Below are 57,095 nucleotides of genomic sequence, written 5' to 3' on the forward strand. Positions count from 1 at the left end.
ACCGCGTCACTGACCGTGCCGCGCCGGATGACCTCCACTGTCGCCAGCATCGACTGGTGCTCATCACCGCCGTGTAGTCCGGCCTTCAACACGTCGTCCGCAAGGTTGGACAGGCGCTGACTTTCCGGTACATGCTCAGCGGAGGCCTGATGGAAGTCGATCAGCAGATCGACCGCCCGATCGCGGTCACTGCGCGGCAGACCGGCGGCTTCGGCGAGACTGTCGTGATCGGTGGGAACATTCTGTTCGCCGCGCACGGGGGCCGAATGGTCGCCCGCAGCAGGCGTGTCGGTGCCGTCCGTCTCGGTCCGGCCCGAGCTCTCAGGTCGTTCTCGGCCGGACTGCTCGGCAGTTGCATCTCGCTGCGCGGTCGCAGGCTCGTCGCCACCCGGCGATCCGTGTTCGGCGCGGGCGCCCGACGTCCCCGCATCGCCCTCGGCGACCGGATGCGGCCGTGCCGATGTGCCGGCACCGTCCGCGACCGCGGCGTGCGCCCGGCCCGGAGCACCGGCCGTTTCGGGAACCCCGCCGACCGGTCGCGCGTCCGTCGAGACCTTCGGCGGCGGCGCGGTTTCGCCAACCGCCTCGACCGAGCGCGGCGCAGACGCTCTCCCAGCAGCGGCCGGCTTGTCCGCCTGCGGCCGGTCGACCGTTGTGGTCGCCTCCGAACGCGGCCGAGCCGCGGCGGCGTCGGACGAGACGGCACCGGCGGCGGCCTGTGATCCCGACCCTCGACCGGCGGCTCCCTCCGGCGGTCGACCACCGGTCGCGGTGGGTGTTCCAGCCCCCGCCCCGTCGATCGAAGCCGATGCCTGTTGCCCACTCCGTGAATGTGGCTGCGCGGCCTCTGCCTTCCCCGCCACCTCGGCGGGAGGCCCGCCATGCTCACCTGCGGTGTTCGCGGTCTCCGCAGCCGGTTTCCATGTCTGCTTCGCGGCCTCCCACGCTCGTTTCGATTCCGTCGATATCTCGATCGGTTGCCGAGGCGCTGTGGTTTCCGCGTCGTGCCCTGCCGAGATCGCATCGGGCGGCGTGAACGGTGCGCCGCCGTCGATCGCCGGCGGACGGGCGCTCTGGGCATATACGCCCCCGGAGAAAGCACCGTTGAGCAGTGGCCCCAGCACCTCCGTGTAATGCTGCGGCCAACCAGCAACCAAGGCGGCCGCACCGAGGCCCGAGATCGCCCCGGCCGTACCGTGCACCAAGCCCATGGCCAGACGACTGGTGGCGACCTGGGGGAACACCATCGGAGCGAACCGGCCCGCGAGCATGCCGCCCAGCGCTCCGCCCCCGGCAGACACGGCAGCGACCTCGATCGATTTGAAATCGATGCCCGTGGGGTTGGAACCGTCCTCCCCGATGATCTCGAGTTCTCTGTCCCCGGTGGCGACCTGCAGCGCCTGTACACCCACTTCGACACCGACGGGCAACGCGACCGCCGTACCCATCCACTTGGCGAACTGCGCCGGCCCCATACCGCTCAGCTGGGCTGCCGCCTTGGCCCCACCCGCCTGAATGGCCCGCTGTAGGTTCGCGCGCATCACGGCGACCTCGGCGCGCCCCTGGACCAACGTGGACTCCATCGCCGGCGCGGCCGCAACCTGACCGCCCGGCCCCGACGCCGCGGCGGCGGCCAGCAAACCGTGGATCCTCCACGCCAGGTGGATGCCGAACGTGAACATCACGCACAGCCACTTCTCCGCATCATTGGCCGCCGCCTGTCCCTGATCGGCCAGAGCGTTCACATCCGTGCCGAGCCGAGCCGCGCCCTGTCGATAGGAACTCAATGCCTCACGCAACTGTTCGGCCGTCTCACCTACCGAATCCTCCTGCGTCAACAGGCTGTCGATATCGGCCGCATGACCCTCCAGCTCCAGACTGCAGGCACGCAGCTCGGCCACCATCCGGCGCATCCCGGAAATGTCGGCGCCGGGAAGCTCCCCGCCGAACACCACCAACTCGATCGGAGCCCGCAGGAACCCCGGCAGGCATTCGAAGGCATTGCGCAGCTGCACCACCGGGCTGAACAGCGAACCGTCCATCGCCTCGACCTACCCCAGACGGGCCGCCGCGGCGACCAGCACCGCATGCAGCAGTCGTGCCTGAATACCGGCCTTCTCGCCGTGCCGGACCACCTCGGCGAACGCCACACCGAGCGCCTCGGCCACATCGAACTCGCTCGGCTCCGTGGCATTCCCGGACAACTCGGCACGCCACTCCCGATAACCGCGCACCAACTCGGACAGCGCAGGGCGCGGACGCGGCAGGGTGTTCAGGTACTCCGAGATCAGAACGCGTTGCGCCCGCCGGTGTGCGACACCGCCACCGGCCGCGTCGAAAGCCCGGCCGAATGCCCGCAAGGTGGCCGTGTAGATATCCGGCTGTGTCGTCGCGCCCGTTTCCCCGGTATCGGCGGTGGCATCCTGCGGGCCTGCGGGTGGCCGGGATGATCGGGCAGGTGCCTGCGGCTGTTGTGCGGCGCGCCGGTCGAGAGTTATCGACCGGGCACCGCCTTCGCTGTCCGGCGGCGCACCCGCCCACCGCACCGTGCCGAGCTGATCCTCGAGCTCGGCCACCGCGACGATCTCGAGCACGATCATCGGGTAGTCGGTGAGGACCCGGTCCACCGCGGTCACGAACTCCTGTACCGGCGCGAGCTGAAGATCGGGGGCATCGAAACCTGTCACCTCGACCCCGTGCCGCTCGGCCAATTCGCGCGCCAGCCGTTCGATTGCCGGATCGGCCAGCGACCGCCCGCGGCCGCCGCGCCGATCACGGTCACGGCCATTGTCACCGCCCGGTGCGTTCGGTCGTGATGCGGGACCCTGCGGCGGAGCCTGCCCGGTGTTTGCGGGCCTTCCAGCGTTTCCAGGGGAACCCGGCGACCCGGGTTGGGCGGGCGTGCGGGGCGGCGTCTCGGTCCACGGGGCTCCGGCCCGTCCCGCGGGTCCCGCGGCGGGGGTGCCGGACGGTGCTCCCGACGTCTGGGGCGTATTCCGCGAGGGGGCTGCTACCGGCGGGGGCGAGACCGCGGCGGACGGTGGCGGCACCGCCGGTCCGGACCGCCGGCCCGGGGCGCCGGTCACCTCGTTGCCCACCGGACCGGATTCGGGCCGGGAACGACTCCACGGCGACTCGGACCGTGGTCCGCTGTCCGCAGCGGCTCGCCCCGGGGATCCGTCCGATGCCGGTGCGCTAGCGGGCGGATTGTGCCCACCGGCCGGGAGTTGGTCGGTGCTCCGTGGCCCGCCGCCGGGATACACCGGCGAATTCTGCTCCGGTGCCACCGCACCCCGATCAGATGGGTTCGGCCGAGGTCCATCGACCGGCGATTGCGGGCCGGCCGCACCATCCGTGGACGACTCGGCGGGGCCGGTCGGCCCCGACCCCGGGTCGGGTGCCGCCCTGGCCACCCGCGCGGCGCCGTCGATGTCCTGTGCACCGAAGTCGTTCGCGGCGCCGATGATTCCGGCCGCGTTACCGCGCATTCCTTCCGCCATGGCCTCCACGGTGGAAACCACTTGTTCGGCGCGCGGCGTGAACTGCTCGGCGAAGGTGCGCCCCATATAGTCGTCGCCGAAGCTGCCTTCCGCCTGCTGCAAGCAGGACTGCAGGCCCGCGTGTGTTTGCTGCACCCGCTCGGCGATATCGGCCAGCCGCGCGCCGCGCTCGCGCAGGCCATCCAAGTCCAGTCGCAGTTCGCCGCTCATCTCCCACCTCGGGTGGCGGGCATCGGTCCGCCGGTCCGCAGCCGGAACCGGCGCTCGAAATCGGTGATGAACGCCGACAGCGGCACCGACGAGCTCGACCGCTCCACGACACCATCGTCTGCGATATAGAAGACCGCCCGGTCGAGCGCGATCTCACCATCCGGCACCGGTGATCGCACCATCCAGCCCACGCTGATCCGCTCGGCCCGCAACGTCGAGAGCGGGAACCCGGTCGTGTCGTGACCCCGGCTGCGGATGTAATCACGGACGAGGTTCAGTGCCTCCTCTTCCCGGATCCCCACGATGTCACCGGCGACCAGATCGGCGAGCACGAACTGGAACAGGGCACCGTCGACATCGACCTCGGCGTCCGCACCGACGACTTGCGCGATCGCCGCGCGGGTCACCGCCGCGGCCTGCGCGGCCGACACCAGCACTTCAGCGGCGTCCGGCGAGGGGCCGTCCAGCACGCCCGCCACCACTTTCGCCACCGTATCGGCCGTCCACACGGCGGGCAACGCAGGCGCGCATTCCGCCATCGGAGCGGATTCGCCGCGGTACCACTGTCCCTGGTCCCACCAGTAGCAAAACGACAGCATGCCGGTCAGCACGCGCGGGTTGAGTACCGGGTCGGTCACCCAATCCGGCGCTCCGGCAAATAATTTCGGCATCGCGCCGTTCCCGTTGTAGGCGGCTTCCAAGACCGGCGCATTCCAAACACCGCCCGACAGCACCGCTCGATCGCCGGGCAGCAGTGTCAACGTCGAACCGCTGTGTCCCGAACTTTCGAAGATGCCGACCGACGGGCCGATCCGCGGGCCTCGTTCCGATCCGGCCGCCACAAAGGCCGCGGCCAGCACCGCCCACCGGGCCCACACCACCGCCAGATCCGGCAACTCGCCGATCACCGGCACTGCCAGCACACCCGCACTCCGATCCGCGCGCACACCGTCCGCGGCCGCGCGCGGTGACCTCGACTGGGATTCACCGCGCCCGAGGTAGGCGGCCAGCCACACGGGTAGCCGACTACGCGGATACCGTTCCAGATCCGCCAGATACGCCTGCGGCGCGAACAATTGCTCACCGGGAAACGGCTCCGCGCCCCGATCGGTGACGACCTCGGCCCCATGGGTATCGACGTGCACCACCAGCCGCCACCACGGCCCGTCCTCGACGGCAGCGGACAGGGCCCGATGCCGGCGCACCAACTCCCACACCGCCTCCGACACCTGACACCGGACCGGATGGTCGCCGTCATCGGCGAGGAACAGCGCCGACTCGGCGACAACGGTCATCGCGAACGCGGCCTCGAACCGGCTTCGCCTGTCCGGCAGAATTTCACGCAGCCCCGTGACGATCTGATCGGCCAGCTCCGCGAGTTCCGGATTTCCGGAACCGATCACAGCACACTCCCACCTCAGCGGATCTCTGTCCTACAAGCGTGAACGACGACCACCAGATTCTTGGACCTCTTCATGCCGTGCTCCGCACTCGGCACGTAGGTCTCGGCGGAAATCTTGTTGGGCTTCTCACCATCTCGGCAGCCGCCCCAGCGGGCCCGAGTTATCTTCGACTCCAACACCATCTGCGCCAGTTCGTCGGCAACGATGTTCAGTTTCACCGCGCTGATATAGCGCATCTCGCCCGAATCGACCCACCCCGGCTCGCTCACCCGATGCCCACCTGCGTCGCGCACACCTCCGCACCTCACTCAAGATCCCGAGACCGAGAAATATATCGTCACATCAGGAACGCCAGTACGCCGACGCCCACGCAGATCAGCAACATCGATGCCGCATTCAGAAAAAGATTCCGGCCGAAATCCCGGGCTGCGATATGCATCCCGATAGCCACGACGAAGTACAGGACGAGTGCCACGCACGTCACCGCAGCCAGATACGGCACCCAAAGCCCCAGAATCAGTCCCGCCGCGGCTGCGAACTTGACGGGCGGCACTATCCACCACAATCGCCTGGGCCAATTCACCCCTTCGAAGCAATCGGCGATGAACTGCAACGGCTTGATACACATGATCGCGTCGCCGAACTGAATCAACGCCAGGACGAGAACGGGCCACACGAGTTCCGGGAACTCAAACATCCAGACCACTCCATCGTTGTTGTGGGATATACATGGATGAGACGAGATACCGCCGGAAAGCGTGACGGTGAGGTAGATCACCCCCCTTGAAGGGGGCTCGTCCTTGCGCCGCCACGGGTGGGGGGCCCACCGAAAACCGTCCCAGGCCGTTCACTTTCCGAATCCTCTCATTTCAGCGTTAATTCGCCGCCACCATCACCCCCTCGGCCCGCAGCCACAGCGACAACGCCGGCGCTGCCATTCCAGAGGCCGACAAGTGAGGTGACCTGGTCGCGTGCGTCGTCGACCAGACTGCCGACGGGGGCGAGTGACCAGGAAAGATGAACACCGGCTACCAGGGCGCGCAGCATTCGCGCTGCTTTGCGACCATCGGGAGCGGATGGAAGTTGCACACGGGCCGCTTCCACCGCGGACTCGAGGATGTGAATCTCCCGCTCCCACCCTTGCGCAAGCAACGTCCGCAACGCGGGGTCCCGCAGATCTTCCGCGAATGCGGACAGCTGACTGCTCGCCCTGTACGCGTGGTCGAAAGTGGAGGTATCCCAGAGCGCGCCGGCGACGAGACGTTCCACGGGATCGTCATAAGGACGCATCGCGGAAGCCATCCCCGGTTCTATCGAGGCCAGCCACCGCTCCGAAACAGCGATGATCATTTGAGACCGGGACCCGAATCGCTTGATCAGTGTTGCAGGAGCGACCCCCGCACGGGCAGCAACATCACCCACCGTGAATCCGGCGGCTCCACGTTCGAGGAGTAGTTCGTGTGCGTGTGCAAGCAGCGCATCGCTTGTCGTTTCCTGTGGGCGGGCCATGGAGTTAGTAAATCATAAGTTACAAACCCCGCAAGCCGAGCGCCCGCCGAGTGAGCGCGGTGCGGACAACCCTCCCGCCGTCCGCGAGCCAACGCTCGCGTCATCGCCGCGCACGATGCACTGAGCACGAACCTGCGAATGTAGTGACCGATTTTCAACTTCTGGTCACTACAACGGCAGGAGCCGTATGCCCCGCCCGCCAGTCGCCGACCCGCGCGGCAGGATCCTCACTGCAGCCGCCGAGCCGAACCTCGAAACCGGATGGCCCCGCACCGCGGGCGCGGCCATCGCCGAACGCGCCGGCATCGGCAGAGGCCCGTCTACCGCGAGTCCGCCGACACAACGGCAGCGCTCGGCGGAGCCGGTCACACTACCCGGCGCCGGTCACCCGACGGCTCCCGCCGCGGCCGCGTTTCCTACCGGATCAGCCGGTGTCGGTGACGGCCGGGAAGTAGCGTCATCGACCTGCCGATCGAGATGCGGCTGCAGATCCTCTGGAGCACCATCACGCCAGTCCGGCCACGGCTTTTCCCACGTTCTCCATCCCGCATCGTCCTCAGCGCGGTCGCGCGCCGGCAGATCAGCCTCTGACAGGCGACATGTCGATATCGTTGGACTTTCGGCAACTACTGCCGGACCCCCGATCTTCGACACTGCGCATTCTCCACGACCCAGGCCGCGATCTGGGCACGTGAGGTGAACCCGAGCTTGGTCAGGATGTACTCGACATGGCCCTGAGCGGTGCGCTGCGAGATCACCAGCTTGGCCGTGATCTGCTTGTTGCTGAGTCCCCGCGCGACCAAATCGGCCACCTGCTGTTCCCGCTTGGTCAGTTTCGGCGCCCCATCGGCCGACGCTCCGGACGCCTCACCGGCCCGTGCGCCGAGCGCGTAGGCGACGGCGGCGTCCATGTCCATGCTCCGTCCTCGCTGATGGGCCACGTCGTACCGATGGTCGCCCAGAGACGCGCGGGCGTCCCGCTCGCATTCCTCGTGGAACCCCGCCATGTTGTGGAATACGGTCGTCACCTGCGCCCCGGCCGGCCGGAGTCCCTGCGCGGCCCCCATGAGGATCGCGGCACGTTCGGCTTCCGTACGCGTATCGAGGATCCAAGCCAGCCCTTCGAGGCAGAACATGTTGAGGACGGTACTGTTCAGCCCACTATTGACCCGTAACGACTCTTCCAGCAGTTGCCGGGCCTGACCACGCTCGCCGTCGCGCCATACCGCGACCCCCACACCCCGCAGCGCGGCCGCCCGATGCAGTATCTCATGGCGGGGTTCGGTGGCCGCGAGCACGCGGCGGTAATAGTCGCGCGCCCGGTCGGTATTCGCGTTCAGTTCGTGGGCCCAGCCCAGCAGGGTGAGAGCGCTCATTCGCAGCCACCCGGCCGGGTCCGACTCGGTGAGCTCTGCGGCGCGTTCGAAACGACCGGGGGCCACGTCGGATTCGCCGCGTGCGAGCGCCAAAATGCCTTCGAAGAACGCGATCTGCGCCCGGCTTATCAGCGCGGCTGCCGGGCCGGCGAGATCCTGGGCTTCCGCCAGCGCGATACCCGCTGCCGCGAACTCGCCATGTTGCGCGGCAAGTCCTCCTGCCGCGCAGAGCGCTGCGATCCGGTCGGGTACCGAATGCCATCGGGGCCGGGCGAGTACGCGCCGCAGCCATGATCGGCCCTCGCCGTAGAGGCCGCGGAAGTTCCAGAACGCGTAAAGCCCGGCAGCAATGCGCATTCCGGCGTCGGCCGCAGCCTCGGTGTCCTCGGCCAGGCAGTACTCGATCGCCTGTCGCAAGTTGGGCTGTTCGCGGGTCAGGCGTGCGATCCAGTTCGGTTGCTCGGCGCTGATCCAGCCGACAGCAGCATCAGCGCCCAGCCGTTCGTACCACTCGTGGTGCCGGTGGCGCAGCTCCAGGTCCCGGTCCGCCTCGCGCAACTTCTGCCGGCCGTAGTCACGCAGCGTTTCCAGCATCCGGAAACGCACCGCGGTGCCGGATTCCTCGCGGATCAGGATGGACTTGTCCACCAGCGACGACAACACATCCAGCACATTGTCGGCGCCGGGATCGATATCGCAGATGCTCTCGACCGCGTCGAGTTCGCAACTTCCGGCGAACACCGAGAGCTGGGCCCACAGCCGCTGTTCGGGCGGACTGCACAGGTGGTAGCTCCAGTCCATGCACAAGCGCAGTGTCTGCTGGCGCGTCGGGGCGGTGCGGCTGGACCGGGTCAGCAGCGGGGTCGGGTTTTCGAGCCGCTGCTGGATCTGCTGCGGGGTCATTGTCCGGAGCCGAGCAGCGGCAAGCTCGATGGCCAGTGGCAGCCCGTCCAGCCGGGCACAGATCCGTACCGCGGCGCCTTTGTTATCCTCGTTGAGCTCGAATCCTGGTACCGCCGCGGCTGCGCGTTCGGTGAACAGAGTCACCGCGTCGAACCGAGGTAACCCGACCAGAGAGGGCTCTCGGCTCGGGTCGGGAACCTTCAGTGGCGCGACCCACAGCACTGCCTCGCCGGCGAAGTTCAGCGGCTCGCGACTGGTGGCCAGGATGCGCAGGCCCGCACAGCCCTGCAGCAAAACCTGGCCGAACTCGGCAACGGCGTCGACAAGCTGTTCGCAGTTGTCCAGCACCAGCAAAATCTCACGCCGGTACAGCTGCTCCACCAGAACATCGATCGGCGGCCGTCCCGCTTCGTCGCGCACCCCCACTGCGGCGGCCACCACATCCACCAGGATCGCGGGGTCGGAAACCTCGGTGAGGTCGGTCAGCCACACCCCATCCGGGAAATCTCGCGTCACCTGCGATGCGACCCGAAGCCCAAGCCGCGTCTTTCCCACACCCCCGGTTCCGGTCAAGGTGACCAGCCGAGAGGTCGCCAGCAGGTTCTTCAGCTCGGCGACCTCGGTGCGCCGGTTCACCATGCTCGTCAGCTCCAGCGGGAGATTCCCGGTCCGACCGTGCCCGATCGGTTTCCGCTGCGCCGGTAGCCGGGATCCAGCCGGAGACTCGGCGCGGACGGAACCGCCCTGGAACGCCATCTCGTCCACCGGGTCTCCAAGCCGAAGTTGCAGCTCCCGGATGGCCTCTCCGAGGGCGGCCGCGGACGGCCGCTCCCGACTGTTCCTGTGCATCGCCGCTTCCACCAGATCACTGATATCGGTGGCCACCCCGCGGTCACCCAGGTCGGGCCGGGGCGCAGTGGTGATCCGCAGGAACTGGGTCACCATCTTCTCACCGCTGCGCCGCTCGAATACGGCGTGCCCGGTGAGCGCGCAGAACATGGTGGCTCCAAGCCCGTAGACATCGGCGCCGGAAGAGGGCGGTGCCCCGTCGAGCACCTCAGGCGCGGTGAACGCCGGCGACCCGATCACGGTGCCCGCCGCGGTCCGGAAGCTGCCCGCGATGTGCGCGATCCCGAAATCGGTCAGTGCGGGCTCGCCGTAGTCGGTGAGCAGGATATTGCCCGGTTTCACATCCCGATGCACGATTCCGAGCCGCGCACTCTGCAGCGCCCCCGCGATCTTCACACCGATCCGCAGGACGTCCTCGACAGGCAGCGGGCCGTGCTGTCGGAGCCACGTGTCGAGCGAGCCCAATGGGTAGAACGGGGTTACCAGATAGGGGCGCCCCCGGGGGGTGACGCCCTTCTCCAGGACAGTGACGATGTTCGGATGTCCGGTCAACCGGCCCATTGCGCGTTGCTCCCGGCGCGAACCCGGCACGATTGTTTTCATCGAATTCCGCCGCGAGCACCTTCACCGCGACCATCCGGTCCAGAGGTTCCTGGACACACCGGTAGACCACACCGAAACTGCCACGACCGACCTCCGTCTCATCCTCGAAACCGACCGCGGTCGAGGTCCACCACGGCCATTTCTATCGACTCGCCGAGTGTGCGGGCAGGATCGTCGCCGCTCATCGGGCGAAGACGATCCACCGAGCAATACTGCGAGTAACGGGTCGCATATAAGTCCCTTTCGCCATCCAAATTATATCGCCGGAATATCGCCGACGGCAGACTTGGGACAACGGATCGAGGATTGCTGCGAGGGTGATTGCCGAGCGGGCCGCGTGCCGCTTCGGCGCGACGGCATGAGCGGTGCTGATCACGATAAACGGGAAGAGGGCGCCGCCGCACGGCGGTCGCTGCCGGCTCGGTCACCCCTGGTCGGTGGTTCCGAACCGATCTGGGTGAGGTGGCGTCTCGTGGGCGAGGTCGGGCTCGGGGTCTCCGTCCACCGGCCATGGCATCCCCACCGCGTGCACGCCTCCATCGGCGTGCACGATCTCGCCGGTGACTGCGGGCATCCATTCCGACAGCAACGCGCACGCCACCCGCGCAACCGGCCCGGTATCGGTATCATCCCATCCCAGCGGTGCCCGCCGGGACCAATGGGTGGAGATGGCTGCCATGCTGGCCACGCCACTACTGGCAGGGGTCCGCAGCGGCCCCGCCGCGACCAGATTGACCCGGGTGCCCTGCGCGCCCAGAGCCTGCGCGAGGTAGCGGCACGAACTCTCCAATCCGGCCTTGGCCACGCCCGCCCAATCATAGCCGGGCCAGGCAACCGCGGAATCGAAATCCATGCCCACCAGCGAGCCATGCTCTGCTCGGGCAAGTAGAGGCCCGAACACCCGGCCACAGGCGACAAAGGAATAGGCAGTGGTGTGCAGCGTGATCGCGGCATCGGACCACGCCGCGTTCAGAAATCCGCCGTTGAGCGCTCGCGGCGGAGCGAAGGTGACCGAATGCAGCACACCGTCCACCCGCCCCCAGCGGGCGTCCAAGTCCTGCGCCGCAGCCTTCAACTGCTCGGCGCGCGTAACATCCACCTCCAGCACGTCGCATGGTTGCGCTAGTCGACCGGCCACCGACATAGTGCGCTTGAAGTGACGATTGTCGCTCGTGAGCACGATCTCCGCGCCCTGTTGCTGAGCCAGCCGGGCAACAGCGTAGGCGATCGAGGTCTCCGCGCGCACCCCGAGGATCAAAATCTTCTTGCCGGTCAGCAGCATTACTCGCCTCCAGGGCTGATATTGACATTGAGATGAAATATGTTGTGCGGATCCCACATCGCTTTGAGCCGGGTCAGTCGGGCATATTTCGCCGCGCCGTAGCTGGCGCGTACCTGGTCCTGCTGGTAGTCGGACATGAAGTTCACATATCCGGCGGTGTGGGCATATGGGGTGAGCGCATGCCAGAGCGAACGGACCCAGTCACGCTCCGGGGTCAGCTCCTCGGCGGTGGCAGTCGTGCCCTGAATGTTGACCACGAATCGAGCTTTTCGGCTTCCCCCGAATGCCGTGTCATCCTCCGGCACCCTGGAGAATTCTCCGCCCAGGGCCAAGATGAAAAGAGTCGTATGGACGGAATGCTTTTCCGGAAGTCGCTCGACGATCAGATCGATCACGTCATCCGAGAGCTCGTCCAGGTAAAGTCCTTTCTGGTAGGTGTGCATACCCCATACGGCGGATTCGTCGAACATCCGCTGCAGGCGCGCGTACTGGACCGAGTCGCGGACCTCGAATAGCGGCGGCGCCACGGATATCAGCCGGGCGATCACCTCGGTAGGCTCTTCCATCCCGGCGAAACCGGCGACGACCACCGCTATTACCGGCATACACCGGAATCGTTCGGGCACGAACGGCGCCACCGGCGCACTCATACCGTTGACCAGCACAGCCACCTCATCGGGAAGCGCACGGCAGAGCTCACGCACCAGACGCAGTACCGCGGGTGCCGTCTCGATACCCCAGCAGCACATCGCGTACCACCCTGCCGGACCGACCTCGCTCAGCGCGAACTCCAACGATGTCACAACACCGAAATTGCCGCCGCCGCCCCGCAGTCCCCACAGAAGCTCCGGATTTTCCCTGGCGGAGACATGGACGATCCGACCGTCCGCGGTCACCACCTCGGCGCCGCTCAGGTGATCACAACTGAGGCCGAGTTTCCGGGTGAGCCATCCGACACCACCACCGAGGGTCAGACCGGCAACACCGGTGTGGCTGACCATACCGCCGGGCACAGCCAGCCCGTAACGCTGACCGGCAGCGTCCAACTCGGCCCAGGTGGTTCCCCCACCGCAGCGGGCGCGTCGAGCGGATGAGTCCACCACCACCGATCGCATCATGGTTAGATCGATGGTGACCCCGCCCTCACTCAACCCGAATCCGGCGAAACTGTGACCGCCGCCGCGGACAGATACCTCGAGCTCGCAATCTCGGGCGAACGATAACGCCGCTACGACATCCTCGGTCCGCTCACACCGAACGAGCACGCTGGGGTGACGGTCGACATTGCCGTTCCAAACCACACGAGCCCGCTCATATCCCTCATCCCCGGGAAGAAGAACCTCCCCGCGACAACGCTGCCGCAACCCCGGAACATCCACGAAATCTCCTGACTGGCATGGCGTCGAATCGGTACCGAGCAGGGTCCGCTCGGCCGTCGTCGCGGCTGGTCATCGCTGGATCATGTGTGCCGCATTTCCTCGACGAGAGCATCGGCGAAGTTGTCGACGTCGTCGATGGTGGTATCGAAGGCGCACATCCATCTGACCTCTTCGGTACGCTCGTTCCACACATAGAAGGGATAGCGCTTCCGCAGCCGTGCACTGACCTCGCGTGGAAGTACCGCGAAAACCGAGTTGGCCTGTACCGGACGCATGAGCTGGACACCGTCGATGCCGACGACGGCAGATTCCAACCTTGTGGCCATCGCGTTCGCATGCATAGCACTGCGCAGCCACAGGTCGCCGCCGAGCAACGCTTCGAACTGGACGGAGAGGAACCGCATTTTCGACGCCAATTGCATCGACATCATGCGGAGATAGGCGACATCACGAACTCTCTCGGAGTCGAGCACGACGACGGCCTCACCGAGCAGCAAGCCATTCTTGGTGCCTCCGAAAGATACCGCGTCCACGCCGGCGTCGGTCGTGAACCGACGCATCGGCTCGCCGAGGAAGGCGGCCGCATTGGCCAGTCGCGCCCCGTCCACGTGGACGAGCATGCCGAGTTCATGAGCATGATCACAGATCGCACGAATCTCCGCGGGGGAATAGCAGGTGCCCAATTCCGTACACTGGCTCAGTGATACGGCCGTCGGCTGTGCCCTGTGCTCATTGCCCCACCCCCATGCCTGCCGATCGATTACTTCCGGGGTGAGCTTGCCGTCCGGTGTGGCCACCGGATAGCACTTGATTCCGGCCATCTTCTCAGGTGCACCACACTCGTCGGTGAAGATGTGCGCAGAGTCGGCAACAATCACCGCCCCCCAGCGTGGCAGCAACGCTTGCAGCGTGATGATGTTGGCGCCGGTGCCACTGAAGACCGGATACGCGACGGCTCGCTCGCCGAAGTGACGCCTGAAGATCTGCTGCAAGTGCACGGTGTAGTCATCGGAGCCATACGCCGGCTGGTGTCCACCGTTGGCCAGCGCGATGGCCGCCAGCACCTCCGGATGCACTCCGGCGTTGTTGTCGCTGGCGAAGCCGCGTCTTCCCGGGTCATGCCTGCGGACCACACCACTCATCGCGAGCTCGATCCGAAGAGTTGTTCGTCGAGGCCGGACGGACGCGCCGTCTCCGGACAGGATTCGGAGTAGTAGTTCATCGTTACCACGGCACGAAAACCATCGGAATGACGCATGGGCCGCACATAGTGCGCGTGCTCGCGGGCGTCGAAAACAGTCAGCTGACCGTGCCGCGGGTACAGCACGGTACAGTCGGCATCGACCTGGGCGACATCTCGGGCGGTGCTGCGCCGAGCAACCACCAGCTCACCGCCGGTCTGCTCGCTGCAATCGGTCAGATACAGCAAGCCCTGGGCGGGGTTGCTGTCGACATGACACGGGTAGCGGACGTCGCCGCCACGCAGAATATTGAGGCTCAGTGCACGATTGCGGGTGCTGGTGGGATGTAACGGTTCTCCGGCGTATCGCTCGGCCAGGGTCCGGAACCAGCCGAGATACAGATCGTAGAGCCACGGCACACACTCGTACAGGGCTTCCCCGTCGACCGTCTCGAGCGCGATCTCGATATCGGCCGACTCTCTGGCCGATGTCATCGTCGGACGGAATCCGTGTCGGGTGGCTCGCTTCGCGGCCAAGCTCAGCAGCTCATTGTCCCAGTCCTTCGGCAGTACCGAGTTCAGATCGAAGGTGAGCCAATGAAATGGCGCAGGGGACGGAATCGAACCCGCTCGAGGTGCACTCATCGCATCGGTGGTCGATGTATCTGTCACGGCTGTCGCCTTCCGTTACTTCGCACCGGACGGGGACAAGCCCGCGAGTCTCGCATCACCGCCGAAGGACCGGTACATCGCGGTGCTCCCCTGCCAAAGCCCTGGAAACAGCGGCCGGACCGCGAGGCGTTCGAGATCCGCCAACGGCCTGCCCCGCATGCTCTTCGGCCGGTCGGGATCGCCTGCGGGGCACCCGGAGACCCCGGGGTGGCCGCCGAGCAACTGCCAGACCATGTTGAGGTGAAGCTGCTTCCACTCGACCATCGCGGAGTCGAACTGATGCAGTTCCATCGCTATCTCCGCCAGTAACTCTGTGCCGAGCGCGCCGGAATGACCGGGCACGGTGGCCGAGGTCAGGTCGGCGATTTGAAAACCGTGGCCGGCCAGCGTCTTCTCGAATGTATCCCAGACTACGTGTGCAGCCTTGCGTACCGAACGCGCCCCAGGTGAGTCCAGACCTGAGGAACCCTCCGGGAAACCGGCACGCATTTCCAGGAAACTGGCTTGCGGCAGGGTATCGACCAGAATCCGGATACTGCTGGTCGGCCACGCCGCCAACCGTTTCGCTCGTTTGATCAAACGTAGCGCGGATACCAGCTCATCTTGCGCGAGTGCCTCCGCGATACCACACATCGTGTGATGTATTGCCACCCAAGCATATTCGGTGACCAGGTGCGCGATCTGGAATAGTCGATGATCGGGATGGACCAGATCGTCGGTCGGCACCAGAGCCGACAACGCATCCGAAAGGTGTAATTCGGTTTCGTATCCGCTGCCCCGGTCATATACATAGAGGAGCTTCTCATTCGGCTCCGACGGATTCATGATCTTCATGATGAATTCGGCCTTTGTGTTTATCCTGAGCCGCTGGCGGCACGGTTTCCACGAATATTTCATTCCGATCGCGGGCATAGCGCCGATCGAAGCCGCCGCATTGTCGGTAATTCGAACGACAACGCGCCTCTTCATCTTGTCGAGCCGCTGATCGGTTCAGATCGAAGTTGAGCAAGATTGGGTCGGCCGACCCTTCGAGTCGCTGGCGACTCGAAAACCATGACGATCCGATCACGGATCGGAACTGCGTGAACTCGATACCGGCGGCGAGTGCGTCACATCTCGCAAAATGCCGTGGAGTCTGCGAGTCACCTGGATACCCACAACAAGAGGGCCGAAGCTCGCGAAGTTCTGCACGGAGATCCGTTGCTTGATAGGAACTGTCAATGGCTTTCCCGGATGGATCGAGTCGTTGATAATGCACAACAAAAAACGTCGCGGGTAGTAGTTGCCGATTGATCAGACGAATGATTCATTCGACCCCGTGCCGGTGGTTGCTGGGCATCAGCTTACGGCACTACAGCCGATCTGGCGAGGATTGCGCGAAAATCTTCATTACCCTTGTGCCGCTGAACGATCGCGCACCGCGACACTCTGACTTTTTCTCTCTTGGCGACCGACGCGACATGGCTGCTTCCGATCCGGAGAACCTCATCGAGTACTGGGCGAGAACCACTTCCGGCATTTCACTCGGTAGCTTCGATGAAGCCAGACGATGTCGTTCGAACTCATCAGCGGTCGCCGGGCCCGGGCATCGTGCCAATTCCAGGGCGGACTGCGCCAAAATTTCGTGTCTGTGGGACGGCAGGTGTGGGCGTATCCGCACTCGGCTTCGGTGATTCGACAATTGCCGGCGCCGTCGGCCCGATCTCCGCTCGCCCTGCCGCCGGCTATGCCTGCCGCGTACTCGATATTCAGTTCGGACGTCCGGGTCGTATCCATCGGAGGAAACCGAGATACTTGTCGTCGTGTTATCGGTGAGGTTGAACGATTTGGCGGCTGAAGCCGTGGGCGTGCTGTCGGTTGGACCCCTGGAACCACCGGGAGGTTTGAGCGCCGGTCTTCGTGAGCAGGCTGCGCGCGGAATCGTCCACCGAGGCCGAGTAGTAACATGGGCCGACTCCACCGGCGGCGTCGACAACGCGCCGTCATTCTTTCCCGACCTCACCGGCTGGGAATGCAGCGACAGTTCATTCCATCTGGAGGACTTCGTTCCGGTCGACGTCGCCATCATCGATGATCAGCCATTCATCGTGGAGGACGACCAGCGGCTTCTACTCCTGCACGGCATTGCGTTGGCGCGGGTGGTCGGCCGGCTTGTGTACAGACTCGACCCGCCCGCTCCGGTGCGCTTCATCATCGCCGCGAACGAAACCAACGCCACCTTCAGATTTCACCGGATCCGAGTCGGCGAATGCTGGAACAGTCCCGACCTGGACAACTACCGACAGGACAAAATTGTTGTCATGGACATCGAGCCGCCCGGCGACAGGTGAACAGAGGTAGGAAACGGCAGCGGCCCTGTCCCATCCTCGCACGGGACTCGGTACGAGGACTACCTCGGTACCCCGGAGCCCGGCTCCGCCGGCCGACCGAGTGCGCGGATGCTCAACGCCCATTCACATCCCCAGATAACTGCGCAAGTGTTCCGCAGTTACCGTGTGCGACGCAGTTACCAAATCGGTGGGCGTACCTTCGAACACGATGCGGCCGCCGTCCTGCCCCGCACCAGGTCCCAGCTCGATGATCCAGTCGGCGCGAGCCATCAGTGCCCGATGGTGATCGGCGGCGACGACCGTGAGGCCAGAGTCCACGAGATGGTCGAGAAGTACGATCAGCCGCTGTACGTCATCGAGGTGTAGCCCGGTTGTCGGCTCATCGAGAACATAGATACGTCCCGGCCCGGCCAGCTGGATCGCCAGTTTGAGGCGTTGCCGCTCCCCTCCTGACAGAGTCGTCAACGGCTGGCCGAGGGTGATGTAGCCGAGTCCTACGTCGATCAGGCGGTCCAGAATGGCCGAATCGACGTCCGCGCCGAGAAAATCTCTGGCCTTCACGATGGACATCGCCAGCACAGCACTGATGTTCTCGCCACGGAGACGATACTCGAGCACCGTCGACCGGAACCTCCTGCCGGCACACGCATCGCAGGGTGTGGCGACAGTCGCCATCATCGCAAGGTCGGTATATAAAACACCATTTCCGTTACAACTCGGGCAAGCGCCCTCGGAGTTCGAACTGAACAGCGAAGGCTTCACCCCGTTCGCCTTGGCAAAAGCCCGGCGGATGGCATCCATCAGACCAGTGTAGGTAGCGGGGTTGCTTCTTCTCGATCCGCGGATGGTCGCTTGGTCGAGAAATACGACATTTTCACTGCGCGGGATCGAATCGCGAAGCAGCGAGCTTTTACCGGACCCGGCAACTCCCGTAACCACCGTGAGCGCGGCCAACGGAATATCGACGCTGACGTCTCGTAGGTTGTTTGTGTTCGCAGCGTCGATGCTCAGTACGCCCGTACCCCGCCTCGGCAACTCTTTGATGGCGGCTGCGTCATCTATTCGCCGACCGGTGACCGTCTCGCTGCTCCGCAGCCCGGCCAGGCAACCTTGATATGTGATGTGGCCTCCGTTGATACCTGCACCTGGTCCGAGATCAACGATGTGGTCCGCGATGGCGATGGTTTCCGGCCGGTGTTCTACGACGAGAACTGTGTTTCCACCTTCTCGAAGGCGCACGAGAAGGTTGTTCATCCGGCGGATGTCGTGAGGATGCAGGCCTGCGGTGGGCTCGTCGAATACATAGACGAGATCTGTAAGGCCGGCGCCGAGGTGGCGAACCATCTTGATCCGCTGCGCCTCTCCCCCCGAAAGAGAGCCGGACGTACGGTCGAGTGACAGGTATCCGAGGCCGACCTCTATCAAGGAGTCGAGCGACTGAATGACGCTTCGGATCAGCGGCGCCACGTTCGGATCACGAATGGACTCGACGAAGACGCGCAGTTCGCGTGCCGGCATCGATGAGCACTCTGCGATATTCTTTCCCTTGATACGTGCCGAGAGCGCAGTGCTGTTGAGTCTGGCCCCACGACACTCTGGGCAAACTTCATCGGTGAGAGCCCGCTCCATGAACGCACGGAGACTTGGTTTCACCGAATGCTTGTCCTTGGAGAGTATTGTCCTCTGCACTCGCGGCAAGAGTCCCTCGTAACGTGTATTCATGCCATTCATAGGCACCGTTACGGCTTCTTTGTAGAAGAACTCGTGCCACTCCACCTCGCTGTAGTCGGCGAGTTTCTTGTCCCCATCCAGACCGCCGGCCTCGATAAACAGGCGTACGAGCCATCCACCCGGGCGGTAGCCCGGAACGGTGATCGCGCCCTCGTTCAGACTCTTGGACCGGTCGACGAACTCCTCGACGCTGATGTCGTTCACAAGGCCCAGCCCTTGACACCGAAGGCACATACCGTCTGCGGTGTTGAATCCGAACGACGACGCCGGCCCTGTCTGCGGTCGACCGAGCCGGCTGAACAGGATGCGCAACATGGAGTTGATATCCGTCGATGTGCCGACAGTCGACCGGGCATTGGCGACCGGAGGTTTCTGATCGATGACGATGGTCGCGGCGAGATTTTCCAGCGCGTCGACATCCGGACGAGACAAGCGCGGCAGATGGCTCTGCGCGTACGACGAGTACGTCTCATTGATGAGCCGCTGCGACTCCCTGGCGATTGTGTCGAAGACCAGCGATGATTTGCCGGACCCCGAGACCCCGGTGAACACTGTGATACATCGCTTGGGGATGTCGAGAGACAGGTTCGCGAGGTTGTTCTCCCTGGCGCCACTCACTCGAATTATGTCGCGAGGCCGTGGTGTATGTGTGTCGAGAGTAATCGGTATCCGCGAAAACTCGTCCTGTACTGTCATCAACGAAATCCCGAATCGTCGGCAGGCAACCCTCGATCTTGCACCTCGACGATGTAACGCCAGGCGTCGGGGCGTGTGCCGTCGATATCGTCGAAATCGTAGAGGGATGCGAGTTCGAAGCTGGAAACGACAGACCCCCCGAACCTATTGCGATCGGGATCTCCTGCGAGCGAAGCGATTCCGCGCGCGACGAATGCGGGCGACTCCGAAATCACGAAATGTGGCTCGGCCGCGAGTGCCTCGCGCCAGTTGTCCGCCCCGACGCCGAAGAGGTCCAGCATCGCTTCGGAGCGAAGCCACCCCGGCGTGACCGCGACAGCCGTACCGCCGTGCTGGGCCATCTCGTATTGGAGAGCGCCGGTCATACGCTCCGTCGATGCCTTGACAAGATCGTAGAAGAATCCCTGGTCCTTGCGATAGGACCGGTTGTATTCGGTAGTTCCGTCGGTGAGTTCGATCAAGAGCGACCCCGGCTCGCGCAACATCAGCGGAAGCATCTGGTGCGCGGTGATGACATGGCCGTCGATACCCAGTCGCAGCATACGTAGGCCTCGCTCCAGGTTGTGCTCCCAGAGTTTGTCGCCGAACTGGGCATAGATGTCGCCGCCGAACAGACCGTTCACCAAGATGTCCAGTCGGCCCTTTTCCGATTCGATCTGTCCAACCAGGTCTGCCACCGCCGATATGTCGAGATGGTCGACGACGAGCGCGCGCCCGTCTCCGACGGCGGCGATGAGGTCGCCCGTATCCTCGATCGTTTCGGGCCGATCGATCTCCGACCTCCCTGCAGAAGCACTGCTTCGGCCGGTTGCGTAAACGAATGCTCCCGCTCGCGCGAGTTCCACGGCGATCGCGCGACTTGCACCGCGGGTAGCCCCGGCTACCAGGGCGACCCGTCCTGCCAAGGGGCGGCTGGATGCAGTCATCCGAATTCCTTCCATGAGTTGATATGGGTGACGAGCCGGTCGCGTGCATTGTCGACCAGACTGCCGACAGGGGCGAGCGACCAGGAAAAATGGAGACCGGCTACCAAGGCGCGCAACATGCGCGCTGCCCTGCGGCGATCGGAAGCGAACGGAAGTTGCGCGCGAGCCTCTCCGACTGCGGACTCGGGGATTCGCGTCTCCTGCTACCACCCTTCCACAAGTAGAGTTCGCAATGCGGAGTCCCGCAGATCGCGGAGGCCGGCCCCGGTGCAATCGAGGCAGGCCAGCGCTCCGAAACGGAGATGACCAGCTGGGACTTTGACTCGACACGCTTGATGAGGGCTGCAGGAGAGACATCTGCACGGGCGGCGACATCACCGAGCGTGAATCCGGCCAGACCACTCCCGAGGAGTAGCTCATGCACCTGCGCGAGCAACTCATCGCTCGCCGTTTCCCGAGGACGGACCATGGCGTTAGTAAATCACAATTTACTAACGCGGCAAACCTCACCTCCTTCGCCGCGCAAGGATCCGGGGCCGGGCGCGACATCTGCACACCGTTCTCCCTGGTCAGTGGAGGATGCGGATAGCAGGTACTCGGCGTCGTCACGTTCCAGTTCTCGGTGAAGCCAGGACGGTGGGCGGAGCTACCGATACCCAGCGCAGGATGTTGGCTTCGTGCGGCAGGTCGGCCATCGCATGAGAGTGCTCGAGCAGTTGACCTGGGAGCGCTTCGAATCGAAGATTGCAACTTCGCGCTCGGGGCTGCTGCACGATCAGGTCGCAATCACCTATCTGTGCAGCAGCCCCTAACAGCAGCGCTGCAAACAGCGCAATAACTTAGGTCTATGCCTATCGCCCGGGCCCACGCATTCCGCTGCCGCTCGACACCACACAGACCAGCAGCCCGGCCGATAGTATGACCGCCACTCCGAGCGCTGTGATCAGCACCACACCCGTTGACGGAGCGATATGGTCGAGCATCGTCAGGTGCACAATAAAGTGTGGAACCGCCCACGTCAGATACATTGCCAACGCGACAACCGTAAGTATCCGTCCCATATGGACTGTTGCGACGCCGAGCACCACCGCGCTGGCAAGAGTCATGGCACCGTAGTCGCGCATCAGGTGCTCGTTGTAGGCCATTCCCATGCCGACGACTTCGAGCGAGAAGAAATTCACCGGCAAGAGCAGTGCCCAGATGCCGACGCTGGTCTGGCTCGCGGCGAGAAATCCGATACCAGTACGCACCCACCGATTCATCGGCCACTCCGTTCCAACGCAACCCTCATGACGAACTCGTCGAATGCGATCTGTCCGACCGCCCGCTCCCGGCAAAGCTGGTAACCCGCACGGTAGTCGCGCATCGCTTTGCCCGGCAATGCAATCGACCACACCGCGCGGCGACGTCCGATCGCCCTGAGGTAGGTGCGGGCCAGTTCGGCCGCGCTACGCACCTGCGGTCCGCCAAGGTCGGGCATCCGTGCCGCGGCCGGCCCCGCGGCGATACCGACGAGCCGATCGGCGACCTCGGTGACGTCGATCGGCTGGAAGCTCACCTTCGACGGCATAATCGTTACCGGTAGCCTGCTCTGAGCATCACAGATCGCGGTGATCATGTCGTGGAACTGTGTCGTGCGCTGAATCGTCCACGGGAGCCCGGATTCCTCGAGGAGGCGCTCACAGTCCACTTTCGCGCGATAGTAGCCGAGTGCGACCTTGTCGATGCCGACGATCGATACGTATACCAGGTGTGGTTTTCCGGCTGTTGCCGCGGCATCGATCAGGTTGCGGATCGCAGCCACATCGCCGTGCCCATTTGTCGTGGCCAGGTGGATGATCACCTGCGTACCGGTGACCGCCGCCGCGATTCCGTTCCCGGTGCGTAGGTCACCGCGCGCCCATTCCCAGTCGGCGGGGGCGCGGGTCGAGCGCGTCAGCACGCGCACTGTGTGGCCGGCGGCGGCGAGCCGCGGCACCAGGGCACGTCCGAGCCGTCCAGTTCCGCCGGTGACCAGTACGGTTGTAGTCATTTCGCTCCGTCATGGTTCGAGGATTCGTCCTACACCACAAGGAACCGAACAGCCCCGGTCAACGTGACAACCGCGCCACCTGGGTACCCAGGAAGCGGAGCTTGTCCGGGTCGGCCACGATCCGGACAGCAGTGACAGACCGGCCCATGATCTCCGGGACGAGCACGCCGACCAGCACCGAATCCGACCAGGCCAGTAATGCGGGCACACCATTGACCTCGCGGACGCGCGTCTGCACATCCGCAACACTGCGGCTCGCCGTCGCCGCCAGGTATCGTGCGACCTTCGCCGCGCCCTGCAGGGGCCGGCGCGCTACACCGGGCCGGCCACCACCGTCGGTGACCGAGCTGACGTCCGTGGCGAGCATCAGCTCCAGGCCGACGAGATCGCCGTCCTGTGCAGCGGTCAGGAACCGCTCCACCAGCGCTCGGTGGTCGAGCAGGTCGGTCGGCGAGCGCGACAGCTCGGTTCCGGCCAATCGTTTCCGCGCGCGACGGTGGAGCTGTCGACAGTTCGGCTCCGAAAGTCCGATCAGCTCGGCCACTTCACGATGGCTGTAGCCGAATGCCTCGCGCAGCACGAATACCGCTCGTTCGGTCGGGCTCAGCCGTTCGGCGAGCACAAGGAAAGCGAACGACACCGTGTCACGTTGCTCAGCCGTCTCCAGCGGCCCCAAATCACTGTCCGGTGTCAGCACCGGCTCGGGCAACCACGTCCCGACGTATCGCTCTCGGCGATTGCGTGCGGAATCGAGCTGGTTCAGACAGAGGTTTGTCGCGACCTTGGCCAACCATGCGGAGGGCGCCTCCACCGAACCGGGTTCGGTGGACTGCCACCGCAGATACGCCTCTTGGACGATGTCTTCGGCCTCGGCCGCGGAACCGAGCATCCGGTACGCCAGGCCGAGGAGTCGCGCCCGGTACTGCTCGAACACCTCGACCGACTCTGACGACATGCATGAAGCATGACAGAGGGCGATATTCAGCCGGACCCGAGAGTGTTCCCGGATCACCCGGCAACCGGGGATCAGTTCCTGTGATATGTCCCGGTCAACCAGCACCATGGCCTCGACACTGCGAGCCGCAGTCCTCTACGGGACTGAATCATATACGTCGATGACGGGTTGCATCACGAGACTTCGAGGTTGTGGGTCGAGAAGGCCCTCGACCCAGGATCTCGATCTGCGGCGCCGGCCTCGGCGGGATTGTCGTCGGTCGAGTGGGACGAGTCGGCGCGGCTGCGGAAAGAGAAGTTGAGGACGCCACGACCTGGGCGGATCTACCACGGGAAGAAAGCGAGATGACCACACCTACTACGAGGGCATGGAAGATACGTGGGCATGGAAGACCAGCTCTCCGCACTCGGGCTGATGCTCAACTGCCTCGCACTGTGGAACACCGTCTATACAGCGACGGCGCCCTGGAACAGCTGCGCGTACAAGAATATCCGGTTCGCGACGAGGACGCCGCCCCGCTGTCGGCGTTCATCCGCAGCCACAGCGCATCGATAGGCACTACTCCTTCCCGCTGCCCGATCTCGGCGGAACACACCCGACCGCCGCGCGATCCCGACGCCCGCGACGCCGAATGACAGGTCGTCGGCCCGAAGCGGGCCCTATGGATCAGGCTCCCACGCTGACCCCGACCTTCTGACAGCAGCAGAAAATGCCGCCATGAGGATGCCGAATAGAAAGCCCGTGGTCCGCCGTCAGTTCGTGATACCAGCGAGTCGAAACGGTGCAGCACCGGCGGGATTCAGGGAGATCTCGACACCGGTCGACAGGGCTCGGTGAGTTTCGCTCCGTGCACGGACTCGCCCAACTCGGCCCGACCGGCTACCGGCCGCTGCGGTTGCGCGATACTTTGTTCTGAGTCCACTGCATCGAGAGGGACAACCTGCTGCCCGGAAATAGGCCGACGACGCGCCTGGTCCCGATCACCCTTTCGAATGTCGGTTTCTGGCGCGACCGCGGCGATTGTCAGGAATCGGTCATTGCCGCCGTCATGTCTCCCAGGGCGACTCCCAGCGCCGCCGATGTCGCCTCACACCGAACATCGGGGACAGGTGGGGTGGTGGGTCGGATTGGGGTAGGTGGAGATAGGCGTCCTCGCCGGAACAGAAATCTCCGCCGGCGCTGTGGTAGTCCCGGAGATCTGCGAAAAAGGTTTCACCGGCGGCGTTGTGATCGCGTGCCACGGTGGCGAGTTCGTTGGTCCTGTCGTAGCCTCCCGTGAACGCGATGCTGGTCGTCGAGTGTGGGCCGGCGTGCAGAATCGTACCGGCGTTGGGCGGGAAGTATTGCGAAGTGTTGCCGGTGTGGAGGCGGCCCAGCAGGGCGGCGACTTTGGTGTCGGGGTTCTCGGGACAAGATGCCGTCGATGGAGTCGGCCATATTTCTGTCTCGGGCGTCTCGGGCGTCGCCGGCCGGATTTGCGGATCGAGGCATGTCGAGAGGGACGACGGTGATACCTTCGGCCTTCATCGCCTGGATCACCTCCTCGTATCCTGACAAGTGCCTCAATCCGACTTGTGTGAGATCTGCGGGTCGGCCCGCGTTCAGCTCGTCGAACGCCGAATGTGGGGGTGCCTCGACACCGAAGTGAGTGATTCCCGCTTCCCGTATGGCTCGAGCCTGGCCGGCCAGGAACTCTCGTCCCGGCGCGTTGTAGTGACGCTCACCCAACAGGACCGCGCGATGGTCGCCGACTATGGCATTCCAGTCGACCGAGCGCCGGTTGGCCACGACGCTGACGAGGGAGTCCGGTGTGAATCCGGCCATTCCCTCATCTGCAGGGCCTGTCTTCTCCTCACCATCTCGCCTGACGGGCTCCGTGGCGTCGTTCAGCTGTCCGGCTGCCGCCGCCTGGGCATCATCATGCCTACCGGCCGAGTCCCGCAGACCATCCGCACCGAGCGGGCCTCTGTAAGCGCGCTCGTGGTGCCCAGCGATTCCGGGCACCTCGCGCTTACGCAGTCCATCAGCCATGTCCGAGAAAAGTCGAGACAGCGGACTCTCTCGCCGCAACTCTCACACCTTGCTGTTCTCGTGCACGGCAGCGACAACGGCCGGAGTTGCCACTGTCCCTATTTCGGGAGCATCCTCCTCTACAGGACTTGAATGGCACTTCTCCTCCGTCCCGCCGGCCGGTGTATGGAAGGCAGTTGCGGTTCGCCCACGCCGATCGTCAGATGGCCGTGTTCCAGCAGCGATGCACGATAGTCGGGAGGCAGGAAATGAGCGTGCAGGTCGATCCGACAGACGCCCGACGGCGGTGGGGATTGCTCTTGCCTGGGGACGGCCTGCGCTTTCGTAGCAGACGGACACGACGCGGCCAGCGCGGCGACGCCCGATGTCGCGGCCGCCGCGCCACCGAGGAGGCGCCGCCGGCTGGTCGCAGCGGCGAAATGAGGGGTGCTCAGCCAAACTCACTTTCAGGGAACACGGACCGGACATCAGGCCGCAATCACCAGGCTTCCGCACGCGAGGAAACGGCTTCGGTGGCTTTCGAGCCCGCCGGCTCACCGGACAGACGCAATTGACGACGTAATGCCGCGATAAGAGGCGCGATCACGCCGCTCGCGGCGGTGCCGAAAACGAAACGGTCCGGCCGCAGCACGACCACACCCCCGGGGCGGACTCCCGCCTTGCGGAACCACCTGGTCAAAGTACCTGTGTGGTCTTCGATATCGACGATGTCGTCGCGCCCGTCACCCGGTTTCCCTTGCGGCCGGCCGCCGCGCGGATAGACCACGACGAACGTCGCGTCCAACGCGTGCAGGGTCGCGAGATCGGCGGCAGACAGCGCGCGGCGGGGGTCGACGCCGTACCCCAGGAGGGCGAACCCGAGGCCGAGCGTGTCGTCGAGCCGCCGGTGTTTCCCCTCGTAGGTGCGGATTTCGGGCTGTGGAGCCAGCATTCCCTCCACACCACGAACCCGTGGGCGGGGTAGCCCGAGGTAGGCACCGCGGCGGAAACGCGGGCGAGGTTTCATCTTCGCGGCCTTGATCCAGCTGCCGAGGCCCGGTATCCGGATCGCGGTCATCAGGCCGATATCGCGGGCTCGGGCCAGCGCGGCGTTGTCTACGGAGACCAGGTTCTTGTTGAATACCGAGAGATCGATCATGGCCTCGGCGTGCGGGCGGCGTTCGGTTTCGTAGCTGTCCAGGATCGCCGGATCGGCGCCGTGGCGCAGGATCGTAGTGAGCTTCCAGGACAGGTTGTCCGCATCACGTACCCCCGAGTTCATGCCCTGGCCGATGAATTGCGGGGTCATATGCGCGGCATCGCCGGCGATCAGGATGCGGCCGTCGCGCCATCGGTCGGCGACCACAGCATTGAAGGTGTAGACGAGTCTGCGCAGCACCTCGACTTCGTCGGGATCGACATATCGGGCGATGTGGCGCCGGACCGTCTCCGGGTCCTCCATCTCCTCCTTGGTCTGTTCCTTACGCAGCATGAACTCGAAACGGTGGTGCCCGCCGGGCTGTGGGCAGGACACGATCGGCAATCCGGGTTCACAGACGAAGTCGAAATACGGCAGGTGCCGGAAAGCATCGACGCCCTCACATGCTTTCAGGTCCACGACCAGCCAGCGTTCGGGGAAGCTGGTGCCCGACATCTCGATTCCCAGCCGGGCCCGCACGACGCTGCGGCCGCCGTCGCAGCCGACGAGGAACCGGGCGCGTACCCGCTCGGCGGTGCGGGGATCGGTCACCGGTTCCCGCTTGCCGTAACCCGCACCGGCACACCCGGCGTGTTCGATATCGACGAACTCACCCCCTTGATCGAAATCCGTCACCGCCCGCCCGCGGCGCACCGTCACATGCGGATACCGGTCGAGGGCTCGTTCCAGCGAGTTCTCCAGGTACGGCTGGTAGAGAAAGTTGGAGATAGGCCAGCCCAGCGGCCGTGCGGTCTCGTTGAACTGGGCGAGGACCTTGCCGTTTCCGCGCACCCACTGCACGGTGGAGTCCACATTCATATCGGCGGCGAGTTCATCGGCGACACCGGCGGTCTGGAAGATACGCAAGCCCTCGTCATCGGTGTAGACCGCGCGGGCCAGGCCGTAGTACTCCGGTTCCCGCTCGAGGACCAGCACCTCGATGCCTCGCCGGCCCAGCAGGTTGGCCAGGGTCAGACCGGTCGGGCCAAGACCGACGATCACGACCTCGTAATCGATATCGCTCATCGCGGCAGCCCTCCTGCCAGCTCCGGGACTGTGATCTCGGGGGTGCGCAGCCGCCTGGCGGCATTGCGGATCTGGGCGAGTTTGTCCAGCGCGGTTTCCGATACCGTGTCGTGGCCCCAGATGCTGATACCTCGGTGGGTGACCGGTTGCCATGCGGCCTCGACGTCGGGGTTCAGTACGAGTGGGTTCCAGCCGACCTCGAGTTCGAAACCCGACGGGGTGAGGCAGTAGAAGGACAGTTCGCGGTCGTTGGTGTGCTGGCCGACCGACCACGCCATCCGGAACCCGAGATCGGTGACCCGGCGGTAGGCGGCAAGCATATCGTCGAGCGTGGCCGACTGGATATTCACGTGCTGCACCCGCGTGCGGATCGGGTCTATCCTGATGCCGCGGATATTGGCTATCGCGACCGAGTGATGGCGTTCGTTGACCCGCAGGAACCGGATCTTCATCCGCAGCCCGGAGACGTTCTCGTCGATGAAATCCGACAACCGCGAGTCGAAGAGCGTCCGGTAGTAGCCGTGCATCGATTCCGGCTCCCGCGACACGATCGCCACATGCCCCATCCCGGCCTTGCCCGTCACCCAAGCGGAGCTGAGCATCCGCAACGGTTCGGTGGTGGTCGTCGCGGTCGTGAAGATCTCGGTCGCGATCCCCTTCGGGCCGGGGAACCGCCACAACCGCTCCACCCCGCGCAGCGCCGCCTGTTCGGCGGTGCCCGCCTCGATCGGGACGCCGCGCTCGCTCACCCGCGCCAGGATCCGATCGAAGGTTTCGTGATCGTCGACCTGCCAGCCCAGCGCGGTCACATCCTCGGCGGGTCCGTGGCGGATCAGGAACCGGCAGGCCCGGTCGTCCAAGCGGAACCGCAGCGTCTCGCTGTCCGGCTCGTCGACGTGCAGGCCGATTGCTGATGCACCGAACCGGTGCCACTCGGTGATCTTGCGCGACTCCACCGCCAGGTAGCCGAGATGGACAGCGCCGAACACCGAAGCATCGGTGTTCGGACGCAGGAAATCACTCATCTCGGCCTCCGAGGAAGGCGGCGGCCAGATCGTTGAACAATTGCGCACGTTCCCACTGCACCCAGTGCCCGGTGTTCGCGGGCAGGTAGATATCGCAGTCCGGCATGCGGTCGGCGAGCATCCGCGCCCCGGCCGGGCGGTTCACCTTGTCCTCGGCTCCCCAGAGCACCAGCGTCGGATGCCTGACCCTGCCCAGCCGCGGATCCCGTGTGAGATCCATGCGCCACAGTGTTTTCAGTGCCGACGGACCCGAGGGCCGGCGCAGCGGCGGATTCGCGATCACCTCGGGATCGAGACTGGCTTCGTAACGAGTGTCTATCATCTGTTCGGTCACCGCGCTCACGTCGTAGACCAGGTATTCCCGGATGAACTCGGCCAGCTTCACCCGACTCGGCCCGTCGCCGCCGTAGTAGGACAGCAGCGACTGCAGGCCCTTGGTCGGCAGCGCCCGGGTGGAACCGATCCCACCCGGACCCATCAGGATCATCCGGCCGACTTTCTCCGGCCGATCCATCGCCAGCCGCAGCGCCCCGGCACCGCCGTAGGAATTACCGACCAGATGCGCGGAGTCGATTCCGAGTGCGTCGAGCAGGCCACCGACCGCAGCCGCCAGATCGCCGAACGGATCGGACTGATCGATCCGCTTGGTGGACCGGCCGTAGCCCGGCATATCCGGAACGATTACCCGGAACCGCCGGGCGAGCACGTCGATATTGCGGGAATAGTTCGACAGGCCCGAGGCTCCTGGGCCGCCGCCGTGCAGCAACACCACCACCGGCCCGGTGCCCGATTCGGTGTAGAAGATCTCGCGGTCGCCGACCAGGACCGTATGCCCGGCTTCGGCGTCGTTGTCTGTGCTTGTCACGGCCACCTCCATCGGTTTAATGATGAAATCATCAGTCACGAGGAAACTCGATGTCAAGCAGATGCTGACGAAATACTCAGAAAGTCCGCTCGGCTTGAGCCCGAGCATCCCGGTCGAACGCATACTGGTTCCGAAATCGAGTCTGAGAATTTCGTCAGGTACGATTATCGGTGACAAACCGAGGTGGAGGGCCCGATGACAGCCGAACCCGAGGTGCGCACCCGCACCGATCGGCGCCGCGAGCGCACCCGCAACGCCCTCCTGGGCGCCGCACGCAAGTTCTTATCCGAAGGCCGTTCCGCTGTGAGCATCCAGGAGATCACCGATGCCGCGGATGTCGGTTTCGGGTCGTTCTACAACCACTTCGAGTCCAAAGATCAACTGTTCGACGAGGCTGTTCGATCCACACTCCAGGTCTACAGCGAGATGCGCGACGGAATAGTAGCCCTCTACGACGACCCCGCCGAGGTATTCGCTGTCAGCTTCCGCATGACAGGCCGCCTGCAACGCCGACTTCCGGAGATGGTACGCGTTGTCCTCAACAGCGGAATATCGATCATGCTTCGCGACGAGGGCCTGGCCCCGCGTGCCCGCCGCGATATCCTCGCCGCCCAGAAAGCCGGGCGGTTCGAGCCGATGAACCCCGATATGGCCGTTATGGCGGCCGGCGGCGCTCTTCTCGGGGTCCTCCAACTGCTGGATGCACAGCCCGAAGCAGACGCCGATTTCCTCTCCGACGAGATGACCTACCGCGTACTGCGCATGTTCGGGATGAACAAACGCAGTGCACAACGGCTGATCTCCCAGCCGCTGCCGGAACTGCCCCAGATCACTTGACGCCTGTCGCGCCCGCGCTACCCAGCGCTACATCCGACCATCCGCGGCGCGGCACAGTGCGCGCGAAGCATCGCCCCTCGGCAGCAGCTTCGGCGCCGACCGGGTCCGGACAGACCACAGAGGACAAGCCCGGCGCTCGCCACTCCTTCCCATGATGAAGCTGAGGTTGCCCCGGCCTTCCGGACACCAACGGAAAGGCGAGATACTCGCCTCCGAGAGGAGTCTGGATGCCTGCAGTACACCTGCAGTACACCCGCCGGAGTTCCGGCAGCGCGCGATCGGGCTCTCGCCCGAACCAGCGACAAATCGGTCGGACAGGTCGCCGAGAGCTTGGAGATCTCCGAGTCGTGTTCGCGGAACTGGCTTGCCCGCGCTGAGGTCGATGAAGGCAAGCAGAATGATCACCAGAGGCCGCTCGTTCGTGTGGGTGGTTGCGGCTGGGTTACCAGGTCACTGGGAGGCTGTCCGGGCCGGAACCGGGCGTGATCGTTATCCGGTCGGCGGGACTGCCAGGCGCAGGCTCGGCAGTCGACCCATGAGTGCGGAGAATGCGATCTGTAGTTCGGCGCGGGCGAGGTTGCGTCCCAGGCAGTGATGGATGCCATGTCCGAAACTGAGGTACCGAACAGGCGTGCTCCTGTGCAGATCCAGTTCGCCCGGGCGTTCCACGAGGGTTTCGTCGTAGTTGGCGACTCCGGTTGCGACGAAGACCGCGTCGCCCTCGGTGGTCGACTGCCGGGCACTCCGCGCCGTTTTCGGCGAACCTTGTCGATGCTCGGCAATGATCACTTGCAGAAACATCGTCTCCTTACCCCTATGATCAGCAGCCCGGGTCTCAACCATCTCCTGCACCTGGCAATCTGGAGTTCACGGCGTTTCCGCACGCCGAGCAGGGCCCGGTACCGCACACGCGCTGTAGCCGACTACCCGAAGAACGGGGTTTGCGCTATGCCACAGCGGCTACCGTCGGCGTGGTCCGGGTGGCATTGCCCGAGAGCGAAAGCGCTCGCAGCCCGCACAGCCAGCCGATTCCGCCGAGCGCCATACGCCCGTAGTTCAGGGTGGTCCAGGTGTCGATGAACGACTCGACTCGCTCGGGCGTCCAGTCCCCGCCGTGGGACTGGAAGATCAGCATCTGCGTGGCGAAATAGCCGTAGGTCGACAGCGAGTAGACGGCCATGGTACCTGCCGCCGCCAGCCACCAGCGGCGGAAGGCTACGGGGGTGCGCCACGCCAGGTAGAGGTTGATCAGCGACAGTAGCGCGACGACCGGGGAGACGAACGGCCAGAACGCACGGCCGGCCCTCTGGAAACCGGATTCGTTCATGGCGTCGAGTATTTGGTCCGGGGGCGCGTCGGCCCACATGGGGATGACGCCGAGCTTCTCGTACCAGCCCGCCCCGAATTGGATCCCGACGAATATCACCAGCAGCCACAGCGGGATCGCGCGTTTCACGGTCATCGTCCATCTCCTCGATCTCGGTATACTCTCGCTATGAGAGTCTCTCTGTTTTAGAGATATTAGGAAGGAGGGGTCGCCGGTGACATCGGGGAAGGCCCGGAGGGAGACCCTGAATTCGCTGCAGCTCGCGCTGCGGTGGCAGACGACGCGGACGGTGCTGTTCCATTCTGCCGTCGCGAATCGTCTCGGTATCGCCATCACCGACCTGAGCTGTCTGAACCTGTTGAGCATGGATGGCCCGCGGACTCCGGGGCAGCTGGCGCAGGACATCGGCATCACGCGCGGTGGGGCCGTGACCGCCATGATCGATCGGCTCGAAAGGGCCGGATATGTTGCACGCGAGCGTGATCCGGCCGATCGGCGACGGATCCTCGTCGTAATCACCAGCAAGGCCGCGCGGCAGGTTTCCCCGTTGTTCGCCGGGCTCGGCCGGGCGATCGGGGAGGAGTTCGTGGGCCGCGACGCCGAGTCGCTGGCGGATCTGCTCGATTTCGTGACCGCCTCGACGGACGCGCTGGCTCACGCAACCGACAGTTTGCGCGTGCCTTCCGCTCTAGTCGATGAGTGATCACCCACTCGATCGTCGTGGGACTCGGGTTCAGGCGCCGCGGAAGGTATCGAAGTCGAATTGCGACGAAGGAACGCGACTATCTCGGCAAAGGGCTCGCGCACGGCCCGGCCCGCATAACAGTAGGTTTTCGGAGATGAGTTTCCGGCTGGCTGCGTACGCCGTTTGCATCGAAGACGGACGTGTGCTCGTCACCCGTCCATATGTCGTCGACTTCGAGCGAGAACAGGTGCACCGGAAAGAACAGCTCTCAGACTCCGACGCCGATCCGGCTCACGGCGAGAAATCCAAGCCCCGGCACGCATCCACCGATTCATCGGCCATTCCGTTCAGAGCGATCCTCGCAGCGAACTCGTAGAACGGATCTGTCCGACCGCCGTGCCTGGTGACAAGTTGCGCCGCTCTGGTGTCACCATCGATGAGCAGAGAGGAATCGACTTCCTGAGATAGACCCCATGGCGCCCGCTTTGTGCCGCATCAGTCCTGAATAAGCTTCATGGAGATGTAATGGTTGATGCCCGTCCGTCTGGTGTGGCGTACTTTGCGTCGCTTGTACTCGACGAAACCGAGCCGTTCGTAGAGGGCCAGCGCTCTGGTGTTGATATCGGAGATGCCATCCAGGAGGTACTCGCGATACTGAGGCAGCGCGAGGAGATGTTGCAGCAGGGCGGTGGCAACCCCTTGACCCTTGTACTGCGTTGCTGCCGCGACGAATTCGAGGGAGGCTGTCTGGGCACCGGCTTCTGGGATGGTCCTGAGGAACTCGTGCCGGAACACGAGGTGAGCGATCTCCGGCGAGAATTCCTGCGGACCATCCCCGCAGCCGGCGACGCGACAGCGTCTCTCGAATTCGTGGGGACTTCATCGCATCACCAAGGCCGCGGGGTCGCCACCGCATTGCTGACTCATCTACTCGCGCTCCCCCGATATCGCGAGTACCTCCTCGAGGACATCGCCGACACCAACACCACCGCGCTCGCACTCTACGAAAGACTCGGCTTCGTCGAATACAAACGACGGAAAGTGCACCATACCAAACGAACCGGCATCAACCACTACATCTCCATGAAGCTCGTCCAGAACTGATCCACCTCGTCACGAACAGCCGCCTACACGAATAGGGGTCGCCGTACTCGCCGGATCTCGGGCGACTGTCCCTCAACCCCTACCAGCCCAACCACGCCATATCCGACAGACGGTCCAGGTTGCTGGTATGGCGAGATACCAGAACGTGAGCCGACCGCAGAAGAAGGGCCGGGGCGGGGTCAGGACGGATGGAACGCAGCCACGGCACGGGCCCACACCGCGTCCAGGTCCGCGTCAGCCGGGAACCGGGCTGCCAGTTCGAGATCCACCAGCCCGTGCGCAATGCCCCACAACGCCTGGGCTCCCACCTGGTCGCCGCCCGTCATCCGCAGTAACCGGGCGGCCGCGGCGACTTCGACCCCTGGTTCGATCCGTTCCCGGGCCAGCGGCGTTCGCGCGGCGAACTCGTACAGCCTGGGGTGTTGCAGCGCCCACCGGCGATAGGCCGCCGCGAGGGCCGGCAGGTCTTCGGCGGCTTGTAGCGCCACAGTCAGGCGTTGCAGTGCTCGCTGCTGCAACGCCACCTCGATATCGGCCTTACCCGACACATGCTTGTACAGCGATGGCGCCTGAATGCCCAACCGCTCGGCCACCTGCCGCATGGTGACACCACCCGGACCGTCCCGCTCGAGCAACCACTCGGCCACATCGACGATCTCTTCGCGCCGGTTCACCCGCGCCCACCAGAGGTCCGGGCCGATGCCGGCGCCGCCCACGACGACCAGCCACGGCAGAGCAGGTAGGCGACGAGCAGGACAACCGACAGCCCCCCATCCCAGACCAGAATCGCGCCGGCACCCTCGATCGCGTCGTTCCGGCTGTAGACGAGGGCTGTCACGGTGAGCGCCACCTTGTGGAGGATGACGAGTTCCCAGACGCCCCGGTAGTCGTTCGGCCGCAGAGCGAGGAGCGCGAAAAGGCCGGCGAAGATCACATAGCCGTACGCCCGCCAGGTCTCGACCACCTTCACCGCCGGCTGCGCGTCGGCGACCCCGCCGACCGCGGTCGCCGCGGACGCTACCGCACCGGCCGCCGCCAGCCAGAGTAGGCCGCGCCCGAGCCGACTCCGGGTACGCGCGGTTATGGCATACCTCTGCCGATGAACCGGACTCTCGGCGACCGTTGTCGACATGACCATCACTTCCTCGGGTCGGCTAACACTATTAGCCAATAATGGCTAATAGTGTTAGCCGGGTCAAGGCCACCGAACCGGACCGCCGGGGTGTCCCTGACTACACCCGGACTGGAGTCTTCGGAGAACCTTCGTCGACTCGTCATCGGGATCCAGTCCGGCGGCGATCGCACCCGCAGGTCAGGTCAGGTCTTGACTGATGGCCGATCCAGAGGAGACTGGATATACACCGGAATACCGAAGAGTGCGACGCGTTCGAAGGAGACGTCCGGATAGCGGCGGTAGCACTATGAGAGATCCGGCTAAGCCCCCGGCAAGCCAGTCGACAACCGGAGCCCACAGCGACGACTGAGGTTCAGGGAATCGATGGAGACTACCGGGGACTGTTCTGTGCCGGGGTCCTCGTACCAGACCTTGTGGCGGCGGGTCACCAACCGATGCTCGGTCACCTCGAGCTGACTCGGCGGCAGGTCGAACATCTGGTGACACTCGACGCTCACCCCGCGGGCCCCGGCCGAACCACCATCACGCCCGCCACACCCCGGACATCGTCGTGCTCTCCGATGTCTGGTGGTTCGCGCCTGGTCGAGCGCGTCGGCGTACACGGCGTCTTCGGTCGGCCGGTAATGGTAGATCGTGCCGACCGGCCGCGTCGGCGAAGAAGCCGGTAAGACCGCGCCGTCTCACACGATGGACACCGCTGGTGCGTGACCTATCGCTGCGCCGTGATGAACAGATTCGTCAGCATGGGTCCGTCGTCCAAGGGGCGCTGGTACTGCTGTGCCACATCGGTGGCGTACACCGACAATACGGTCCAGTTGTGATCGGCCAGCCACCGATCGGCATGATAGTTCGGTTCATCCGGCCACAGCTCGGTCACGTCGAGCCCCATCCGCCGACCCATCCGGGTCCAGATGTCCTCGAAATGCGGATCTCTGCGTAGCGCCGCCAAGTCCTCGACGGATTCCATCGAGATGATGCTACCGGACACTGTCAGGTCGTGCACCGTGGACAACAGCAGATCTTTCGCTACGTTCGGAAGAAACGGCAACAACCCTCGGGAGAGCACGACCAGCGCGGTAGCGGCGGTGACCGCCGTGAGCACAGCAGGGCATGGTCGGGGTCGGCCGCGAGCAGGACACGCTCGCGGATCCGGATCCTGGCGGCGTGCCGGACGGCGGCGGGGATGGCGATGTGGCCGTATTTGGTGACGCCGCGTGTGCCGTGGCCGGGGCGGGTGATCAGGATCAGGCCGCCGGTGACGCGCCAGGACAGCAGATCTCCGGGATGCCAGTCGAGGGCGCCGACGATCGCTTTGTCGACGACGCGGCCGTTGGTGTCGACAGGCCGGATGCGGTGCACGGCCGTGGATCGGGCCGGTTGCTCGACGCGTGCCATCGGCAGCGCGGGACCCGAAGCGAGGGTGGTGGGGTCGCCGTGTGCGAGGCCGAGAGCGACGACGGCAGCAGTGCACAGATTCCCAAATCGTATGTCGATGAAACGGGATACCCGCTGGGAAGCTGGGTTGGTACACAACGCAACCGACGTGCCAAATGCACCTTGACCGTGGAACAGCAACGACGCCTCGAGCAGTTCCCCGGTTGGACATGGGATGTCCGAGTTGACCTGTGGGAGCTGGGATTCCGGCACCTGAACGCCTACGACCAACGCGGCAACGCCCGCGTCCCCACCGGTCATGTCGACCAAGCAGGGTACCGACTCGGGCAGTGGTGCAAAGTTCAGCGCCGCAACCGGAATCTATCTGCCCAGCGACGGCGTCAGTTGGAAGCCCTGCCCGGCTGGACTTGGGATGCCGTTGCAGACCAGTGGGAGCGGGGATTCCAACACCTGGCGGCCTACGTTGACCAGCACGGCCACGCCCAAGTACCGGACGCATTCGGATCAGAGGACAAATTCCGGCTCGGTCAGTGGGTCGGAGTGCAACGTCGCGCACAGTCCACCGGCAGCCTCTCCGCCGCCCGGCAACTGCGGTTGGCGGCATTGCCCGGTTGGACGTGGAACCCGATCGCCGACCAGTGGGAACACGGATTTGCTATCCTCGCCAGCTTTGTGGAAGAGCATGGCCACGCCCGCGTCCCGAAAGCATGTATGGTCGGAACCTTCCGTCTCGGGCAGTGGGTTCTTACCCAGCGCGACAGGTACGCCAAAGAACGCATGCCGGGGCTGCTGCACGATCAGGTGACAGTGGTTACGCAGCCTTACCGGCTGCTGCTGGGGTCATGATCGTCTCGTATTCGACCGGGGTCAATCGACCGAGCCGGGATTGGCGGCGTCGGCGGTGGTAGGTCCGTTCGATCCAGGTCACGATCGCGATCCGTAGTTGCTCGCGGGTATCCCACCGCTGCCGGTCGAGCACGTTGCGTTGCAGGAGGCTGAAGAAGCTCTCCATCGCCGCATTGTCACCGGCCGCGCCAACACGGCCCATGGACCCGGCCATCCGATGCCGGTTCAAGGTGTGAACGAAACGCCTGGAACGAAATTGCGACCCGCGGTCGGTATGGACGATGCAGCCGGCGGCCTCACCGCGGCGGGCGACAGCATTGTTCAACGCAGTGACCGCGAGCTGGGACTTCATCCTCAAGTCGATCGAATAGCCCACGATCCGGTTGGAGAACACGTCCTTGATCGCGCAAATATAGAGTTTGCCTTCACCGGTCCTGTGTTCGCTGATATCGGCCAGCCACAACCGATTCCGATCCTTCGCGGTGAACACGCGACGGACCAGATCATCATGGACCGGAGGACCCGGCCGGCCGGATTTCCCGCGGCGGGGTTTGCCGAACCTGCTCCACCAGCGATTGGCCGAGCAGATCCGCCACGCGGTCCGCCCCGCCATCGACTCACCCGCGACACCGGCCTCATCGGCAAGGAACCGATACCCGAATTCCGGGTCATCGTGGTGGGCGTCGAACAACGCATTCGCCCGATACGCCTCGACCAGTTCAGCGTCGGTGACCGGACGATTCAACCAGCGGTAATAGGGTTGTCGAGCAAGCTGCAATACCCGGCACGTCACCACGACGGGAATCCCGTCGGCGGCGAGCTCACTCACGAGCGGGTAGAGCCTTTTCCCGGAAGATTCGCCTGCGACAGATACGCTGCCGCACGACGCAACACTTCGTTCTCCTGCTCGAGCAGACGGTTACGGCGCCGCAATTCCCGCAGCTCAGCGGACTCACCGCTCCTGGTTCCCGGCTTCGTCCCGTCATCGACATCGGCTTGACGCATCCATTTCGACAACGTCACCGGATGCACCCCGAAATCGGCCGCGACCTGGTCCAACGTCACGCCGTCCTCGCGGTTACGAGCGACCCGGACCACATCGTCACGGAACTCCTGGGGATATGGCTTGGGCACAGTGACATCCTTCCAGGCCGGCCGCTCGGCCAGCCAGATCGATGTCACCTATCCGTGCAGCAGCCCCGCCGGACGAACAAGTGAAACGGCTTGAAGATCTGGCAAGGTGGAGCTGGGACACCTTTGCAGACCAGTGGGAGGGGAACCTCACTCACCTTGTGGACTACGTGAGTAAGCACGGCCAGGCCCTCGTACCTCAGGATCACGTGGATCAGAGTGGCTTCCGACTCGGGACATGGGTAGCGAGCCAACGCAGCAGGTACGCCAAAGGCACCCTCGATCCGGCACGGGCGCGTCGGATAGAACAGTCCGTCCCCGGATGGAGCTGGGATCCCTACACCGACCGGTGGGAACAGGGATTCGCCCACCTCATTACCTACGTTGAGAAGCACGGTCACGCTCGCGTACCGAGAGCCTACGAGGCCGATGGTTACCGGCTGGGCGGATGGTGCAAGACACAGCGCAGCGCACATGCCAAAGGCAGCCTCTCGACCGAACGGTACGAGCGACTCAATTCGCTGACCGGTTGGACCTGGGATGCTCACACCGACCGCTGGGAGGAAGGACTGACCCAACTGATCGCGTTCGTCGAGCGACATGGTCACGCGCACATACCCGGAGACTGTGTCGTCAACGGATACTCGCTCGGAAACTGGGCCTCAAACCAACGTGCAGCACGCGCCCGCGGCGCACTCTCCGCCAGCCGTGTGAAACGCATCGAGGATGCTGCACCCGACTGGGTTTGGGCTGCGCTCAGCGAAAGGTGGGACGAGGGTTTCGCTCACCTACTGGCCTACACGGCAGAGCACGGCCACGCCCGCGTCCCTCAACCGCATGTCGACCAGACCGGTTTCCGCCTCGGCACATGGGTAGCGACCCAAAGAACGAGGTACACGAACAACGCGCTCTCCACCGACCGCATCGAGCGACTCGAATCTGTCGACGGCTGGGCATGGAATTCTCACGTGTATCAGTGGGAATCAGGATTCAGCCGACTCGTCGCGTACGTCGACCAGCACGGCCACGCCCGCGTCCCGCAGAGCTACATCGATGAGACTCTTTTTCGGCTCGGCGTATGGGTCCTCACCCAACGGCGGAGAAAAACCAAGGGCGCCATCTCCGAGGAACAGGTCGAACGGCTCGAAGGCTTGCCCGACTGGACATGGAACGCAAAAGAATGACACCACACGATGGACCGACTTGTCGTGCTAGTGAACGCCTCGGGCGCACGCCGAACGTGCGAGCATTGCGATCAACCACTGACGCGGCGCCCGACGAATCGTAGCTCGTTGCCCCCGCAGGTGGCGTTGCTGATCGCAGATCAAGGCTGAACAGCGTCGTGGGACCTGAGCCAGGATCCACGACGCTGTCCCGGTTCGGTCGGCCGCGGCTTGCCGGTGCCGGTGACCACTACACCCACAACAGGGTCAGCGCCAACCTCGCCGCCGCGACCCGCCACGACACGCGCTGATACATGAACCACCAAAACGAGGAGTAACCCGCCGGGCCAAACACATCACCGGCCGGTGTCGAAGGTTCCCCGTCCAGCACCTCCGGCGCCATGAAGGCGGGAGATCCGATCAGCATGCCCCGAGTGGTGTGGAATCCGCCGGCGAAGTGCGCGATCCCGAAATCCGTCAAGGCCGGCTCATCGGATTCGGTGAGCAGGATATTGCCGGGTTTCACATCTTGATGGACGATGCCGAGCCCGTGCGCGAACTCCAATGCCCCCGCGACCCGCCGGCCGATCCGCAGAACGCGGTCCACCGGCAACCGACCGCGTCGGCGAATCGCCCCGTCCAGGGAACCCGAGAGGTAATACGGCATCACCAAGTAGGGCACACCGCCGCCGGTGACACCGGTCCGGAGGACCGTGACGGTATTCGGATGACCGGTCAACCGGCCCATCGCACGCTGTTCTCGTAGGAAACGCGCAGGGTTACCGCCCTCCGAATCAGCGATCAGCAGCTTGACCGCGACAGTTCGGTCCAGGGCGGGCTGGACGCACCGATAGACCACGCCCGAGCCCCCACGCCCCACCTCCACGGCGCCTTCGAACCCCTCGGCGCGCAGTTGCACCGCCACCGGAACGTCAGCCCCGGGGCGTGTCCTCGGCGGGTCGTCGTCCATTATCGGCCACCGGCCCCGCGGCCCGCATACCCGCACGAAACAGGCATGATGTACTCACTTTCGCCACCTTCGAGCATACTGCCGGCGACTCCGCGAATCCGACCGGCCACACCGCTCCCATGGCGTCGGCACCTCACAGTTCCGAAGCGTGGGACCATGCGGTGGTGCCGGCACCGGGGGCACGGCCATGGTGAAGTCGCCCCTTGCAGTGACAGCCCCAGGATCCGTATGACAACAATCCGAGAGACCTCCGCCGCCGCCCCTGATCCGGCTTCCGCCCGACCGCCCGTGGCGGCCCACGGCGACTCCCTCACTTCGGCTCCCCGGACACGGAGTGGGGCTGTACCGTCGCCGGAACCGGGGAACAATGCGGCCCCCGGTACGAACTCTCGCGCCGGCGAACGGTGGACCGTGCGAGCGGGCCTCGCCGAGCACTCGGACAGCTCGACGCTACTGAGGCTGGTCACCATCCTCCATATCAGATCCGCCGGCGTCGAGCACCTGGTGTTCGATGCCGGGCGGGCGACGGTCCGTGCCACGGTGACGCTGGCATCCGGCACTCCGGCAAGTCTGCAGCAGATGTTGCTCCGACCGGCCGACGTCACCGAGGTCACCGTATGCAGCGAGGAGGAGGCTCCCGGTAGCCGATGAACGGCCCGGAGTACAGCAACCCGCCGGTAACGCGATCGAGCGGTCGGCCCCCTTCGCCACCAAGAGCCGGCGTCACGTCGGCCGGAGCGCGCCGATCACCCCCGGAGGAAGCGCTGCACGTGTCCCGTGAAATCCGCGGCCTGCTCGATCTGCACCCAGTGGCCGGTCCGGGGATAAACATGCAACGTCGCGTCGGCGATCGTCTCCAGTAGGTACAGCGAGGTGTCCAGCGGAATCACCTGATCGTCCCGGCCGTGCACGAGCAGGACCCGGTGTGGCAGGGCGGCCAACTGCTCGGGTGCGACAGCGAAGGCATCGATCCACCGTTGCCTCGGTGCGGGAAAGAGCGAGGCCCACCGCTCCTGCGCGCCCCCTTTTGCCGAAGCACGGAAGCGCATCTCACCGAGATCCGCCGGTAGCAGCGAGCGGTCGTACACGAAGTAGGTGAGCAACTCCTCCATGGCCTCGACCGAGGGTTCGTACCCCCAGACCGCATCGAGTCCCGCGGTGAGCTCGAAGGGGGCGCCGACGCTGCCCATGAGCACGAGCCGGTCTATCCGCTCCGAACAGGTCGTGGCGAGCCATAGCGCCAGGGCGCCGCCGAAGGAGTTGCCGACGACCGACACCTTCTCGACCCCGAGGGTGTCGAGAAAGCCGATCATATGCTCCACCCACTGATTCCGGTCCGGCGGTCCGCCCTCGGCGTGCCAGGTGTAGCCGAAGCCGACGATATCCGGGGCGAGGACCCGGTGCGATTTCGCGAGTTCGGGCATGACGAGGCGCCAGTTGGCGAAAGCGGTCACGCCGGGGCCGGAGCCGTGGATCAGCAGGACCGGGGGTCCCTCGCCGACGTCGTGATAGTTCGTCGTGAACGGGCCGTGCTCGAGGGTCAGACCGATTTCCGGGTCGTTCACAGCATGTTTGCCCATCAGTGGTCCTCGGTGATGAGCACCGCGATCGCCGGGCACGCCACGGCCGCCTCGCGGACCTCGGCGTCCCTACCCTCGGGCACCGGGGTGCCCGCCGGGACGACGGCGTACCCGTCGTCGTCCAATTCGAAGACCTCGGGCGCGATCTGCGCGCAGACCCCGTAGCCCTGGCAAAGATTCAGGTCGACTTCTACCTGCATGATCAATTCCCTTCTGCCACGGTCGATCCGACGACCGAAACGACAGCGTCGAGCATGACCACCCCGTCCGGGCGGACGAGTAGTGGATTGACGTCCAGTTCGGCGACCTCGCCGCGTGCGGCGATCTCACCGAGGGTGCACAGCGTCCGTACGACGGCACCGATGTCCAGAGCGGGCCGACCACGCCATCCGCCGAGCAGCGGCCGCATCCGCAGACTGTCCACCATCTCGCGGGCGCGGCGCTCGTCGAAGGGCAGCACCGAGATCGCCGTATCGTTGACCGCTTCCGCCTCCGTGCCGCCGCTGCCGACCATGACGAGTGGGCCGAGGACCGGATCCTGGGAGATACCGACGAGCAGCTCCACTCCGCCGCTCGCCTGTTCGGCGACGAGGAAGGCACGCACGGTCAAATCGCTGAGGCCCGCCAGCATGGTGGTCCGGGCGGCGCGCAACTCTCCGGCGTCGGCGATACCAACCTCGACGGCACCGCGCTCACTCTTGTGTACGAGCCCATCGGCCACGGCCTTGAGTACGAGCGGATAACCGATCGCCTCACCCGCGGTCTCCAGGGCGGCCTCGTCGCCGGCGTCGACGACCACGTGCCGGACGGGGTCCAGGCCGTGCTCCGCCAGCCAGGACAGCGACCGCTCCTCGCTGAGCACCGTGCGCACCGCGTCCGGTGGCACCGGGACGAAAGGAGCGACGGCCGGGGGTACGTCCGGATACCGGCGTGCGGGATGGTTGAGCAAGGCGCGCGCCGCGCTCACCCCGTTGCGCATATTGCGAACGACGGGGACGCCCCCGGAGACCATCGCCCGGTATACCGGATCATCGGTGCTCGGCAGCAGCGACAGGGTAATGACCGGCTTGTCGCCGCGCCGGTGCGCGTGCAGGGCCATCTCCTCGATGGGCGGGCCCATCGCCGGCAGCGGCGTCGAGACGGGCAGCAACAGTATGCCGACCGCCGGATCGTCGAGGACGATATCGACGATGCGCGAACCGAGGCCCTTCAGCAACGAGTAGCCGCCGTTGTCGACCGGATTTCTCGTGGCCAGCGGTTTCGGCAACAGCTCGCGCAGTTTCTCCTGGGTCTCGCGGGAGAGTTCCGGCACGGTCAGTCCCGCGCCGACGGCGACATCCACGAGGTGCGCGTTCGATCCACCGGAGGCGCTGATGATCGCCACGCCGTCGGCGCCGGGCAGCGCCGGGACGCGGGACAGGACCGAAGTCACGTCGAGCAGCTCATCCAGATCGTGCACGCGGTGAATACCGTGCTGGGTGAAGAAGGCATCCATCGCGGCGTCGGAACCGGCGAGTTTGCCGGTATGCGACATCGCGGCGGCGGCACCCTGGTCGGAGGTGCCGACCTTGACCAGGACCCACGGTGTACCGGTCTCGATGCTCGCCGCGGCGGCACGCCGCAGCGCCGCGCCCGACCCGAAACCCTCGACGTACGAGGCGATTGCCTTCGTATCGTCCTGACGGGCCATGAAGGCGACGAAGTCGGCCAGCCCGAGGTCGGCCTCGTTGCCGGTGGTCACCCAGTAGCTCATCCCGTAGCCGAGCTCCTGTGCGGCGGCGAGCGGGCGGCCCTGGTGGCCGCTCTGGGTGGCCAGACCGAAAAGTGGGGTATCGCGCTCGGGCAGTACCTCGAACATATTCATGTTCGTATTGGGTCCGACAAGACGCGTACCGGCCCGGCGGGCGAGCTCACGCAAGCGGTCCTCGGCCGCGCGACCTTCGGCCGACCCACCCTCCGAGAAACCGGACGCGTGCACCACCGTGAAGGCCGGCCTCTTTCGGACGACCTGCTCCATCGAACCGAGCACATCGGAGACGAGGATGACGACGACGTCCACCTCCCCCGGAACGTCGTCCAGGGAGGCGTAGGTCCGGTATCCGAACACCGTCTCAAGCTTCGGGTTGATCGGGTAGATCGTCCCGCCTTCGTTCTCCAGCCTGCCCGCCAGCTGTTTGAACATGAAGTCGAAGGGGGCCTTGGAATCGTGGGCACCGATGACCGCGAGCGTGCGCGGGTGGAAGAGGCGGGTGAGGTCCACTTCTCCGACGTGCCCGGATTCGACGGAGTGTTCGTGGACCGTGATCGCGGACATCATGCCGCCGTTCGGGTCAGGAACTCGATGGCCGCGTCGTTGAACCGGTCCTGCTGCTCGACCTGGGCCCAATGTCCACATCGCCCGAAGACCTGCAATTCGGCGTGGGGCATGTACTGCAGCGGGTAGAGAGCTCCATCGACGGGGTTGAAGTGGTCGTCGCGGCCCCAGATCAGCAAGGTCTCCGCCTCGACGGCACCACACATCCGCCAGCTCTCGAAATCGTCCGGGTTGAAGCGCACGACCCGATCCTGGGTGTCCAGCCACATCTCGAAGATCGGTGAGCCGGGCTTCGGCTCGTCGATGAGCTCGAGCAGATCGGCCAGGCGTTCGGTGACCTGCTCTTCGACGACCATCGACTTGTCGTAGACCATCTCCTCCAGAAAGGCACGCATGGTCTCCGGTGACGGGTTGCGCAGCAGTGACCCACTCACTTCTCCGAGGTGGGAGTGGATACGACCCGACGGAGACCACACCGGATAACAGACACCGGCCGGTCCGAGGAGAACCAACCGCCCGGTGCGCTCCGGGTAGGCGTGCGCGAAGCGGAATGAGACACCGCCGCCCAGCGAGTTGCCCAGGAAGTGGGCCCTGACGATCCCCAGGTGGTCGAGCACCTCGGCCACGCACGAGGCATAGTACTGGAAGGCCGACGGCTGTTCCTCGGGCTGCCGCGCCGGACCGGACTTGCCGTAGCCGGGCAGGTCGACGAGCAACAACGAGAAGTGTTCGGACAGCGCCAGCACGTTACCCATGAAATTGGTCCACGACGAGGCCCCCGGGCCGCCACCGTGGATCATGACGAGAGTCTCTTCCCGCGTTCCGATCCGCTGGATGTGGACCCTCGTATTTCCCACATCGAGGAAGTCGTGGACGCCCTCATCGATCACCGTGTCAGTCATAGGTCAAATGTCCCTTCCTGCATGCGCCCTGCCCAGCAGGCGGGTCCGCATCCTGAAACCGGAGTGCGGCAGGCGCCGGACCGGCCGAATACGCCGCCGGCCGGCACCTGGGCCGGCACGGTGCTCGAATGGTGGATCGTGCTCATGGGGCGACTTCGAGGGTCGCGAGCAGGCGTTTGTAGAGTTTGCCGTTGTCGTGTCGTGGCAGCTCGCCGACGAAGACCCATTCGCGTGGGATCTTGTACTTCGCGAAGTCCCGGCCGAGGGTCTCGATGAGCCGCTCGCGTTTCCCCTCCTCCGACACGCCGGCACACAGGACGACAACGGCGCGGGCGATCTCACCGAGGTCGTCGTCGGGCACACCGATGATCGCGGCGTCGTGCACATCGGGGTCGGAGATGAGAGCGTCCTCGATCTCCTGGGGGTAGATGTTCACGCCGCCGGAGATGATGACGTTGGACTCGCGGTCGGTCACGTAGAGGAAGCCCTCGTCGTCGAGGTAACCGATATCCCCTACGGTGCGCCAGGTCGGGTGGTGCCGGTGCGTGTTCTGCACCGATTTGTCCGGATCCTTGTGATATTCGAGCCGCTCCGGCAGGTCGAAGTAGATTCTGCCCGCTGCTCCGGCGGGCAGTTCCGTTCCGTCCGGGTCACAGATATGGGGCACGCCCATGAGCGCCTTGCCCACGGTACCGGGATGCGCCAGCCATTCCTGCGCGGTGGCCCGGGTGATGCCGTACGGCTCGGAGGCCCCGTAGAGCTCGGTGACGATCGGGCCCCACCAGTCGATCATCTGCTGTTTCACCTGTGGCGGACAGGGCGCGCCGGCGACCAGTGCCAGGGTGTGTGCGCCGAAGTCCCGTCCGGTACGCAGTTCGGCCGGCAACGCGAGGAGCCGCTTGTGCATCGTCGGCACCCACTGACTCATTGTGATCCGGTGCCGTTCCATGAGGTCCAGCGCGGCGGCGGCGTCGAACCTCTCCATGAACACGACGGTCCCGCCGGCGTCGAGCGTTCCCGCGGCGTACATCAGCGATAACGAGTGGTAGCTCGGCCCGGGGCTGAGGAACGTCGTGTCGTCGGTCATACCGTAGGAACTCTGGAGGAAAGTCTCGAAAACGTTGCCTTCCTCGTAGCCGACCCCGCTGAGGGTGCGCTTGATTCCCTTCGGCCGCCCCGTGGTGCCGGACGAGTAGAACATCGTGGCACCCCGGACGACATCGTCGTCGCGCTGGTGCGACAGCCCGGCCAGACGCGGCTCGACGCGGTGGAAGCCGGGCACTTCCGCCCCGATGCTGATCAGCGTCGTCCCGGGGTTCACCAGATCCCGCAGTTCGCCTCCGCCGGCCGTGGCCGGGTGGGCGAACACGAGAGACACATCCGCGTCGTCGATGATGTAGGCCGCCTCGGACGCGGTGAGGTTGGCGTTGACCGGGACGAAGTAGACCCCGCACCGCATGGCGGCGAAATAGAGCGAGTGGTACCAGGTCGAGTTGCGCATCCATACCGCGAGGGCGTCGCCGGTACCCAGTCCCGCGGCGCGGATGAGCGAGGCCAGCCGCAGGGTGCGGTCGGCCAGTTCGCCGAAGGTGATCGACTCGCCGCTCGGGTGCATCACCATGGCGGGCTTGTCGGGCGTGATCTCGGCCTGCTGCCAGATAGTCACGTGATTCCTCCTCATCGGCGACCGATAGCCCATCCAAACTCCGGCACCGGCAACGCAGAAGGGGGTGGTTCCAGACGACGAGACCCGGGCCGTTCGGCCCGGGTCTCACCGGTTGTATCGGGCGGCTCGCCAGGGAACCGTCGGATCAGGACTTCTTGATCAGGTCGTTGACAGACTTACCGGATTCGACGAAGCGGTGCCCCCACACGTCACCCTTGGTCATCGTCGTGGCGGCAGCGTTCGGCTCCATCTGTTTGCCCGACCAGCCGTACTCCATCTGGTAGCCGCCGGGCGTACGGCAGTAGAAACTCACCATCGAATCGTTGGTGTGCTTACCCAGTGTGAGAGTGAGCTGGACGCCCGCGTCGATGACCCGGTCGTAGCCCTTGCCCACATCGTCGAGTTCGCCGACCTCGAACATGAAATGGTGCAGACGTGGCGACTTCTCCGGCGGGAACTGCAGCATCGCCAGCGAGTGCTCCCGGGAGCCGCAGCGCAGGAATATCGTGCGGTTGTTGTTCTGCACGGAGATATCGCTGATGAGGAAACCGAACACCTCGGTGTAGAACTTCACGCTGGCATCCAGGTCGCCGACGCAGACGACCGCGTGCCCCAGTCCTTGTTCGCCGGTGACGAACTCGGAGACTCCCAGGGGAGAGGTGAACTCGTAGTCACGCTCGTGACCCCAGAAGACCTCGACGGTGACATTGCTCGGGTCGGTCATCCGTACCAGCTCCGCGACCTTGCGCTCGCTGTACGCTTGTTCGCCGGTGACGACCTCGTAGTCGACTCCGTGGTCATCGAGGATTTCGCGGGTCTCCTTCAGCGCTACCGGGCCCTGCACCTCGAAGCCGAGATAGGTGATGTTGCCACGGGTGTCGGTCGGATGGACGGCGACACGGTAGGCACGATCATCGGTCTTGAGCAGGACGCTGCCGTCGGTACCGTCGCGGACCTCGCAGCCGATGATCTCGGTGCCGAAGGATCGGAACTCCTCGGGCCGTGGGGCGCTGACTCCCAGATAGCCGAGGTTGAGGACGGGGATCGTGCGAGTGGTCATATTCTTCTCCTGGGACGTGTCGAGGATGGTCAGCGCGGCACGCCGCCGCGATCCACGAGTTGCTTGGCGATGACGTTCTTCTGCATCTCGTTCGTTCCCTCACCGACGAGGAACAGCGGCGCCTCGCGGAAGTAGCGCTCGATAGGGAACTCCAGGGAGTAGCCGTACCCGCCGTGGACGCGCATGGCATCGAGGGTGATCTGCGCGGCCGTCTCGGTGGCATAGAGCTTGGCCATGCCGGCTTCCATATCGCTGCGCTCCCCGCGATCGAGAGACTCCGCCGCGTCGCGCACGAGCAGCCGTGAGGCACGGAGTTTGGTGGCCATCTCGGCGAGGTAGTTGCCGATCGACTGGTGCTTCCAGATCGGCAGGCCGAAGGTCTCGCGTTCCTGCGCGTATTTCAGCGCTTCGTCGAAAGCGGCACCGGCGATACCGCACGCGCGGGCGGCGACCTGGATCCGGCCGATCTCCAGACCACCCATCATCTGCTTGAAGCCCAGCCCGGGCTGTCCGCCGAGGATCTGCGTGGCGGGCGTGCGATAGTCCTCGAAGGACAGCTCGCAGGTTTCGATACCTTTGTAGCCGAGCTTCTTCAGGTCGCGCGATACGGTGAAGCCCGCACCCGGCTCGACGAGGACGATACTCATCCCCCGATGCGCCGGGGACGCCTCGGGGTCGGTCTTGACGAGCAGCCCGATCACCCCGGCCCGGCGGGCGTTGGTGATCCACATCTTGCTGCCGTTGATGACGAGATCGTCACCGTCCCGGCGGGCGACGGTACGGATCGACTGGAGGTCGGACCCGCCCCCGGGTTCGGTCAGGCCCATGGCCGAGCGGATCTCTCCGGTGGCCATCCCGGGCAGATACTTTTCCTTCTGCTCCTGCGTACCGTACCGGCCGATGAGGTAGGCGATGACCGAGTGGCTGCCCATGGCGCCGGCGAGGCTGACCCACCCGCGGGCGAGTTCCTCGCTCACCCGGGCGAAGCATGCGGTGGAAACTCGACCGGGGCTGTACGGTTCGTCGATCGTCAGTCCGAAGAGACCGAGCTCCTTCATCGTCTCGATGAGCTTCTCGGGGTAGATGTTGTCGTGTTCGAGCTCGCCGACCACCGGAAGGACGTCACGTCCGACGAACTCCTTGACGGCGTTGACGAGCGCCTGCTCTTCCTCGTTGAGCCCACTCACTGCGGTTCTCCCTGTTCATCCGTATCGTCCTGGGCGGGGAAATCCCCGTCGTCCAATCGCTGTTCTTTGAAGGCGGGCTCGAGCAGGCCCGCGAGCTGGTCGTGCCGGCACCAGGCCAGGGCCGACAGTTCCAGCGGGTCCAAACTGATGCTGCGCCCGGTCGCCGGATCCGCGATCTGCAACACCGGGCCGTTCGCCGTCGCCAGGTCGACGCGGACGAGGCTGGTGGCGAACTCGTTCCGGAGCTGCACCCACCCCTGGGACGCGAGTGTCACAGGATGTATGTCATCGGCGGAAGGCTCGTGTCCCGCTGCAGCAGCATCAGCTGCCGGCCACTGATCAACCATCGGTCCGACTCCTTCCGGAAGGTGTACTCGCAACGCATGGGGAAGGTGCGCATCGGCTCGTTGAGGCGCTGGGCGTGGGGTCGGTACTCGTAGAGCACGACGACGAAGTGGGCCCGGGCCGTTTCCCCGGCTGTCCCGACTTCGACCTCGACGTTGCTGACGGCGCGAACGGTGCGCGACGGCGGATCCTGCGTGTGGTTCAGACCGGTCTGGGCGACGCGCCATACCCGGGCCTCGGTGCGGAAGCGGTCCTCGCGAATGATCGACATCTGCTCCCGCTCGAGCTGCGCGCCGAGCGGAATGTGGACGGTCACGTCGTCGGTCAGCAGTTCGAGCCACTCGTCGTGGCGTTCCTGGTCGAGCAGTCGCGCCTCCGCGAGGAGGAGTGCCTCGATCTCCTGCGCTACGGACATGCTCAGGCCTCCTGCCCCATGTACTCGGCCCAGCCGCGGTAGACCGCCCGCTGGGTGATCTCGCTGGTCGAGTCCGCGACCCGGACCCCGTTGTCCAGAACCTCCTCGGAGGTGGCCTGCCGGGTGAAGAGCAGCCACGGGTCCAGGGACGCGGCCTGCGCAGTGCGGAAGCCCTCCTGCATCCGGGTGAACATCTCGATATCGTCCGGGCCGCCGTATCCGGCCGGTCCGTAGAAGCCCTGCTCCTGCTCCCGGCGGTGTGTGCGCACGGACTCCGGAGCCGACGGCAGATCGATGAAGGATTGGCGCACGTACGTCTCATCCGGTGCCAGGGGCTGGATGACGCGGATATTCGACCCTGCGATAGCGAGGTTCGGGAAGATCGTCATTCGCCACGGCGGTCCGAGTAGGGCCTCCACCCTGTCCGGCCCGTAGGTCTGGGCGAGTTCGTCGAGGAACTCGGCCGGGAAGCGCTTCTTGGCGAGCATCGCCACCTGGGGCGTCTCGACAAGGTTGTGTCCCCCGCCGAGGTCGTAGCCGCGGCTGTCCATCGCGGCTATGCGCTGGCGGCGTACCGGTTTCTCGGTCGTCTCACCGCGGGCGGCGCGTGCGCGCCGGCTGTTGTGGATCTGCACCCGGACGGCCGCCTGGTGCAGGAAGTCGGGGTGGTAGCCCTCGGTGTTGTTCTCCGCCTGCAGCTTCCAGTTCGCGGGGAAGGTGTGCTGAAACGCGGCGCTCTCCACCCGGATCCGGCCATCCGGCGTCTGGGCCGCCCAGTCGTCGAGGTAGGGCTTGGTGTTGCCGAGGAAATCCTCGAGGGATCCGGCCTCCGGATTCAGTGAGGCGAAAATCAGGCCCTGGTAGGAACCGACCGCGGCCACCGCCTGCAGCCCGATGCGCTGGGCATCGCCGAGTTCCCCTTCGCCGTATCCCTTGGCCAGGCTGACCCCGGTCAGCGCACCCTTGTTGTTGTACACCCAGCCGTGGTATTCGCATTTGAAGAAGTTCGCCGTCCCACGGTCCCGCTGGCAGACCGTGGTGCCGCGGTGGGCGCAGCGGTTGATCAGGACATTGATCCCGCCGTCCTCGTCGCGGCTGACGATCACCGGGACCTGCCCGATGTAGGTCGTCAGATAATCGCCGGCACAGGCGATCTCCGACTCGTGACCGACATAGATCCAGGTCCGGTAGAAAATCCGCCGCATCTCGAGGTGGAAGATATCGTTGTCGGTGTAGACGTTCATATTGACGCGCCCCATGGCGGCGTCCACGAGCTCTGCGGGGTCGATCATGACTGGATGGACCTTCCGTGATATCCCTGGGACTCAGGCACCGGAGCGGATCTTCTCGGCCGGGGCCGTGACCTCTCCCGCCGAATCCTCCGCCGCTACCTGGGCGAGCACGGAGGCGACGTGCCCGGCGATGCGGGCGCCGCCCTGCGCGAAGACGAGGTGGCCCAGCTTATTGAAGATCCGCAGCTGGACATCCTTGAGGCGACGGCTGAGGTAGAAGGCGGAGTCCACACCGGCGACCGTGTCGTCCCGGCCCCACACGAGGGAGACGGGGACCTTCGTTTGGCGCACTCGGTCGCCTTTCGAGGACTCCATCGGTGTGAGGCTGCCGTTCTCGATCCAGTCCGCCAACGTCGTCGCGGCCTTGAAGACGGCATCGTCCTGCGCCCGGTGGTACTCGTCGAGCAGCCCCTCGGGTACCAGGTCGGCACCCCCGGACAACACCTCGAGGGCTGCCCGGCTTCTGCCCTTGTCACCGAGATAGAGGTCGCGCACCACGGTGCCGGCGGAGCTGCGCGGATGCCAGGTTCCGGACAACGGCCGCGCGTAACCGAAGGGCGCGCACAGCACGAGATGTGCCACCAGCCCGGGACGAAGGGCGGCCAGCCGCAGCGCCGCGGTGGCTCCTACACTCTCCGCGATCAGAGTTACGCGGTGCGCGCCCCGTTCTTCCAGCACATCGGCGACAGTCTCCGCGAGACCGTCGGCGCCGGAGCGGCCGGCAGCGGCGGTCCGTTCGATCAGGTCGAGGAGTTCGACACCGTCGACGCTTGCCAGGCCCGGGGATGCCTGTCGGAGCTGGGCCAGCATGCGCGATGCGGACAAACCGGGCGACAGCCCGGGCAGTACCAGGAGCTTCTGGTCGGACATCGGACTCCTTGGGGGATGTCGGCACGACAGCGGTCGTGACCGGTGGTCGGCACCTTACGGGCGCAGAGCTGAACCGCTCTGCTATTCGAGACCCGAGTCCACTCCGCTGGACAGCAGAGGACAACAACGGCGTTCCACTGTCTGAAACCCCTCCGCGAGTACCGCTCTGTGACTCGGACGATCGACGCCGGCCGGGCACGGTCGCTCCCGGGGTATGGAACTGCGCGCTCACGGCGACATCTCGCCGGAAGTAACGATGGTACGAACCGGCGACCGTCCTGGGGCCGCCACCGCACGAGAGGAATTCTGATGCCGAGTCCGCGCAGAGTAGTTGTGGCCGGAGCCGGTCTCGCCGCGCACAATATCGCCGAGCACCTGCGGCGACGAGGTTTCGCCGGCCGGATCGTGCTCCTCGGCGACGAGGCCGTCGAACCCTACGACCGCCCGCCTCTGTCGAAGGACCAGTTGTGGAGTGAGCAAGAACCGGCGCCGCGGCTCCTGGCCAGGCCCGGGGCCTACCAGCGCGACGGCATCGAAGTACGCACGGGTAGCCGGACGCGCAGCCTGGACACTTCGCGTAAGACCGTCACGCTGGCCGACGGCGAGGAGGTCCCCTACGACTCGCTCGTCATCGCGACCGGTTCCCGCGCCCGGACCCTCGCCGACTCCCCCGGGGTACTCACCCTGCGGTCCTTCGACGATTGCCTGGATCTGCGCAAGGCCATGGCCGAGCGGCCGCGGATCGTCATCGTCGGCGCCGGGCTCATCGGCTGCGAGGTGGCCGGGCACGCTTCGTCGATCGGCCTGGACGTCACGGTCGTCGACCCGATGCCCACGCCCCTGACCACTGCCCTCGGCCGAACCGTCGGCAACCTGCTCGGCCGGATGCATCAGAACGCGGGATCGACGATGCTGCACGGTCTCGGAGTCGAGGGCGTGATCGGCCACGGCCGCGCGGAGGCAGTCCGCCTGACCGATGGGACAACTCTGCCTGCGGATCTCGTCCTCGTGGCCTTCGGCGCAACGCCGAACGTCGAGTGGCTCGCCGAGTCGGGTATCGACATCGGCCGCGGCGTCGTCACCGACGAACTCTGCCGGACCTCGGTGCCCGATGTCTATGCGATCGGTGACGTCGCCCAGGCGTTCCAGCCCGCCAAGGGCACTCATATGGTCATCGAGCACTGGAACAACGCCCGCGAGCAGGGAGCCGGGGTTGCCGCGACCATCCTCGGCGAGCCCGCGCCGCCGCACGCACTGCCGTACTTCTGGACCGACCAGCTCGGCACCAAGATCCAGTCCCTCGGCTGGCTCGACCCGGATGCCGGGGTCGAAACCATCGAGTGGCAGGAACCGAAGCCCGGCGCCGTGCACCTCTTCGGCTCCCCCGAGAGATTGACCGGCGCGGTGAGCTTCAACGCCGCAGGTCGCCTGATGAAACTGCGCGGCCTCATCGAGCAGAACAAGTCCTGGGCGGAGGCCGAGGCGATCATCCGAGGCTGATCTCTTCGCCCGACGGCGACCACCGGAAGCGGCCCGCGAGGTGAGAACACCTCGCGGGCCGCTCGATCAGGCGATGTCAACTCGCGGCGAGCCCGGCGTCCAGACTGAGCGATAGGCGACAGGCCACCTGACGCACCCGATTCTGCACCGCGGAAGTATGCACCTTGCGCGGATTCCCGGCGACCGAAATGGCCGCGATCGCACCGTCCGGTCCGGTCAGCGGTGCGGCGACGCAGCCGATCCCGGCGTAGGTTTCCTCGGCCTCCAGGGCGACTCCCTCATGGCGGAACCTGCCGAGCTGCCGTGACAACAGCCCCGGCGCGATAACGGTGCGCCGGGTGACCGGTTCCAGACTGCCCAGAATTCGGTGGATGACGTCCGGCATGCTGTGGGCCAGAAGAATTTTTCCCATTGCGGTGCTGTAGAGGGCATGACGCGAACCGACGGTGGTGGGGACGCGGACCTGGGAGCGGCCGAACAACTTCTCGAGGATCACGACCTTCTCGTCCATGAGTACGCCGAGATGCACCGTCTCGCCGATTTCGGCCTGCAGGTCTTCGAGAAACGGCATCGCCTGCTGCCGGAGGCGGCGGTAGCGCGGCACCGCGAAGCCGAGTTCGAAGAGCCGGCCACCGAGCGAGTATCCGTTCTTGCTGTGCTCGACGACACCCGCATCGACGAGGTCGCACAGCAGGCGGTAGAGGGTCGCCTTCGGGAGCCTCGTGCGCTGCGTGAGCTGGGCGAGTCCCACGGCATCGTTGCCTTCGGCTGCAATACAGTCGAGGGCGGCGAAGAGCTTGCCGACAACAGCGGTCATAACGGGTTCCTCTCAGACGTCGCAGCGGGCGCAAGGGATAGTGCGTCCGTCGCAGCGGACGCAAGGGGTGTTGCGTCCGCGGGATTGGCGAGATCCGGCCGGGTAGCGGGCACTGCCAGGATCCGGCGTGCGCGGTCGACCAGGGGTGCGTCGACCATGGCATTGTCGACGACGAAGGCACCGCGACCCGCGCGGGCGGCCTCCTCGCCGGCGGCGAGGACTCTGCGCGCCCAGTCCCGGTCGGCCGGCGAAGGGGAGAACTCCCGCAGCAGGTGGGGCACCTGCCGGGGGTGGATACAGTAACTACCGCGCATTCCCATGGCGAAGGCCGCACGCGCTCCGCGGGCGAAGAGTTCCTCGTCCCGCAATTCGGCGATCGACCCCGCGATCCCGAGCGGCGTTACCCCGTGCGCGAAGGCCGCGAGAACGAGGTCGCCCATCGCCGCGACGATCGTCGACGAGGTCTGAGTGCGCCGGGGTGCGTGCAGTTCGATCTCGGCACGCAGATCCTCGACGCCCAGTGCGACGGTGGTGATGCCGGGCCGGGCAAGGATGTCATCGAGGTGGCGCTGCCCCTTGCTGCTCTCCACGAGCACCGACAGGTCGGGACGGTAGCCGAGTCGCTCGCAGAGGGCATCGAAAGTAGCGATATCACGCGTGTCGTCGACCTTGGGCAGCAGCACCTCGGTGACTCCCGCATCCCGACAGGCCGTGAGGTCCGCCTCGAGATCGTCGCCGGCGTTGACCCGCACGATGACCAGCGACACGCCGGCGAGCGCAGCCAGGTCCGCGGGGAGGGCGGCACGGGCGGCCGGCTTCTCCGATTCGGGGACACTGTCCTCGAGATCGAGGACAGCACCGTCCGCTCCGGCGCGGGCGGCACCGGCCACGTACCGCTCGCGGTGCGCGGGGACGAAGAGCAGAGCCCGGCGGGAAGGCAGGGCGACGCCTCCGGCACCGTGCGCGTAATCGCTCATAACGCGTCCGCGCCCTTGAGCGCCGGGGGCATCGGCCAGTGGGCGCGAGGGCCCTGGCCGCGCTTGTGGATCATCACCGACCGCACGAAGCGCATCACCGGCTCTCGGTCGCCCTTGTAGGCGAGGGTGCGGACCTTGATGATCCCGGCGCCCGGGCGGCTTTTCGACTCGCGGGTCTCAAGCACCCAGGTCGACGCGAAGATCGTATCGCCGGCGAAGACCGGGTTGAGGATCTCGATCTCACCCCATCCGAGGTTGGCGACGGCGTTCTCACTGATGTCCCGGACAGTGAGGCCGCTAACGAGCGCCAGGGTGAAGGTGCTGTTCATCAGGGGGCGACCGAACTCGGTGTGCGACGCGAACTCGTGGTTCGTATGCGTCATATTCGTGTTGTAGGTCAACAACGTGAAGGACTGGTTGTCCTGTTCGGTCACGGTGCGCGCGATCCCGTGGTCGATGCGTTTACCCGCCTCGAAGTCTTCGAAGTACCGGCCGGCGAATCCACTCACTACAAACCACCTCTGTCTATCTTGTGACCCGACTCACTATAAACTGTATGCAGGTTATCCATACTGGATCCAGTTGGCAATAGTGGGATACACTTTGGTCGGATGGCGGATACTTCGGTTGCCGCAATAGAATTCGAGAGCCCGACCCTTGGAGGGAGTTCGTGGTGGGAGAATCCATGGGCATGACACTTGCCTCGGACGCCGAGCCGGGCGCCACCGTCGACCGGCTCTACCTGGAGCTGCGCCGCGCGATAATTCGCTGCGAGCTCGAACCGGACAGCATCGTGTCTCAGGTACGCCTCGCCGAACGTTTCGGAGTCAGCCGAACCCCCCTCCGTGAGGTGCTGCGCCTGTTGGAACGCGACGGCCTCGTCGAGTCCCGCCACAACAAGCGGGTGCGAATCAGCGGCTTCTCACTGCGGGACTTCGAGGAGGTCTCCGCCCAGCGCGTGGTGCTCGAGACCATGGCCGCCCGCAACGCGGTACGCACCCTGACCCCCGCCACCATCGACAAGATGGAGACCGATCTGGAGGTGATGCGCAGTGCGGCCGAAGCCAACAACCTCGAGGAATGGCGGGGCGCCCACGAAAGCTTTCACCACCACCTCACATCGTCGGCGGGGCCACGAATCGAGCGGTCGATCAACGAGCTGGGAGACCTGTCCGACCGATATCGCGCGATCTACGCTTCCCAGGCCCCACTGGCGTGGAAGCGTGGTTTGCGGCACCACGAGGCCATATTGGCGGCGGTGCGCACTTTCGACGCCGACGCCGTGGGCGTCAAGGTTGGTGAACACCTCGCCGTGGCGGCCACGGCACTGATCGCCATGGTGGACGCCGACCACGAGCCGGTCCTCGTCAACCAGGCCCTCGCCCTCGTCGTCCCGTCCGGGGACCGGGCGGCACCCTGACCGCTTTCGTCCGCGACAGACAGCAGACCACGGGCCCTGCCGGAGAATCCGGCAGGGCCCGTTACGCTGTCGAGGACTCAGCCGGGGTTGCTGCCGAGGAGATAGCGCGAGAGCAGGATCTTCTGGATGTTCGCCGGACCCTCCCCCAGCTCCGCCCCCAGGATGTCCCGCAGCCGCAGCTGGACCGGGTGCTCGAGGGAGTACCCGGTATGCCCGAAGGTGATCAGGCAGTCGTGAACCAGACGTGACATCGACTCGGGCACACGGGCTTTCGCCATCGCGCTGTCCACCTTGTAGTCCTGCCCCGCGTCCGCCTTCCACAGCCCCTGCAGACACAGCAGCCGACACATCTCCAGCTCGGTCCAGTGCTCGACGAGCGGGAAGGCGACGCCCTGACGTTCGGCGAGAACCTTGCCGAAGGTCTCGCGCTCCTTGACCCATTCCACGGCCTCCTCGAGCGCGCCGCGTCCCAGCCCGATGAGTCCCATCGACACCAT

The 57,095-nt window shown here is 65.3% G+C and carries 52 protein-coding genes and 3 pseudogenes (1 of these 55 running past the window's edge); 11 read left to right on the forward strand and 44 right to left on the reverse strand.

Features of this window, described 5'->3' with window-relative positions:
• From AB0H42_RS25795 to AB0H42_RS25850, 12 genes and pseudogenes are all read right to left on the reverse strand, one after another.
• Positions 1–2,042, reverse strand: a pseudogene (locus AB0H42_RS25795) (hypothetical protein); the annotation flags it as partial.
• Between the two features lie 9 nt (positions 2,043–2,051).
• Positions 2,052–3,710, reverse strand: a complete 1,659-nt coding sequence (locus tag AB0H42_RS25800; protein WP_357060272.1) for a hypothetical protein — start codon at positions 3,708–3,710, stop codon at positions 2,052–2,054.
• Positions 3,707–5,113, reverse strand: a complete 1,407-nt coding sequence (locus AB0H42_RS25805; RefSeq protein WP_357060275.1) for a hypothetical protein — start codon at positions 5,111–5,113, stop codon at positions 3,707–3,709. The genes AB0H42_RS25800 and AB0H42_RS25805 overlap by 4 nt, the downstream gene beginning before the upstream one ends.
• A gap of 14 nt (positions 5,114–5,127) precedes the next feature.
• Complete coding sequence (locus tag AB0H42_RS25810; RefSeq protein ID WP_265807600.1) at positions 5,128–5,406, reverse strand: hypothetical protein; 279 nt, start codon at positions 5,404–5,406, stop codon at positions 5,128–5,130.
• Positions 5,407–5,450: 44 nt separating this feature from the next.
• Positions 5,451–5,810, reverse strand: coding sequence for a DoxX family protein (locus tag AB0H42_RS25815; RefSeq protein WP_357060278.1), 360 nt, complete (start codon positions 5,808–5,810; stop codon positions 5,451–5,453).
• A 167-nt stretch (positions 5,811–5,977) separates the two neighbouring features.
• Positions 5,978–6,622 (reverse strand): TetR/AcrR family transcriptional regulator, encoded by a 645-nt coding sequence (locus tag AB0H42_RS25820; RefSeq protein WP_357060281.1) that lies wholly within the window; start codon positions 6,620–6,622, stop codon positions 5,978–5,980.
• A 626-nt stretch (positions 6,623–7,248) separates the two neighbouring features.
• The gene (locus tag AB0H42_RS25825; RefSeq protein ID WP_357060284.1) at positions 7,249–10,353 is read right to left on the reverse strand and encodes a protein kinase; all 3,105 of its coding nucleotides are present in this window, start codon (positions 10,351–10,353) and stop codon (positions 7,249–7,251) included.
• Between the two features lie 424 nt (positions 10,354–10,777).
• A complete protein-coding gene (gene fabI / locus AB0H42_RS25830) occupies positions 10,778–11,635 on the reverse strand; it encodes an enoyl-ACP reductase FabI (protein WP_357060287.1) in 858 nt (285 codons plus the stop codon).
• On the reverse strand, positions 11,635–13,014 hold the full coding sequence (locus AB0H42_RS25835; RefSeq protein WP_357060290.1) for an FAD-binding oxidoreductase: 1,380 nt from the start codon (positions 13,012–13,014) through the stop codon (positions 11,635–11,637). Before AB0H42_RS25835 ends, fabI begins: the two co-directional genes overlap by 1 nt.
• A gap of 80 nt (positions 13,015–13,094) precedes the next feature.
• Positions 13,095–14,156, reverse strand: coding sequence for a low specificity L-threonine aldolase (locus AB0H42_RS25840; protein ID WP_357060292.1), 1,062 nt, complete (start codon positions 14,154–14,156; stop codon positions 13,095–13,097).
• Positions 14,153–14,689, reverse strand: a complete 537-nt coding sequence (locus tag AB0H42_RS25845) for a 2OG-Fe(II) oxygenase (RefSeq protein ID WP_357060294.1) — start codon at positions 14,687–14,689, stop codon at positions 14,153–14,155. The genes AB0H42_RS25840 and AB0H42_RS25845 overlap by 4 nt, the downstream gene beginning before the upstream one ends.
• 192 nt (positions 14,690–14,881) lie before the next feature.
• A complete protein-coding gene (locus AB0H42_RS25850) occupies positions 14,882–15,835 on the reverse strand; it encodes a hypothetical protein (protein ID WP_357060297.1) in 954 nt (317 codons plus the stop codon).
• Positions 15,836–16,692: 857 nt separating this feature from the next.
• On the opposite strand from AB0H42_RS25850, the gene AB0H42_RS25855 reads away from it, so the two are divergent.
• Complete coding sequence (locus AB0H42_RS25855) at positions 16,693–17,196, forward strand: hypothetical protein (protein ID WP_357060299.1); 504 nt, start codon at positions 16,693–16,695, stop codon at positions 17,194–17,196.
• Positions 17,197–17,319: 123 nt separating this feature from the next.
• Here AB0H42_RS25855 and AB0H42_RS25860 read toward each other — a convergent pair whose 3' ends face one another.
• From AB0H42_RS25860 to AB0H42_RS25880, 5 genes are all read right to left on the reverse strand, one after another.
• Positions 17,320–19,596, reverse strand: coding sequence for an excinuclease ABC subunit UvrA (locus AB0H42_RS25860; RefSeq protein WP_357060483.1), 2,277 nt, complete (start codon positions 19,594–19,596; stop codon positions 17,320–17,322).
• A gap of 26 nt (positions 19,597–19,622) precedes the next feature.
• Positions 19,623–20,549: an SDR family oxidoreductase gene (locus tag AB0H42_RS25865; RefSeq protein ID WP_357060301.1), complete on the reverse strand. Its 927-nt coding sequence runs from the start codon at positions 20,547–20,549 to the stop codon at positions 19,623–19,625.
• Positions 20,550–21,400: 851 nt separating this feature from the next.
• Positions 21,401–21,811 (reverse strand): hypothetical protein, encoded by a 411-nt coding sequence (locus tag AB0H42_RS25870; RefSeq protein ID WP_357060303.1) that lies wholly within the window; start codon positions 21,809–21,811, stop codon positions 21,401–21,403.
• Positions 21,808–22,581, reverse strand: a complete 774-nt coding sequence (locus AB0H42_RS25875; protein ID WP_357060305.1) for an NAD(P)H-binding protein — start codon at positions 22,579–22,581, stop codon at positions 21,808–21,810. Before AB0H42_RS25875 ends, AB0H42_RS25870 begins: the two co-directional genes overlap by 4 nt.
• Before the next feature lie 58 nt (positions 22,582–22,639).
• Entirely contained in the window at positions 22,640–23,536 is an 897-nt protein-coding gene (locus tag AB0H42_RS25880; RefSeq protein ID WP_357060307.1) for an RNA polymerase sigma-70 factor, read from the reverse strand.
• 372 nt (positions 23,537–23,908) lie between these two features.
• On the opposite strand from AB0H42_RS25880, the pseudogene AB0H42_RS25885 reads away from it, so the two are divergent.
• A pseudogene (locus AB0H42_RS25885) lies at positions 23,909–24,066 on the forward strand (Tn3 family transposase); the annotation flags it as partial.
• A gap of 1,979 nt (positions 24,067–26,045) precedes the next feature.
• On the opposite strand, the gene AB0H42_RS25890 reads toward AB0H42_RS25885, so the two are convergent.
• From AB0H42_RS25890 to AB0H42_RS25900, 3 genes are read right to left on the reverse strand one after another with little or no spacing between them, the layout of a single operon-like run.
• Positions 26,046–27,770, reverse strand: coding sequence for a bifunctional 3-(3-hydroxy-phenyl)propionate/3-hydroxycinnamic acid hydroxylase (locus tag AB0H42_RS25890; protein ID WP_357060309.1), 1,725 nt, complete (start codon positions 27,768–27,770; stop codon positions 26,046–26,048).
• Positions 27,767–28,795, reverse strand: a complete 1,029-nt coding sequence (locus AB0H42_RS25895) for a VOC family protein (protein ID WP_357060312.1) — start codon at positions 28,793–28,795, stop codon at positions 27,767–27,769. The genes AB0H42_RS25890 and AB0H42_RS25895 overlap by 4 nt, the downstream gene beginning before the upstream one ends.
• Complete coding sequence (locus AB0H42_RS25900) at positions 28,788–29,660, reverse strand: alpha/beta fold hydrolase (protein WP_357060315.1); 873 nt, start codon at positions 29,658–29,660, stop codon at positions 28,788–28,790. Before AB0H42_RS25900 ends, AB0H42_RS25895 begins: the two co-directional genes overlap by 8 nt.
• 195 nt (positions 29,661–29,855) lie before the next feature.
• Between AB0H42_RS25900 and AB0H42_RS25905 the strand changes: the two genes are divergently transcribed.
• Entirely contained in the window at positions 29,856–30,497 is a 642-nt protein-coding gene (locus AB0H42_RS25905) for a helix-turn-helix domain-containing protein (RefSeq protein WP_357060318.1), read from the forward strand.
• A 489-nt stretch (positions 30,498–30,986) separates the two neighbouring features.
• Here AB0H42_RS25905 and AB0H42_RS25910 read toward each other — a convergent pair whose 3' ends face one another.
• Both AB0H42_RS25910 and AB0H42_RS25915 read right to left on the reverse strand, forming a co-directional pair.
• Entirely contained in the window at positions 30,987–31,298 is a 312-nt protein-coding gene (locus tag AB0H42_RS25910; RefSeq protein WP_357060321.1) for a cytochrome P450, read from the reverse strand.
• 145 nt (positions 31,299–31,443) lie between these two features.
• Positions 31,444–31,959 (reverse strand): DUF1772 domain-containing protein, encoded by a 516-nt coding sequence (locus tag AB0H42_RS25915; protein WP_357060324.1) that lies wholly within the window; start codon positions 31,957–31,959, stop codon positions 31,444–31,446.
• A gap of 79 nt (positions 31,960–32,038) precedes the next feature.
• Here AB0H42_RS25915 and AB0H42_RS25920 point away from each other — a divergent pair, with 79 nt between their 5' ends.
• Together AB0H42_RS25920 and AB0H42_RS25925 are read left to right on the forward strand one after the other, a co-directional pair.
• On the forward strand, positions 32,039–32,527 hold the full coding sequence (locus tag AB0H42_RS25920) for a MarR family transcriptional regulator (protein WP_357060326.1): 489 nt from the start codon (positions 32,039–32,041) through the stop codon (positions 32,525–32,527).
• Positions 32,528–32,663: 136 nt separating this feature from the next.
• On the forward strand, positions 32,664–32,885 hold the full coding sequence (locus AB0H42_RS25925; protein ID WP_357060329.1) for a hypothetical protein: 222 nt from the start codon (positions 32,664–32,666) through the stop codon (positions 32,883–32,885).
• A 119-nt stretch (positions 32,886–33,004) separates the two neighbouring features.
• Here the strand turns inward: AB0H42_RS25925 and AB0H42_RS25930 are convergent, their stop codons facing one another.
• On the reverse strand, positions 33,005–33,277 hold the full coding sequence (locus tag AB0H42_RS25930; RefSeq protein ID WP_357060485.1) for a GNAT family N-acetyltransferase: 273 nt from the start codon (positions 33,275–33,277) through the stop codon (positions 33,005–33,007).
• Here AB0H42_RS25930 and AB0H42_RS25935 point away from each other — a divergent pair.
• Positions 33,182–33,613 carry a GNAT family N-acetyltransferase gene (locus AB0H42_RS25935; RefSeq protein WP_357060332.1) on the forward strand — a complete coding sequence of 144 codons (432 nt, stop codon included), beginning with the start codon at positions 33,182–33,184 and terminating at the stop codon, positions 33,611–33,613. The two genes, AB0H42_RS25930 and AB0H42_RS25935, sit on opposite strands and share 96 nt — an antisense overlap.
• A 179-nt stretch (positions 33,614–33,792) precedes the next feature.
• Here AB0H42_RS25935 and AB0H42_RS25940 read toward each other — a convergent pair whose 3' ends face one another.
• The 4 genes from AB0H42_RS25940 to AB0H42_RS25955 form a co-directional block, all read right to left on the reverse strand.
• Complete coding sequence (locus AB0H42_RS25940; protein WP_357060334.1) at positions 33,793–34,287, reverse strand: WHG domain-containing protein; 495 nt, start codon at positions 34,285–34,287, stop codon at positions 33,793–33,795.
• Entirely contained in the window at positions 34,284–34,745 is a 462-nt protein-coding gene (locus AB0H42_RS25945; RefSeq protein ID WP_357060336.1) for a hypothetical protein, read from the reverse strand. The genes AB0H42_RS25940 and AB0H42_RS25945 overlap by 4 nt, the downstream gene beginning before the upstream one ends.
• A 302-nt stretch (positions 34,746–35,047) precedes the next feature.
• On the reverse strand, positions 35,048–35,350 hold the full coding sequence (locus tag AB0H42_RS25950) for an IS66 family transposase zinc-finger binding domain-containing protein (RefSeq protein WP_357060339.1): 303 nt from the start codon (positions 35,348–35,350) through the stop codon (positions 35,048–35,050).
• A 107-nt stretch (positions 35,351–35,457) separates the two neighbouring features.
• Positions 35,458–35,850, reverse strand: coding sequence for a hypothetical protein (locus AB0H42_RS25955; protein ID WP_357060341.1), 393 nt, complete (start codon positions 35,848–35,850; stop codon positions 35,458–35,460).
• A gap of 8 nt (positions 35,851–35,858) precedes the next feature.
• Here AB0H42_RS25955 and AB0H42_RS25960 point away from each other — a divergent pair, with 8 nt between their 5' ends.
• On the forward strand, positions 35,859–36,989 hold the full coding sequence (locus AB0H42_RS25960; protein WP_357060343.1) for a helicase associated domain-containing protein: 1,131 nt from the start codon (positions 35,859–35,861) through the stop codon (positions 36,987–36,989).
• Here the strand turns inward: AB0H42_RS25960 and AB0H42_RS25965 are convergent.
• Positions 36,955–38,123 (reverse strand): IS3 family transposase gene (locus AB0H42_RS25965; RefSeq protein WP_357060488.1). Its coding sequence is split into 2 segments (ribosomal slippage): positions 36,955–37,848 and positions 37,851–38,123, totalling 1,167 coding nucleotides; the frame shifts between segments, so codons are not numbered across the junction. The two genes, AB0H42_RS25960 and AB0H42_RS25965, sit on opposite strands and share 35 nt — an antisense overlap.
• Before the next feature lie 80 nt (positions 38,124–38,203).
• Between AB0H42_RS25965 and AB0H42_RS25970 the strand changes: the two genes are divergently transcribed.
• Complete coding sequence (locus tag AB0H42_RS25970; RefSeq protein ID WP_357060346.1) at positions 38,204–39,304, forward strand: helicase associated domain-containing protein; 1,101 nt, start codon at positions 38,204–38,206, stop codon at positions 39,302–39,304.
• A gap of 325 nt (positions 39,305–39,629) precedes the next feature.
• Here AB0H42_RS25970 and AB0H42_RS25975 read toward each other — a convergent pair.
• Positions 39,630–40,253 (reverse strand): annotated as a pseudogene (locus AB0H42_RS25975) (serine/threonine-protein kinase); the annotation flags it as partial.
• Between the two features lie 411 nt (positions 40,254–40,664).
• Between AB0H42_RS25975 and AB0H42_RS25980 the strand changes: the two are divergent.
• Positions 40,665–40,904: a hypothetical protein gene (locus tag AB0H42_RS25980; protein ID WP_357060349.1), complete on the forward strand. Its 240-nt coding sequence runs from the start codon at positions 40,665–40,667 to the stop codon at positions 40,902–40,904.
• A gap of 95 nt (positions 40,905–40,999) precedes the next feature.
• On the opposite strand, the gene AB0H42_RS25985 is transcribed toward AB0H42_RS25980, so the two are convergent.
• The 11 genes from AB0H42_RS25985 to AB0H42_RS26035 form a co-directional block, all read right to left on the reverse strand.
• On the reverse strand, positions 41,000–41,833 hold the full coding sequence (locus AB0H42_RS25985; RefSeq protein WP_357060351.1) for an alpha/beta hydrolase: 834 nt from the start codon (positions 41,831–41,833) through the stop codon (positions 41,000–41,002).
• Positions 41,833–42,033: a ferredoxin gene (locus tag AB0H42_RS25990; RefSeq protein WP_357060354.1), complete on the reverse strand. Its 201-nt coding sequence runs from the start codon at positions 42,031–42,033 to the stop codon at positions 41,833–41,835. The genes AB0H42_RS25985 and AB0H42_RS25990 overlap by 1 nt, the downstream gene beginning before the upstream one ends.
• 2 nt (positions 42,034–42,035) lie before the next feature.
• Positions 42,036–44,147, reverse strand: a complete 2,112-nt coding sequence (locus AB0H42_RS25995; protein ID WP_357060356.1) for an acetate--CoA ligase family protein — start codon at positions 44,145–44,147, stop codon at positions 42,036–42,038.
• The gene (locus tag AB0H42_RS26000; protein WP_357060359.1) at positions 44,147–45,049 is read right to left on the reverse strand and encodes an alpha/beta fold hydrolase; all 903 of its coding nucleotides are present in this window, start codon (positions 45,047–45,049) and stop codon (positions 44,147–44,149) included. Before AB0H42_RS26000 ends, AB0H42_RS25995 begins: the two co-directional genes overlap by 1 nt.
• A 142-nt stretch (positions 45,050–45,191) precedes the next feature.
• Positions 45,192–46,715, reverse strand: a complete 1,524-nt coding sequence (locus AB0H42_RS26005) for an AMP-binding protein (protein ID WP_357060362.1) — start codon at positions 46,713–46,715, stop codon at positions 45,192–45,194.
• 145 nt (positions 46,716–46,860) lie between these two features.
• Positions 46,861–47,775: a VOC family protein gene (locus AB0H42_RS26010; protein ID WP_357060365.1), complete on the reverse strand. Its 915-nt coding sequence runs from the start codon at positions 47,773–47,775 to the stop codon at positions 46,861–46,863.
• Positions 47,776–47,804: 29 nt separating this feature from the next.
• On the reverse strand, positions 47,805–48,962 hold the full coding sequence (locus tag AB0H42_RS26015) for an acyl-CoA dehydrogenase family protein (RefSeq protein ID WP_357060367.1): 1,158 nt from the start codon (positions 48,960–48,962) through the stop codon (positions 47,805–47,807).
• Positions 48,959–49,237, reverse strand: a complete 279-nt coding sequence (locus AB0H42_RS26020; protein WP_357060369.1) for a dihydrodiol dehydrogenase — start codon at positions 49,235–49,237, stop codon at positions 48,959–48,961. The genes AB0H42_RS26015 and AB0H42_RS26020 overlap by 4 nt, the downstream gene beginning before the upstream one ends.
• The gene (locus AB0H42_RS26025) at positions 49,234–49,722 is read right to left on the reverse strand and encodes an aromatic-ring-hydroxylating dioxygenase subunit beta (protein WP_357060372.1); all 489 of its coding nucleotides are present in this window, start codon (positions 49,720–49,722) and stop codon (positions 49,234–49,236) included. Before AB0H42_RS26025 ends, AB0H42_RS26020 begins: the two co-directional genes overlap by 4 nt.
• A gap of 2 nt (positions 49,723–49,724) precedes the next feature.
• A complete protein-coding gene (locus AB0H42_RS26030) occupies positions 49,725–51,014 on the reverse strand; it encodes a Rieske 2Fe-2S domain-containing protein (RefSeq protein WP_357060375.1) in 1,290 nt (429 codons plus the stop codon).
• Between the two features lie 33 nt (positions 51,015–51,047).
• Complete coding sequence (locus AB0H42_RS26035; protein ID WP_357060377.1) at positions 51,048–51,884, reverse strand: alpha/beta hydrolase; 837 nt, start codon at positions 51,882–51,884, stop codon at positions 51,048–51,050.
• Positions 51,885–52,193: 309 nt separating this feature from the next.
• Here AB0H42_RS26035 and AB0H42_RS26040 point away from each other — a divergent pair, with 309 nt between their 5' ends.
• Entirely contained in the window at positions 52,194–53,384 is a 1,191-nt protein-coding gene (locus AB0H42_RS26040; RefSeq protein ID WP_357060380.1) for an FAD-dependent oxidoreductase, read from the forward strand.
• A 76-nt stretch (positions 53,385–53,460) separates the two neighbouring features.
• On the opposite strand, the gene AB0H42_RS26045 is transcribed toward AB0H42_RS26040, so the two are convergent.
• Genes AB0H42_RS26045 through AB0H42_RS26055 form a run of 3 tightly spaced genes read right to left on the reverse strand, consistent with a single transcriptional unit; the run spans position 53,461 to position 55,687 of the window.
• Positions 53,461–54,201, reverse strand: coding sequence for an IclR family transcriptional regulator (locus AB0H42_RS26045; protein ID WP_357060383.1), 741 nt, complete (start codon positions 54,199–54,201; stop codon positions 53,461–53,463).
• Positions 54,198–55,178, reverse strand: coding sequence for an aldolase/citrate lyase family protein (locus tag AB0H42_RS26050; protein ID WP_357060386.1), 981 nt, complete (start codon positions 55,176–55,178; stop codon positions 54,198–54,200). The genes AB0H42_RS26045 and AB0H42_RS26050 overlap by 4 nt, the downstream gene beginning before the upstream one ends.
• Positions 55,175–55,687 carry a MaoC family dehydratase gene (locus AB0H42_RS26055; RefSeq protein ID WP_357060388.1) on the reverse strand — a complete coding sequence of 171 codons (513 nt, stop codon included), beginning with the start codon at positions 55,685–55,687 and terminating at the stop codon, positions 55,175–55,177. Before AB0H42_RS26055 ends, AB0H42_RS26050 begins: the two co-directional genes overlap by 4 nt.
• Positions 55,688–55,869: 182 nt before the next feature.
• On the opposite strand from AB0H42_RS26055, the gene AB0H42_RS26060 reads away from it, so the two are divergent.
• Positions 55,870–56,598: a GntR family transcriptional regulator gene (locus AB0H42_RS26060; RefSeq protein WP_357060391.1), complete on the forward strand. Its 729-nt coding sequence runs from the start codon at positions 55,870–55,872 to the stop codon at positions 56,596–56,598.
• 77 nt (positions 56,599–56,675) lie between these two features.
• Here the strand turns inward: AB0H42_RS26060 and AB0H42_RS26065 are convergent, their stop codons facing one another.
• Positions 56,676–57,095, reverse strand: the 3' end of a protein-coding gene (locus tag AB0H42_RS26065; protein ID WP_357060393.1) for an acyl-CoA dehydrogenase family protein. 711 nt of this gene lie beyond the right edge of the window; 420 of the gene's 1,131 nt are visible here — the last part of the coding sequence; its start codon lies beyond the right edge, outside the window; it ends in the stop codon at positions 56,676–56,678.

Source organism: Nocardia sp. NPDC050799 (genome assembly GCF_040654015.1).
Taxonomy (GTDB): Bacteria; Actinomycetota; Actinomycetes; order Mycobacteriales; family Mycobacteriaceae; genus Nocardia.

What these genes read in the sequence shown, in the direction of transcription:
- AB0H42_RS25800 (WP_357060272.1), bottom strand. Translation starts at nt 3,710, where the DNA reads ATGAGCGGCGAACTGCGACTGGACTTGGATGGCCTGCGCGAGCGCGGC.
- AB0H42_RS25820 (WP_357060281.1), bottom strand. Translation starts at nt 6,622, where the DNA reads ATGGCCCGCCCACAGGAAACGACAAGCGATGCGCTGCTTGCACACGCA.
- AB0H42_RS25935 (WP_357060332.1), top strand. Translation starts at nt 33,182, where the DNA reads ATGTTGCAGCAGGGCGGTGGCAACCCCTTGACCCTTGTACTGCGTTGC.
- AB0H42_RS26045 (WP_357060383.1), bottom strand. Translation starts at nt 54,201, where the DNA reads ATGACCGCTGTTGTCGGCAAGCTCTTCGCCGCCCTCGACTGTATTGCA.
- AB0H42_RS25915 (WP_357060324.1), bottom strand. Translation starts at nt 31,959, where the DNA reads ATGACCGTGAAACGCGCGATCCCGCTGTGGCTGCTGGTGATATTCGTC.
- AB0H42_RS25840 (WP_357060292.1), bottom strand. Translation starts at nt 14,156, where the DNA reads ATGAGTGGTGTGGTCCGCAGGCATGACCCGGGAAGACGCGGCTTCGCC.
- AB0H42_RS25990 (WP_357060354.1), bottom strand. Translation starts at nt 42,033, where the DNA reads ATGCAGGTAGAAGTCGACCTGAATCTTTGCCAGGGCTACGGGGTCTGC.
- AB0H42_RS25985 (WP_357060351.1), bottom strand. Translation starts at nt 41,833, where the DNA reads ATGGGCAAACATGCTGTGAACGACCCGGAAATCGGTCTGACCCTCGAG.
- AB0H42_RS25910 (WP_357060321.1), bottom strand. Translation starts at nt 31,298, where the DNA reads ATGTTTCTGCAAGTGATCATTGCCGAGCATCGACAAGGTTCGCCGAAA.
- AB0H42_RS26035 (WP_357060377.1), bottom strand. Translation starts at nt 51,884, where the DNA reads ATGTCCGACCAGAAGCTCCTGGTACTGCCCGGGCTGTCGCCCGGTTTG.
- AB0H42_RS25925 (WP_357060329.1), top strand. Translation starts at nt 32,664, where the DNA reads ATGAGTTTCCGGCTGGCTGCGTACGCCGTTTGCATCGAAGACGGACGT.
- AB0H42_RS26030 (WP_357060375.1), bottom strand. Translation starts at nt 51,014, where the DNA reads ATGATCGACCCCGCAGAGCTCGTGGACGCCGCCATGGGGCGCGTCAAT.
- AB0H42_RS25960 (WP_357060343.1), top strand. Translation starts at nt 35,859, where the DNA reads ATGGTCGGGGTCGGCCGCGAGCAGGACACGCTCGCGGATCCGGATCCT.
- fabI (WP_357060287.1), bottom strand. Translation starts at nt 11,635, where the DNA reads ATGCTGCTGACCGGCAAGAAGATTTTGATCCTCGGGGTGCGCGCGGAG.
- AB0H42_RS25995 (WP_357060356.1), bottom strand. Translation starts at nt 44,147, where the DNA reads ATGTCCGCGATCACGGTCCACGAACACTCCGTCGAATCCGGGCACGTC.
- AB0H42_RS26000 (WP_357060359.1), bottom strand. Translation starts at nt 45,049, where the DNA reads ATGACTGACACGGTGATCGATGAGGGCGTCCACGACTTCCTCGATGTG.
- AB0H42_RS26040 (WP_357060380.1), top strand. Translation starts at nt 52,194, where the DNA reads ATGCCGAGTCCGCGCAGAGTAGTTGTGGCCGGAGCCGGTCTCGCCGCG.
- AB0H42_RS26060 (WP_357060391.1), top strand. Translation starts at nt 55,870, where the DNA reads ATGACACTTGCCTCGGACGCCGAGCCGGGCGCCACCGTCGACCGGCTC.
- AB0H42_RS26025 (WP_357060372.1), bottom strand. Translation starts at nt 49,722, where the DNA reads ATGTCCGTAGCGCAGGAGATCGAGGCACTCCTCCTCGCGGAGGCGCGA.
- AB0H42_RS25890 (WP_357060309.1), bottom strand. Translation starts at nt 27,770, where the DNA reads ATGAGCGATATCGATTACGAGGTCGTGATCGTCGGTCTTGGCCCGACC.
- AB0H42_RS25880 (WP_357060307.1), bottom strand. Translation starts at nt 23,536, where the DNA reads ATGTCGTCAGAGTCGGTCGAGGTGTTCGAGCAGTACCGGGCGCGACTC.
- AB0H42_RS25825 (WP_357060284.1), bottom strand. Translation starts at nt 10,353, where the DNA reads ATGAAAACAATCGTGCCGGGTTCGCGCCGGGAGCAACGCGCAATGGGC.
- AB0H42_RS25865 (WP_357060301.1), bottom strand. Translation starts at nt 20,549, where the DNA reads ATGACTGCATCCAGCCGCCCCTTGGCAGGACGGGTCGCCCTGGTAGCC.
- AB0H42_RS25945 (WP_357060336.1), bottom strand. Translation starts at nt 34,745, where the DNA reads ATGTCGACAACGGTCGCCGAGAGTCCGGTTCATCGGCAGAGGTATGCC.
- AB0H42_RS26050 (WP_357060386.1), bottom strand. Translation starts at nt 55,178, where the DNA reads ATGAGCGATTACGCGCACGGTGCCGGAGGCGTCGCCCTGCCTTCCCGC.
- AB0H42_RS25850 (WP_357060297.1), bottom strand. Translation starts at nt 15,835, where the DNA reads ATGAAGAGGCGCGTTGTCGTTCGAATTACCGACAATGCGGCGGCTTCG.
- AB0H42_RS26010 (WP_357060365.1), bottom strand. Translation starts at nt 47,775, where the DNA reads ATGACCACTCGCACGATCCCCGTCCTCAACCTCGGCTATCTGGGAGTC.
- AB0H42_RS25845 (WP_357060294.1), bottom strand. Translation starts at nt 14,689, where the DNA reads ATGACATCGGCCAGAGAGTCGGCCGATATCGAGATCGCGCTCGAGACG.
- AB0H42_RS25895 (WP_357060312.1), bottom strand. Translation starts at nt 28,795, where the DNA reads ATGAGTGATTTCCTGCGTCCGAACACCGATGCTTCGGTGTTCGGCGCT.
- AB0H42_RS25815 (WP_357060278.1), bottom strand. Translation starts at nt 5,810, where the DNA reads ATGTTTGAGTTCCCGGAACTCGTGTGGCCCGTTCTCGTCCTGGCGTTG.
- AB0H42_RS25870 (WP_357060303.1), bottom strand. Translation starts at nt 21,811, where the DNA reads ATGAATCGGTGGGTGCGTACTGGTATCGGATTTCTCGCCGCGAGCCAG.
- AB0H42_RS25875 (WP_357060305.1), bottom strand. Translation starts at nt 22,581, where the DNA reads ATGACTACAACCGTACTGGTCACCGGCGGAACTGGACGGCTCGGACGT.
- AB0H42_RS25905 (WP_357060318.1), top strand. Translation starts at nt 29,856, where the DNA reads ATGACAGCCGAACCCGAGGTGCGCACCCGCACCGATCGGCGCCGCGAG.